Below are 56,401 nucleotides of genomic sequence, written 5' to 3' on the forward strand. Positions count from 1 at the left end.
GGATTTGTGAAGACCATGGGCCGCCGCAGTGCCCTCGCCTGCCTGCTGGCGGTCAGTTCTCTGAGCGCCTGGGCCCAGGACAAGGTCATCGTGATGGCCTCGACCACCAGCACCGAACAATCGGGCCTGTTCGCCCATCTGCTGCCGGCCTTCAAGCGCGCCAGCGGCATCGAGGTGCGCGTGGTCGCGCTGGGCACCGGTCAGGCGCTGGACATGGGCCGGCGCGGCGATGCCGACGTGCTGTTCGTGCACGATGTGGCGGCCGAGGAGAAGTTCGTCGCCGATGGCTTCGGCCTGGCACGCCGGCCGGTGATGTACAACGACTTCGTGCTGGTCGGCCCCAAGGCCAACCCGGCCGGCGTCGCCGGCAAAGACATCGCGGCGGCGCTGGCCATCCTGACGGCCAGCAAGTCCACCTTCGTCTCGCGCGGCGACAAGAGCGGCACCCACGCGGCCGAGCTGCGCTACTGGAAGGCCGCCGGCATCGCCAACCCGGCCGCCAAGACAGCAGCGCTGAGCATGGACTACCGCGAGTGCGGCTGCGGCATGGGCCCGGCGCTGAATATCGCGTCCAGCAGCGACGCCTACTCGCTGAGCGACCGTGGCACCTGGCTGTCGTTCAAGAACCGCGGCAACCTGGCCATCGTGCTGGAAGGCGACAAGCGACTCTTCAACCCCTATGGCGTGATCGTCGTGAACCCCGCCAAGCACCCGCACACCAAGACCGCGCTAGCCCAGGCCTTCTCCAACTGGGTAGTCTCGGACGAGGGCCAGGCCACGATCGCCAGCTACAAGATCGGTGGCGAGCAGCTGTTCTTCCCCGATGCCAAGCGTTGAGGCGCGCAGAACAGGCACACTGGCGCCATGATTGACAGCAAAGACATCACCGGACTGATCCTGGCCGGCGGCCGGGGCAGCCGCATGGGCGGCGTCGACAAGGGCCTGCAGACCCACCAGGGCGTGCCGCTGGCCCTGCATGCGCTGCTGCGCCTGGGGCCCCAGGTCGGCGAGCTGCTGATCAACGCCAATCGCAATCTGGGCGCCTATGAAGCGATGGGCGCGCCGGTCTGGCCCGACTCGCTGCCCGACTATGCCGGCCCGCTGGCCGGGGTGCTGACCGGGCTTGAGCATTGCGAGACGCCCTATATGGTCACCGTGCCCTGCGATTCGCCGCTCTTCCCCGAGGATCTGGTCGCCCGCCTGGCGCAGGCGCTGGACGCCGAGGACGCCGAGATCGCGATGGCCGCAACCCCGGGGCCCGACGGCAGCCGGCAGGTGCAGCCGGTGTTCTGCCTGATGAAGACCGAGCTGATCGAGAGCCTGGTGAGCTTCACGCAGAGCGGCCAGCGCAAGATCGACAAGTGGACGGCCCAGCATCGCTGCGTCGAGGTGCTGTTCGAGGACGAACAGGCCTTTGCCAACGCCAACACGCGCGAAGAATTGCAGCAATTGCAGAAGCCCCTGTCATGAATCCGCCCCTGCCCCGCCTGACGAGCTGCAGCGCCGTGCTGACCCACGAGGTCGAGGTGCTGGACGAGTTCGGCCGCCGCAAGACCATGAGCATCCCGGCCGAGCGGCCGCTGACCGTCTTCGTCGACAAGCGCGAGCTGGTCACCTTGATGACGCTGGGCCTGGCGCCGGAGCTGCTGGTGCTGGGCTATCTGCGCAACCAGCGCCTGGTGGCCGATGTCGGCGAGATCGAATCGATCACGGTGGACTGGGAGGTCGGCGCGGCGGCCGTGCGCACCCATGCCGGCATCGCCGACATCGAAGCCAAGACCGCGCAGCGCACCGTCACCACCGGCTGCGGCCAGGGCACGGTGTTCGGCGCGCTGATGGCCGATGTCGAGTCGGTGCAGCTGCCCGGTGCGCAGAGCGCCCGGCTCAGCCAGGCCGCGCTATACGAGATGCTGGACCAGATGCGCCGCCTGGACAGCGTCTACAAAAAGGCCGGATCGGTGCACGGCTGCGCGCTGTTCCGCGGGGCCGAGCTGCTGGTGCATCGCGAGGACGTGGGCCGCCACAACGCGATCGACAATATCGCCGGCTGGATGTGGATGAACGGCATGCACGGCGCGGACGGCGGCGGCGACAAGTGCTTCTACACCACCGGCCGGTTGACCAGCGAGATGGTGATGAAGTCGGCCCAGATGGGCGTGCCCATCATCGTCTCGCGCAACGGCATCACGCAGATGGGCCATGCGCTGGCCATGCAGCTGGGCCTGACGCTGATCGGCCGCGCCAAGAACCGCCACTTCATCTGCTACAGCGGCTTCGAGCGCTTCGACAGCCAGCCCGAACCGGCCCGCGAGACGGTGGATCTGGGCGCCTGAACCACGCCCGCACTGTTGACTCCGCACAACGCGCCGCGCCGCAGATCGGCTACCCTCAACGTTTTGTGACAAAGCGTAGCCTCCATGCAAGAAGCAGTCAGCAGCGAGGTGCTGGTCGACCAGCTGGCGCAACACCTGGCCAGCGCACGCGCGGCCCAGCAAGCCTCACAGCTCGATGAAGGGCTGGCCCAGGCCCAGCGCGCCTGGGAGCTGGCCTCGTCGCAGGGTTTTCTGGCCGAGCAGATCGAGGCCGGGCGCCTGCGCGCCTTCTTCCTGTACCGACGCGGCGCGCTCGGCGCACTGATACGCGCCGGCGATGCGCTGCTGCCGCTGCTGCGCGCCCAGGGGCCTAGCGAGGCGCTGTGCGAGCTGCTGCGCTGGATGACGCTGGGCGGCTTCGAGACCGGCGATTTCGATATCGCGATGCGCAGCGCCAACGAGGGCTGCGCGGTGGCCCAGGAGCTTGGCGAGGTCAGCCAGATCGCGCTGGCGCTAAACGCACTCGGCGCCACCTTCGAGCGCATGGGTGACCCCTGGCAGGCCGAGCGCCTGATGAGCGAGGCGGCCGCCCTGGTGCGCGAGCACACCAGCCCTTACGAGCGCGTGGTCACGCTGAACAATCTCTGCGGCGTCGCGCTCGGCGCCTTCTATCTGCTGCGCGACAGCGGCAACGACGCCGCCTGCGCCAGCGCTCTGGAGCGGGCGCTGCGCTATGCGCGCGAGGTGCGCCCCCATGCCCAGGCCTTTGGCGACCCCTTCCCGCTGGTGATGACCGAGGGCAATCTGGGCGAGGCCCTGCTGCATTCCGGCCAGGTCGCCGAGGCCGAGGCCTTGCTGACCCAGACCCTGGACGAGGCGCGCCGCCTGGGCTTCCAGGCCCAGGCCTGGCGGCTGCGCTGCTCGCTGGCCGAGCTGGCGCTGCTGCGCGGCGACCCTCAGGCCGCCCGCGACGATCTGCGCCTGCTGCTGCAGGAAACCGGCGACAAGGCGCCCGCCGCCACCGCGCTGCGCGCCCACCATGCGCTCTACCGCGCCGCCAAGACGCTGGGCCTGAACGAGCTCGCGCTGCAGCAGCTGGAGGCCTACCAGGGCATCGAGCGGCGCCGCGCGATCGCCCAGCTGATGGCGCAGTCGCGCTTTTTCGTGACCCGGCTGGAGGCCGAGCAGGCACGCGCCCAGGCCCACAAGCACGAGGCCCGCGCCGCCGAGCTGGAGGAGCATGTGCAGCGCGACCCGCTGACCGGCCTGGGCAACCGGCGCTGCATGGAGTCGCGCATGCCGCCGCTGCTGCGCGAGGCCGAGCGCCTGGGGCAGCCGCTGACCCTGGCGCTGATCGACGCCGACCGTTTCAAGGATGTCAACGACCAGCATGGCCACGCGGTCGGCGACCGGGTGCTGCAGATCCTCTCGCGCATGCTGGAAGACAACACGCGCGGCAGCGATCTGCTCTTGCGCTACGGCGGCGAGGAGTTCCTGGTGGTCTTCCCTGACACCGTACCCGACCGCGCCTTCGAGGTCTGCGAGCGCCTGCGCCACCGCGTCGAGACCTATCCCTGGCAAGACCTGGCCCCGGGACTGGAGGTCACGCTGAGCATAGGCCTGGCCAGCGCCCCGCCCTATGCCACCGACCTGCTGATCGCGCGCGCCGACAGCGCGATGTACCGCGCCAAGCATCTGGGGCGCAACCGGGTGGCGCTGGCTTGACTCCGGCGCGCCGCATCACCCTGATCACCGGCGCCGGGCGCGGCATCGGCGCCGCCACCGCCCGGCTCTGCGCGGCCCAGGGGCATGACCTGGCCCTGGGCTATGCGCGCGACGCCGGTGCGGCCGAGGCCCTGGCCGCCGAGCTGCGCGCGCTGGGCCGGCGGGTCATCAGCGTGCAGGCCGATGTGGCCGACGAGGCCCAGGTGCTGGCGATGTTCGCGCGCATCGATGCCGAGCTGGGCCGGTTGAGCGGCCTGGTCAACAATGCCGGCATCGTCGCCCCGGCCGCGCGCCTGGACGAGATGGATGTGGCGCGCTGGCAGCGCCTGTTCGCCGTCAATGTGATCGGCAGCCTCTTGTGCGCCCGCGAGGCCGTCAAGCGCATGAGCACCCGCCACGACGGAGCGGGCGGCGCCATCGTCAACGTCTCGTCGCGCGCCGCCCAGCTGGGCTCGCCGGGCGTCTATGTCGACTACGCGGCCAGCAAGGGCGCCGTCGACAGCCTGACCATCGGGCTGGCGCGCGAGCTGATCGGCGAGGGCATCCGCGTCAACGGCGTGCGCCCCGGCATCATCGCCACCGAGATCCATGCCGACAGCGGCACCGTCGACGGCCTGGCGGCCGCCGCGGCCGGCATCCCTATCGGCCGGCTGGGCCGCGCCGACGAGATCGCCGAGGCCATCGTCTGGCTCTTGTCCGACGCGGCCAGCTACACGGTCGGTGCCACACTGGATGTCGCAGGAGGGCGTTAAGCTCGGCGCACATTTCCTTCCGCGCCCGCAAGACATGACCCTGAGCCCGGCCACCCTCGCCCGCACCGTCCCGTTCGCCGTCTTCATGGCCTTGCTGGCCCTGCGCGGCCTGCTGCCCGAGAGCGTCAACTTCGATCTGCGCTGGGTCTACGGCCTCAGCGTGCTGCTGGTCGGCGGCCTACTGATCTGGTACTGGCGCGACTACGGCGAGCTGGCCCGCCAGAACCTGCCAGACACCCGCGAGACCCTGCTGAGCCTGGCCGTCGGCCTGATCGTGTTCGCGCTGTGGATACGGCTGGACGCGCCCTGGATGCAGCTGAGCGAGCCGACCGCCACCTTCGTGCCGCTGGATGCCGCCGGCCAGCTGATCTGGCCTCTGGTCGCGATGCGCTGGATAGGCGCGGCCCTGGTCGTGCCGCTGATGGAAGAGCTGTTCTGGCGCAGCTTCTTGATGCGCTGGATCGCCAGCCCGCAGTTCCAGACCGTCGACCCACGCCGCGCCGGGCTCAAGGCCATCGTGCTGTCGACCTTTGTCTTCATGCTAGCCCACACCCTCTGGCTGGCCGCCATCATCGCCGGCCTGGCCTATGCCTGGCTCTATGTACGCACCGGCAAGCTCTGGACCGCCGTGATCGCGCATGCGGTGACCAATGGCGCGCTGGGTGTCTGGGTGGTGATGAGCGGGCGGTGGGAGTTCTGGTAAGAGGTCTGTCGCCTCAAGGCGGCCGCACCGGATTGCGCTGCAGATGCTTGAAATGCTCGAACAGCCAGGAGCGCATGCCCATCACCAGCGTGTACTGGCGCTTCTCGGCATCGGGCAGTTTCTGGTCCAGAAGATGCTGGCGGGCGAAGTCCTGGGCCACGCGCTGCAGCCGCTCGACCAGTTCGCGCGCCATGCCGTGGCCCAGGCGCCCGTGGACCAGCATCAAGAGTTCGGCCTCGCCGTCGAAGCCGCCGGAGAAGAAATCGCTGGCCACCTCGTCGCGGAAGAAGCTCATCACCGGCCCGTGCGGGCGCCAACGGAAGGTCTTGGCCAGGCGCAGCTTGTAGCGGTTCAGCGGCTTCAGCTCGATCACGCCCAGCCGGTCCAGCTCGGCCAGATAGCGGGTGACCTCGGCCTCGCTGAGCCGGTAGCTGGCGAGGATCTGCTCGGCCGTCCACTGGCTCAGGCAGCAGATCGCCATCAGGAGCAGCTTGGGATCGGCCACCACGGCCTTCTCCTGTGCCAGGGTCAGCTCCATGCGCAGCGGCTGGCGCTCGGCCAGCGCCCGCGTGAGCTCGGCGAAATCGGTCTTCAGCACACGGCAGATCTCGTCGACGCGTGACAGCGGCATCTCGCCGCCCGGCGCCAGCATGCGCTTGACGCTGGACTCCGAGAGCCCGAGTTCGCGCGCCACATCGGCGTAGCTGAGGCCCTGGCTCTTGAGCTCGGCCTTGATGACTTCAATGAGGGTCTGGGTGCTGGACATGATGGGCGCAACGGTAGCGCAAAACGCTACCGGCGGCGGCAGGCCGCGCCACGGCCGCAGCAATCCGGCGCCAAACATCACGCGGCCGGCCAGCATCAGGCCATGCAACAAACACGACGCCAACACCTGCTGTGCTGCGGCGCTGCCGCCGTCGCCGGCCTGTTCACCAGCCTGGCCGATCCGGCCCAGGCCGCCTCCCTGCGCAACCCCTGCCGCGGCAGCCTGCCGGCCGCGCTGCGCCGACACCCGCTGCTGCAACAGCTGTGGCAAGACCTGGACCCGGCCCAGCTCTGGGATGTGCACTGCCATCTGCTGGGCAATGGCGATGCCGGCAGCGGCTGCCGCATCCACCCGGCCATGCATCAGTGGTGGCATCCGGTCGAGAGCCTGCGTCGGCGCGTCATCATGGATGGGGCCTGCGTCGCGCCCGATGTGCCCAGCGTGGACCGGGCCTATCTGCAGCGCCTGCAGGCGCTGACGGCCGATTTTCCGGAGGGCGCGCGCTGGCTGCTCTATGCCTTCGACGAGGCCCATACCGAGCAGGGCCGTGCCGAGCCCGACTGGACCACCTTCCATGTGCCCGACCGCTATGCCCGCGAGGTGGCCGAGCGAACGCCGCAGCGCTTCGCCTGGGTCGCGTCCATCCACCCCTACCGCGAGGACGCGCTGGCCCGGCTGGATGCGGCCATCGCCGGCGGCGCCGTCGCCTTGAAGTGGCTGCCCAGCAGCATGAATATCGATCTGCGCGACGCGCGGCTGCATCCCTTCTACGCCCGCCTGGCTGCCGCCCGGCTGCCGCTGATCGTGCATTGCGGCGAGGAGAAAGCCGTGCCCGGCGCCGGCCGCGAGGACCTGGGAAATCCGCTGCTGCTGCGCGCGCCGCTGGCGCAGGGCGTGCGCGTGATCGCCGCCCATTGCGCCTCGCTGGGCGATGCGCTGGACCTGGACATGAGCAGGCCGCGCCTGGTGCCGGCCTTCTCGCTGTTTGCGCGGCTGATGGACGAGCCGGCCTGGGAGGCGCTGCTGCTGGGCGATGTCTCGGCGCTGTTCCAGTTCAACCGCCGGCCCGAGGTCTGGCGCGCGGTGCTGGCGCGCCAGGACTGGCATGGCCGTCTGCTGCATGGCTCGGACTATCCGCTGCCCGGCGTCGGCCCGTTGTACCGGCTGGGCGGCCTGGTGCGCGCCGGCCTGCTGGATGAGGCGCAGCGCCCGCTGCTGGAGCAAGTGCGCGAGCACAACCCGCTGCTGTTCGACCTGCTGCTGAAGAAGACGCTGCGCTGGCAGGGTCGGGGCTTGCGCGCGGAGGTCTTCCACACACGGCGCCATTTCGTGCATCGGCTCATACCGCCGGTAGCGTCAGGCGCTACCGGCAACAAATGAAACCCTTGAAAAACGCCTTCTCGGCCATCATCGCGCCACTTCTCAACAGGAGCCCGCTCCATGCAACACCCGCACACCTTGATACACCGCGACAGCAAGGCCTGGACCTACCAAGTCTGGATCTCCTTCGGCATCGCCGTCAGCCTCTGCGCGATCGGCCTGGCCTGGCTGCCCGGCGATGACCTGGACCGCGCCTTCATGGTGATGGGCTATGTGTTCTGCCTCAGCACCGCCTTCGCACTGGCCAAGTTCGTGCGCGACAACGAAGGCAAGACGGTCGACACGCCGATGTGGAAGCTGGTCGTCTGGGGCGGCTTCGTGCTGGCGATGGCGCTGACCGGCTGGGGCCTGTGGCGCATGGAGATACAGCCGGTCTGGAAGGCCTTTCTGCTGGTCAGCTGGCTGTTCCTGATCTCGAGCGTGTTCACGCTGGCCAAGATGCTGCGCGACGCGCACGAGGCCGATCTGCAGCAGGCCCGCGCCCAGGGCCGCCGCGAAACCCTGGTCACCGAATAAGGACTCATGATGAAAAGCAAGCTCTACGTTCCCTCGCTGCTGCTGAGCCTGATGCTGCTGCAAGCGCCGGCCGCCCAGGCCCAGTCCACCGCCTCCGAGGCCAGCGCGCTGTCGATACTGCCGGTGGCGGTCTCGGTGGCGGCGCCGGTGATGCTGCTGTCGGCCGGCGTCGCGCTGACGGTGGTGGCGGTGGAAGCCAGCGCCCAGGGCTCGGTCTGGGTGCTGGAGCGCGCCTCGGACGGTGCCCGCGCCAGCGTGCGCTTCGCCGGCCAGGCCAGCGCGGTACTGGGCACGGCCGTCGTCATCACCGTGATCGGCAGCGGCTATGTGCTGTCGGCCGCCGGCGAGGCGATCGCCTTCGTGCCCAACGCCATCGGCACGGCGCTGCTGCACAACGAGCAGCTGACACGATGAGGACGACCCACCCCCTACGCGCTGCGCGCGCCCCCTCAAGGGGGCACACCCGCAGGACCGGCAAAGCCGGATCCTCGGGTGTCGCTCGGTCCAATACCGTCCATTGGGCCGGGCTGTGCCTGCTCGCCTTCGTCTGCACCGCCCAGGCCGGCCGTCCCTGCGAGGACAAGCCGCTGAGCGCGCAGCAGATCGAGCGCGGCATGAACCTGGCCGAGGCCACTGCCCGCCAGCTGGAGGCCAGCGGTGCCCAGGTGGTGCTGCTGGCCCGGGCCGGCCAGGACCTCAGCAAGCATGGGCTGCTGTGGTCGCATCTGGGTTTCGCCTATCGCGACGCGACGGGTCCGCAGCCGGTCTGGCGCGTGCTGCACAAGCTCAACCATTGCGGCACGGCCCGCGCCGATCTGTTCCGCCAGGGCCTGGGCGAGTTCTTCCTGGACCGGCCGCATCGCTACGACGCCGCCTATGCCCGGCTGAGCCCGGCGCTGCAGTCGGCGCTGTTGCCGCTGCTGCGTGACAACACCCGCCTGCGCCGCTTGCACGAGCCGCGCTACAGCATGGTCTCCTATGCCTGGGGCGACAAATACCAGCAGAGCAATCAATGGGTGCTGGAGACGCTGGCGCTGGCGGCCGACGGTGCCGGCAGCCGGGCTCAGGCCCAGGCCTGGCTGCGCGGCCAGGCCTACCAGCCCGGGCTGCTGCGCCTGTCCACCGCGACCCGGCTGGGCGCGCGGGTGGGCATGGCCAATGTAGAGTTCGACGATCATCCGAGCGCCCAGCGTTTTGCCGGCCGCATCGAAACCATCACGGCCGATTCGATGTTTGCCTGGCTGCCTCGCGCGGGCCTGGGCGAGCCGGCCGAGCTGGTCAGGCAGTGACGAGAAAAGAATCGGAGGAGCGCAACATGTCGGAACCCCATGGCGGCCAGTTCGCACTACTGGCGCAGCGCCGCTTCGCGCCGTTTTTCTGGACCCAGTTCCTCGGCGCGGCCAATGACAATCTGTTCAAGTTCGCCTTCACCGTGCTGGTCACCTACCAGCTGCAGCTCGGCTGGCTGCCGCCGGCCCAGGCCGGCCTGGTCATCGGCGCCCTCTTCATCCTGCCCTTTGTGCTGTTCTCGGCCACCAGCGGCCAGCTGGCCGACAAGCATGACAAGACGCGGCTGATCCGCTTCATCAAGACGCTCGAGATCGCCATCATGGTGCTGGCCGCCTGGGGTTTCTACGCCACCAAGGTGCCGGCCCTGCTGGCCTGCGTCTTCCTGCTGGGCCTGCACTCCACGCTGTTCGGCCCGGTCAAGTACGCCTATCTGCCGCAGCAGCTGAACGAACGCGAACTGACCGGCGGCAACGGCATGGTGGAGATGGGCACGTTCGTGGCCATCCTGCTCGGCAATGTGGCCGGCGGCCTGTTGATCGCGACACCCCAGGTCGGCGCCCAGCATGTCGCGCTGGCCTGCTTCGCGCTGGCCCTGCTGGGCCGGCTGACGGCGCAGGCGATACCGCCCTGCCCGGCCACCGACCCGGGCCTCATCATCAACTGGAACCCGGTCAGCGAGACCTGGCGCAATCTGCGCCTGGCGCACGGGCAGCTGGCGGTGTTCCGCTCGCTGCTGGGCATCTCGTGGATGTGGTTCTTCGGCGCGGTCTTCCTGGCCAACTTCCCGGCCTTCGCCAAGGAGGTGCTGCATGGCAACGAGCAGGTCGCGTCGCTGCTGCTGGTGGTGTTCTCGGTAGGCATAGGCAGCGGCTCGCTGCTGTGCGAGCTGCTGTCGCGCCGCCATGTCGAGATCGGCCTGGTGCCGCTGGGCGCAATCGGCATGAGCGTGTTCGCGATCGATCTGTACTTCGCCTCGCGCGGCCTGCCGCCGGTGGCTGCGGCGCTGAGCCTCGGCGAGTTCATGGCCCAGGCCGCACACTGGCGCGTGCTGGCCGACCTGTGCCTGCTGGCGCTGTTCGCCGGGCTCTACAGCGTGCCGATGTATGCGCTGATCCAGCTGCGCGCGCAGCCCACGCACCGCGCCCGCATCATCGCGGCCAACAACATCCTCAACGCGCTGTTCATGATCGCCAGCTCGCTGCTGGCCGGCGCGCTGCTGGGTGCCGGGCTGAGCATCCCCGAGCTGTTCCTGGCCGTCGGCCTGGCCAATGCGGTGGTGGCCTTCTACATCTTCATGCTGGTGCCCGAATACCTCTTGCGCTTCGTCGCCTTCATCGCCTCACGCCTGATCTACCGCTTCAAGATCAGCGGCGACGAGCACATCCCGACCCAGGGCCCGGCGCTGCTGGTCTGCAACCATGTGAGCTTTGTCGATGCGGTGCTGCTGATGGCCGCCAGCCCGCGCCCGATCCGCTTCCTGATGGACCACCGCATCTTCCGCATTCCGGTGCTGGGCTGGTTGTTCCGCCTGGCCAAGGCCATTCCGGTGGCGCCGCAGAAGGACGACCCGGCCACCTACGAGCAGGCCTTCGAGCAGGCCCGTGCGGTGCTGGATGACGGCGAGCTGCTGTGCATCTTCCCGGAGGGCGGCATCACCCGCGACGGCCGCCTGCAGCCCTTCAAGGGCGGCGTGATGAAGATCCTGGAAGGCCGCGACATCCCGGTGGTGCCGCTGGCGCTGCAGAACCTGTGGGGCTCCTTCTTCTCGCGGGTCGAGCAGGGCGAGGCGATGGTGCGCCCCTTCCGGCGCGGCTTCTACAGCCGCGTCGGCCTGGTGGCCGGCGCACCGCTGGCGGCGCGTGAGGTCAGCCCCGAGGGGCTGCGCGAACGGGTCGGGGCGCTGCTGGCGGCTTGAAAACCCGTCCCCGGCCCGGCCTCAGCGCAGCACGCGATGCTGGGCCAGCTGGGCCCGCAACTCCTCGGCCACGTTCTCGAAGCGTATCGCCGCGAGGCCCAGCAGCGGCTCGCTGAGCGAGGTCACATCGGTGGGCGAGCGGCTCAGATAGCGCTGCACCAGGTCCTCGCCGATCGCATGCAGCTGGCGGTTCTTGGCCTCTGAATCGACCAGGGCCGAGGTGCTTCGCTCCAGCAGCTGGCTCAGCGCCTGCACGGTCTGGCCGCGCTCGGCCACCAGGTGGCGCTGCGCCAGCAGCTCCTGCTGCAGGCCCTGCTCGCGCGCCTGGGCCGACTGCTCGGCCTGCTGCAGGCGCTGGCGCAGCGCGGCCAGCTCGCTGCGCAAGGTGTCCAGCTCCTGCTCGCGGGCCTCCAGCCGCCCGGCGCTGCCGCGCTGCCTGCTGGCGGCGGTCTCGGCGGCCGCCGCCAGCTGCGCGCGCTCGCGCTCCAGCGTCGCTTTCTCGGCCTGCAGCGTGGCCTGCTGGCGCTGCGCGTCGCGCAAGGCGCTCTGCGCGCGGCGCAAGGCCTCGCGCTCGCGCGTACCGGCCTCCTGGGCCCAGGACGGCGCGGCCAGCAGGCCCAGCAACAGCGATCCAATGATGAGGTGCTTCATGGTGGGACTCCTCAGAAACGTCCGCTCAGGTCGAGCTGGAACACATCGATGCGCAGCGGCGCACTGCTGAGCGTGCCGCTGAGCGAGCTCGGATCACCGGGCACCGCGAGGAAGCGCACGCCATCATCGAGATTGCGGGTGCTGGTCCAGCGCAGGCCCAGTGCGAAGCGCTTGTCCAGCGCATAGCTGCCGCCCAGCGACCAGCCCTTGTAGTTGGTGCCACCCAGATGCCAGGTCGTGTCGGTGAAGCCGTCGATCCAGGCGTCACGCTCGACCTTGCGGTAGGCCATATGGGCCTGCCAATCGCCGCGCCGGGCCAGCGAGCGGTGGCCCAGGCCGATGCGGCCCTGCCAGGCCGTGGTCATCTCGCGCAGGCCGTCCATGGCCGTGCCCGCCTTGGCACGGGCCCGGATGTCGGCCAGATCGAAGCCGGTGTTCTTGATCCAGTCCAGGCTCAGATCCACCATCACCGGCGCCAGCTGGCTGAAGCTCAGCGAGCCGGTCAGGTTGACCGGCCGGAAGCGCGAGGCCAGACCCCAGGTCGGCGCCGCCGTGCTGCTGGGGTCGTTCAGATTGATCAAGGTATTGCCCTTGAGCCGCAGCGAGCTCGGGTACTGGCCGCTGAAATAAGGCCGGGTACCGGCAAACTGGCCGGCCGGCGGCGGCTCCGTCTCGCGCTCGCCGGCCACATGGCTGAACTCATAGGCCGCCAGACCCAGCTTGGCGCGGATGCCCTCGGCCAGCGGCAGCTCGGCCCCCAGCTGCGCACCCAGCAGCCATTTGTCGCGCCCGCTCAGGCTCAGCTCCTCGAGCGGGAACACGCCCGCCGTCGCGAAGAACTGGCGGCGGCTGTCGGTCTCGTGGCTGAGCTTGAGCACCGCGCCGTCGAAGGACAGGTCATCGGCCCAGCTCAGATCGCTGCTGTAGAAGGGGTTGGCCATGCGGCCGAACTCGGCGCTCAGGCCCTGCATGCCCACCGGCGGCCGCCAGCGCAGCCAGGCCCGGTCCAGCACCAGGCTGGCCTTGTTGAACTGCGTGCCCAGGGTCTGCGAGCTGGAGGTCGGCCCGCTGGTCGTGCCGGTCGACAGGCGCAGGCCCGTCGTGACCTGGTCGGACAGCTGGGCGTTGACGCCCAGCCGGGCGCGCAGGGTCAGGCGCTCGCGGTTGCGGTTGGTGGTCGCCAGGTCCGGCGCCCAGGCCGGCGACTCGGTCTGGCTGCGGAACACGCTGGCCGGCACATTGCCGTCGTCCATCATCTCGGTCTGGCTGCGCACCCGCACGTCGCCCTCGATGCTGACCCGGCCCAGCCACTCCGGCAGCGCGCCGGGCTCGCCCCAGCGCTCGCTGCGCGCCTGGGCCAGCACCTCGGTCTTGATCTCCTCGCGGATCTGCTGGCGCACCGTCTCCGGCACATAGGGCACGCGCACGACCTTGGGCGCCGGCGTGCCGGCGGCAGGCGCGGCGGCGGCCTGGCTGCCGGCCTGCTGGGCCTGGCGCACGATGGCGTCGGCGCGCTCGCGCGACAGCAGGCCCTGGCCGACCAGGGCATCGATCAGGGCCAGCGTGGTGGCGCGCAGCTGGGCCAGCTCCTGCTTTTCATCGGCATGGGCCTGAGCAGGCAGCGCGATCAGGGCGGCGGCGGCCAGGGTGGAAGTGAGGAGGTTGAGCTTCATGGCTGAAAGAAAAGTGAATCTGAGCCAGGCCGTCAGGCCTGGGGTTTGACGCTGAGCCTGAAGCGCATCGGCTGGCGCAGCGCCGGTGGCGGCGGCAGCTTGAACGCCCTCGAGGTCTCGGACAGCGCGGCCTGCAGCGCCGCATCCGCGCCGGCGTCACCGCTGGGCTGCAGCTCGAAACGTTCGATCGCGCCGTCGGGCCTGAGCCAGATCGCGAAGCTGGCATTCATCTGCTCGCCCTCGCCGCGCAGATGGCGCTCGATCTCGTCGCGCAGCAGCTGGCGGGCCGAGTTGGCATAGAAACGTTCCTGGGCGCGATCCACCACCGTGCCGCCGCCAGCCGGGCCACCGCCGGTGGGGCCACCCTGGTACTCGCGGCTGACGCTGCCGGCCGCGAAGGCGCTGGGGCCATCGCCGGCCGCACCCTCCATCTTCAGCGGCGCATCGGCCGGCTTGGGCGCGTCCTGCGGCTTGGGCGTGTCCTCGCGCATCAACTGCTTGGGCTCGTCCTTCGGCGGCTCGGGCTTCTTTTCCTCCTTGGGCGGCGGCGGCGGGGGCGGCGGCGTGTCGGGCAGGATGCTGATCTTGGCGACCTGGCGGCGCGGCTTCTCCGGCCCTCCCTTCAGGTTGTCGGCCAGCCAGTAGACGCCGGCCGCCAGCAGCAGCAGGCCCAGGGCCGCAGCGGCGCGCAGCGCCCAGGTCCGGCCCGGCTTGTCGTTCAGATGGTCTTCGGCCAATCCACTCATGATGGCCGTCCTCAGCTGCCGATGCGGGCCGTGATCAGCCCCATATTGACCTGCAGCTTGTTGCACAGGTCGACGATGGCCACCACATTGGCGTACTGGGTGCGCGCATCGCCTTTGATCGCGACCGACATCTGCGGGTCGCGCGCCTTGGCCTCGCCGAGCCGGCCTTCCAGCTCGTCCAGGCTCAGGCCGGCGCCGTTGAGCAGCACCGCGCCGTCGGGCATCACCTGCACGATCAGCAGCTCATGCTTTTCGGTGCTGGGCTTGTTGGACGGTTTGGGCATCGTGATCGACAGGCCCTGCACCGAGGCGGTGGTCATCAGGATGAACACGACCAGCAGCACATAGGCCAGGTCCAGCATGGGCGTGACATTGATGGTGTCGTAGGGTTTGGCATCGGTATTGACTTGCATCGCAGCTCCTCAGGGCGCGGCGCGCTTGGTGACCAGGCCGATCTCGGTGATGTCGAGCTGCTTGGCCACTTCCAGCACCTGCATCACCTTCTCGTACTGGGCGGCCGCATCGGCCTTCAGCACCACCGGCAGCGCCGGGTTGGCCTGTTTGTACTGGGCCAATGTGTCACGCAGCTGATCCATGCTGACCGGATAGGCATCGAGATAGACCGCGCCGTCGGCGGTGATCGTGACGGCCCGGGTTTGCGGCTTGGCCAGGCTGCTGGCCGCCTGCGTCTGCGGGCTGTTGACCTTGACGCCCTGCACCGAAGCGGTGGTCATGATGATGAAGGTCACCAGCAGCACATAGGCCAGGTCCAGCATCGGCGTGATGTTGATGTCGTCGTAGGGCTGGTTGTCGTCCTTGATGTCGGCAGACATGGTCAGCGCGCGCCGTAAAGTTCCGCGACGCGGGTGATGAACTCGTCCACAAAGATCTGCATGTCCGAGGACAGGTTCTTGATGCGGGCGGCCAGGTAGTTGTAGCCGAACAGCGCCGGGATCGCGACGCCCAGACCGGCCACCGTGGCCAGCAGGGCCGCGGCGATGCCGGGCGCGATCGCGTTGACGTTGACATCACCGGCCGCCGCGATCGCCGCAAAGGTGATCATCACGCCGACCACCGTGCCCAGCAGACCCAGGAAGGGACCGCCCGAGATCGCGATCGTCAGCAGCACCATCTTGGCGTTGAGCTTGTGGTTCTCGCGCACGAAATCGGCGTCCACTGCGGCCTTGACCGCGTCCAGCGAGGCGCCGCTCAGCGGCGGGGCATCGGCCTGGCCGACGCGGCGCTTGGCCAGCTCGCGCACGCCGGCCTGGTAGAGCCGGTACAGCGGCGAGTTCGGATGGATGGCGCCGGTATCGAGCTTCAGCAGGTCTTCGTTGGCGGCGCGGAAGCGCTGCAGGAACTGGCGGTTGTCCTTGTCGGCGCGGCCCACCAGCAGGCTCTTGTCCACCATCACCCAGGCCGCGACCACGAACATCACGCCCAGGATGATGATGACCACCCAGGCGTCGACGGTCAGGTTCTTCACCAGCACACCGATATAGCCATGCTCCTCGCCCTCGGCCGCCGCCTCGCCGGCGCTCTCGCGCAGGCTGCTCAGCAGCTTGCCCTCGCCACCCTGGATCGCGGCCGCCAGCGCCAGCCACACATCGCTGCGCGCGACGGTGGCGATCTGCAGCTCATCGGCCAGGCCGCGGGCGCCCTCGCCCAGCTGCAAGGCGCCGCCCAGGGTCGGCAGCGCGGCCGGGGCCTTGGCCACCTCGGCGCCGCCGACAAACAGCGCCGCCTGGCCCTGGTCGAGGCGCAGCGCCAGATGGGTCCAGCGGCCGACCGCGACGGCGCCGCCGCCCAGCTCGGCCGCACCCAGCCGGGCCTGCAGCTTGCCGTCCTGCACTCCCAGACTCAGGCCACCCCATTGCAGCAGGCGGGCGCCGGCGACATCGTCGAGCTTGACCCACAGCGACAGGGTCAGCGCGCCGCCGGCCACGCTCTTGACCAGGCCATCGTCGAGCGCCCAGCGTTGCGGCCGGCCGTCCAGCCGCAGGCTGGCGCCCAGCAGGCCGTTGGGCTCCAGCGCCAGCGGCGCCTCGGCCTTGATGCGACCGAGGTGGTCGGTGCCCTCGGCGTTGTCGAAGTGCAGGGCCGCCAGGGTCGCGGCGTCGAAACCGGCCGCGCGGCTGGCTTCCACCGTGGCCTTGGCATTGCCGGCGTAGACATGGAAGACATTCTTGTCGCTGCCCGGCAGCACGCTGGGCAGCTGCACCCACAGCAGGGCCAGCTCGTTGACGCTGTCGAAGCGCTCGACGCTGAACTTCAGCGGCGTCTTGTCATCGGCGCCCAGCACACGCAGGTCCGAGCCGTCCTCCTTGGCCGCGACAAAGTCGAAATTGCCCGAATGCAGGCGCAGCGCGACGCTGACGGCAGCGGCGGCCTGCTGGGTCTCCTGGCCCTTGGCCGTGGTGTCCAGCGTGACACGGGTGCGTTGGCTCCAGTCCTCGCTCCACCAGGCGTGGGCGGCGCCGGGCAGCGTGGCAGCGGCGAAGGCAAGGGCGATGAGTGCGTTGCGCATGATGATCTTGATCCGGGAACGATGGTTTCGTGGGTGTTTGTTGTTGTTCAGCTGTTGCCGAAGCCGAGGAACTCGAGCAGCAGATTGCGACGGGTGCGGCGGCGCTTGCGTTCGTCGTCATCGCGGGCCGACTCGGTGCCGCTGGCCGTGGCCGGCGTCAGCGCGTCGTTGACCGGCACCGTGATCGGCACGCTCAAGGGCGCCTCGGCCACCGTGCCGCTGCGGTTGCCGGCGACATTGATGTCGTTGGCATTGACCAGGCGTTCGGCGCCGAGGAAGGCATTGCCCTTGGAGCGGATGCCGGCCTCCCCGGCATTGATCTCGCCGGTCGGCGCATACAGGTCCAGATCGCTGCCGGCACCCAGCACCGCGATGCCGCTGCCGCTGAAGGAGCCCGAGGCGTCCAGCACCAGGCTGCCGTTCTCCAGCAGGCGCAGCACCGGCGGCGGGGCGCCGGTGACGGTCTTGGCGCCGCGGCCGGCATCGATATTGCCGGCCGAGGACCACATCAGCAGATCGCCCTGGCCCAGCGTGAAGACACGCGAGGCATTGACCTCGAAGTCGTCGCGCACCACGGTGCTGATGTCGCCGCCGCTGACCGTCACGATGCCCAGATCGCTGGCCTTCTTGAAGCCGGTCTGGCCGGCAATATCGCCGGCATTGGCGCCACCGCCGGGCACCAGCACCGTGATGTCGGCCGCCTGCAGGGTCTTGATCTGGCTGGTCGGCATGCGCAGCCGGCCGGCGGGCCGCTCACCGGGGAACAGCAGGTCGATGGCCAGATAGGCCGGGCCATAACCGGCCCAGCGCGCATCGCCGTCCAGCTGCGAGGCGGCGCGGCCGCTGCGGCGCAGCTCGTCGACCAGCTGGCGGTTCAGCCAGGGGATCTGGCGCTCGACGCTCAGCGCCTCGAAGGCTGCGGCGGCCTGCTCGGGCGGCACCGCCGCGCCGCCGGCGCTCTTCACATAGGCGGCCAGCGCCTGCAGCTGCTTGGCGTCCGACAGCGCGGCCAGGCTGGCGGCGCGCGTCGGCGCCGGCTGGGCCGCCAGGCCCGCCAGCATCAGCCGCAGCACCGCCAGGCTTTGCTGCTCGGCACCCAGCTGCGCCAGCAGCGGCAGCGCCTGCGTCGGCGTCAGCGCCGACCAGCCCGGCTGACGCTTGTCGGCATAGCTTTTCAGCGCCTCGTCCACCGCCGCATCGCCCGCCGGCTTGCCCAGCAGGGCCGCGACGCGCAGCCGCTGCTCGCCCGCCTCGGGCCGCGCCGGCAGCGCGCGCAGATGAGCGGCCAGCCAGCCGTCGACCTTCGCGCTGCCGAACAGCTCGCGCAGCGCCTCGACCTGGGACAGCGGCGCCAGCCGCTCGAAGCCGGGCTTGGCGCCGCCCAGCAGGCCATAGGTCTGGCCCAGCCTGCCCTGCAGGCCCGACACGCCCAGCACATGGAAGCCCTGACGCACCGCCTGCGCATAGTCCTCGCCGCTGTCGGCCAGGCCGGCCACCACGGTGATGCCGGCGCCCTGCTCGGGCAGCAGCACGCTATTGGACAGATTGCCGCGCGCCACCAGGCCCGTGCCGGGGCCTAGGTCCACATCGCGGCCCGCCAGCAGCAGCAGCTGGCCGGGGCCGGCCAGATCGACGCCGGAGATCGCGCTCTCGAAGCGGATGTCGCGGCCGGCGCGCAGCAGGGTCTGCTCCAGCGGCCGACCCTCGACGGGGCTCTGGTGCTGGACCGTCAGGCTGCCGTCCACACGCAGATCGCGGCCGGCGCTGAGCTCCAGCGGCCGCGCCGAGTAGAGGGCATTGCTGATCAGCAGATCGCCGCGCTGGGCCACGAACTGGGCCGATTCGCGCGAGCTCTGGTCGGGCCGCAGCTGACCGTCGGCGTCGATCACGGCCAGGCGCTGGGCATCCATGAAGGGCTTGCTGGGTCGCAGGCCGAAGGGCAGCGGCGCATTGCCCAGCGCCAGCAGATCGATATTGGACAAGGTCAGCGATTCGCCGGCGCCCAGCCAGGTGCGGACCACGGCCGGATCGGCGCTGTCGCTCCATTGCCGGATATTGTTGGCCTGAATCGAACCCTGCGGCGCCAGCAGGCGCAGATCGATGGGCAGCACCGCGCTCATCGAGTCTCCGCCCTGAGTCTCTTCGCCTGCGCGCAAGGACTGCTCGGCGCCCGCATAGGCGATGCTGCCGGCCGCGCTCTGCAGCAGCAGGCTGGCGCGCGCATCCAGGCCCGGCAGCGAGAGGCCTTTGCCCAGGCTGTTGGCCGCAGCCGCATAGGCGTGAGCCAGATTGCGCACGCTGGCGAGCTGCAGATCCTGGCCGGCCTGGACCCGCACGGCCGCATCCTGGAACAACAGTTGCAAGCCCGGCTCCAGATTGGTGTCGACGCCGACATCGTTGCGGATCGCGCCGCCGGCGCGCACATCGAGCCGGCCTTTTGTCGCCATCAGCTGGCCGCTGACCAGATCGCGCCCGGCGCTGGCGCGCAGCGCGCCGCCGCCGAACACGGCAAGCCCGCGGCTGCCATCAGCGCCACTCGCGGCAGCGGTGTCAGCCGTGACGGGCGCCATCGCCAGGCCACTGCTGGCCGCTGCCGCATGCAGCTGATGCAGATCCCGGCCGGCCTGCACCGAGATATCACCGCCGCCGAAGCTGGCAATGCCCTGGGCAAAGCGGTCGACCCGGCTGAACCAGGCGATAGCCACCTCGCCCGACGAGGCGCGCCACAGCCAGTCGCTGACCGAACGCTGGTCCGCGTTGTTGGCCACGCCCACCACATCGCGGCCGGCCTTCAGCGTGATGCGGCCGCCGCCGCTGGTGAAGGGACTCATGCCGCTGCCATCCAGATCGTTGGCCAGCGCATCCAGCGCCGGCGTGTGGATGGTGGTCGGCACCGGGTCGGGGCCGCCGGGCTCTTCGGGCTCGGGGTCCGGCGTGGGTGGCGGCGTCGGCGTGGGTGGCGGTGTGGGTGTCGGCGGCGTCGGCGGTTTTTCGCCGGGTTTCGTTGGCGCGCCGGGCGGTGGCGTCGTGCCGGTGCTGTTGTCGCCATTGCCGGGCGAGGGTTGATCGGCGCTGGCGGTCCGCACCAAGAGGGCCGGTCGCCGCAGACTTGCCTGGCTCGAGGTCTCGGCAGAACCGTCGCCTTCATCGATGGGCGGCTCGGCGTCGGCCACCACACCCACCGGCGTGCCGGTCGTGTAGAGCTTGGCGCTGCCATTGAGCAGACGAATGTCGCGACCGGCCATCAGCTCCAGGCTGCCGACGGTGCTGCGCAACGCAACCTCGGGGGCGACCGACTGGCCGGGCCGGCGGTCGGCCCCGATCAGCACCGAGCCCTTGTCCTCGGCCAGGCGCTCCAGGCCCAGCACCGCGCGCAGATCGGCGCTGGCCAGATCGGCCCCGGCCACCAGCCGGATATCGCCGGCCAGTGTAGAAGTGCCGATCAGCTGGCTCTCGTCATTCGGCGAGGGCCTGAAGCCGGTGCTGAGCCCGCTCTTGAGCAGCAGATTGCCGGCGGCGCGCAGGGTCAGCGCCGCCTCGGCCGCATGCGGCGCGCGCTCGGCCTGCGCCTTCGTCAACACCGGCATCTGCCAGCTCTTGCTGACCGTCAGATCGCCGTCGGCACGCACCTCGACACCGGCGCGCACGCGCAGCAGGTCCTGCAGACCGGCCTGGCCACGCGACAGCCGGGCCGTGATGGCCTCGGCCGTCTGCTGGCGCTCGCCCATGAACTCGGCGTTGTCGACCAGCACGCGCGCCAGGCCCAGCGGCTTGCCGGCAGGCGTGGGCGTGGGCGTGGGCGTGGGCGTGGGCGTGGGCGTGGGTGTGGGCGTCGGTGTCGTGCCCGTGGACGGCGCGGGCGGCGGTGTAGTGCCGGTCGTGTCGCCATTGCCGGTCGACGGCTGGCCGGCAAGGGCCTGAGTCAGCGCAGCGGCCTTGGCCATCGTCGCGGCCAGCAAGGTCGGTGGCGCGGGCGGTGGCGTGCCAGGCGTGGTTTCGCCATTGCCCGGCGACGGATTTGTCGGCGCGGGCGTAGGCGTCGGCGTAGGCTTGGGCCCCGTTGGTGGCGCAGGCGGCGGCGTGCCCGGCGTGGTCTCACCATTGCCCGGCGACGGGTTCGTCGGTGTCGGTGTCGGTGTCGGTGTCGGTGTCGGTGTCGGTGTCGGTGTCGGTGTCGGTGTCGGTGTCGGTGTCGGTGTCGGTGTCGGCGTGGGCGTGGGCGTGGGCGTGGGCGTGGGTGTGGGCGTAGGCGTAGGTGTAGGTGTAGGTGTAGGTGTAGGTGTGGGTGTGGGTGTGGGTGTGGGTGTGGGTGTGGGTGTGGGTGTGGGTGTGGGTGTGGGTGTGGGTGTGGGTGTGGGTGTGGGTGTGGGTGTGGGTGTGGGTGTGGGTGTGGGTGTGGGTGTGGGTGTGGGTGTGGGTGTGGGTGTGGGTGTGGGTGTGGGTGTGGGTGTGGGTGTGGGTGTGGGTGTGGGTGTGGGTGTGGGTGTGGGTGTGGGTGTGGGTGTGGGTGTGGGTGTGGGTGTGGGTGTGGGTGTGGGTGTGGGTGTGGGTGTGGGTGTGGGTGTGGGTGTGGGTGTGGGTGTGGGTGTGGGTGTGGGTGTGGGTGTGGGTGTGGGTGTGGGTGTGGGTGTGGGTGTGGGTGTGGGTGTGGGTGTGGGTGTGGGTGTGGGTGTGGGTGTGGGTGTGGGTGTGGGTGTGGGTGTGGGTGTGGGTGTGGGTGTGGGTGTGGGTGTGGGTGTGGGTGTGGGTGTGGGTGTGGGTGTGGGTGTGGGTGTGGGTGTGGGTGTGGGTGTGGGTGTGGGTGTGGGTGTGGGTGTGGGTGTGGGTGTGGGTGTGGGTGTGGGTGTGGGTGTGGGTGTGGGTGTGGGTGTGGGTGTGGGTGTGGGTGTGGGTGTGGGTGTGGGTGTGGGTGTGGGTGTGGGTGTGGGTGTGGGTGTGGGTGTGGGTGTGGGTGTGGGTGTGGGTGTGGGTGTGGGTGTGGGTGTGGGTGTGGGTGTGGGTGTGGGTGTGGGTGTGGGTGTGGGTGTGGGTGTGGGTGTGGGTGTGGGTGTGGGTGTGGGTGTGGGTGTGGGTGTGGGTGTGGGTGTGGGTGTGGGTGTGGGTGTGGGTGTGGGTGTGGGTGTGGGTGTCGGTGTCGGTGTCGGTGTCGGTGTGGGCGTAGGCACCGGCGTCAGGCCATCGACCAGCTCGTTCACCCCCGTGTAGACCTTGACCGCCTCGGCATCGAGGCGGGCCACGCCGCGCAGGCTGGCGTCGATGGCGGCGATGCGCACGTCCTGGCCTTCGCGCGCGGCGCGCAGCTGCACCAGGCCGGCGGCTGGGGCGGCGTCGGGGCCGGACAGATCGATCAGGCTGCCGGCTTGCAGCTTCAGCGTTCCTTGTTCGCTGTTGAGCCAGACCTTGCCCGCGCCGTCCGCCTGCTGGCTGCGGGCCAGCAACTGGGCGCCATCGGCCAGCACCAGATCGCCGCGCGCGTTCAGGCGGATCTCGCCGCCCTGGGCGGCCGAGGCATCGAGCCGGCCGGCCACGCTGAGGCTGCCGGCATCGCTGCTCAGGGTCAGCGCGGCGGCGCGCAAGCTCGTGCCCGCCGCCAGCTGCTGGTCGCCCTGGCGGTTGCGGACCTCGATGCTTTGCATGAAGGCCTGCGGGCCCGCTTGTGCGATCAGACCGGCCACGCCGGCCAGGTCCAGCGCATCGCGGCTGTCCAGCTGCAGGCTGGCGCCGCGCTCGGCGCCGGCCGCTGCGGCCAGCAGGCGACCCTGCAGCCGCAGCGCGCCCTCGGCCGCAACCAAGCTGAGGCTGCCGGCATCGCCGTCGCCGGCGGCCGAGACATCGAGCTGGCCGCCGGCCAGCAGGCGCAGGTCGCCACGCTCGCTGACGGCGCTGAGACGGCCGGCCGCGATATCGGCGCGCAGCGTGTTGCCGATCTTGTCGCTGCGGCCGGCCACGCTGACGCGAGCCCGGCTGCCGAACACCAGGTCGGCAGCGGCGCCGCTGGCCCGCAGCGCCAGCTGGGCGGCAGGCAGATCCAGCGTGGTGTCGATGGCCAGGCGCTGCGCGCTCAGCGAGACGCGCGCCGCCGCCAGCGCATCGGCCGCGCCGGTCGCCGCCGGCTGCGCCGCCGGGCTTTGCAGGCTCAGCGCGCCGCCGATGCGCCAATCCAGCTCGGCGCTCCGGACCGGGCCATCGCCCTCGGGCCGCGCAGCCTTCAGCACCGGCGTGAAGACCTGCAGATCGGCGCCGTCCAGGCTCAGTTGGCTGCGGCCGCTGAACAGCAGCGCCCGCTCTGCGCGCAGCTCGGCGCCGCCGAGCTGCCAGCGCTGGCTGCCGTCCAGCATATGGATCTCGCCCTGGCCCTCGCCCGAGCCGCTGGCGGCCAGCCGCAGGCGACCGGCGGCCGGCGCGTCGCCGGCACTCAGTCCGGTGCTGTTGCCGATGTCGATGCGCGCGGCGCTGACGCTGGCCAGGCCCTCGCCCAGCACCCGCAGGCCCGGACCATCCAGGCTCAGCCGCTCCAGCCCGGGCGCGCCCAGGGTGGCGCCGGCCAGGAAGTCGAAGCCCGCATAGCTGCGCAACAGCAGGCGCTCGGCCCCGCCCAGCTGGGCCAGCAGCTCGGTGCTCAGCAGGGTGCTATCGCCCTGCAGCGCTGCGTTGCCGCCGATCTGCAGACGCGAGGCGCCCAGTGCGATGCTGTCCGCCTGCAGCTTCGCATCGGCGGCCAGCGTACTGCGGCCGGTTGCGTCCAGCAGCAGGCTGCCGCCGGCCGCGCTCAGCACGCTGCCGGCGCCTATGCTCAGGTCGCCGCGCTGGCGCTGGGCACCGCTGCGGACCAGGCCGGCCTCGGCATCGCCGGAGACCAGCAGCGCCGCGCCGTCGCCCTGCAACTGCCATTGGCGGCTCGGCGCCTGCGGGTCTACCGCCACTGCTTCCAGTCGTGCACCCTCGCCCAGCGTGAGGCGCTCGGTGGCCGCCAGCAGCAGGCTCTGCGCCTTCAGCGGCGCGGCCCCGGGAGCCAGCTCCAGCGTGCTGCTGCGCAGCTCCAGCTGTTCAGGTGTCGCCAGGCTCTTCGGTATCGCGCCGATCACCAGATGCTGGGCGCCCAGCGCCGACAGCTGGGCCGGGTCCAGATGCAGGGCGCCGGCCTGGGCCGTGCCGCCGACCTGGATGCGCTCGGCACCGAAATAGGCGCTACCGGCCAGCCCCTGTTCGCCCTTGTCGCCCCGGCCCGCGTCGAAGCGGGTCAGGCCGCGGATCTGGGCCTGCTGGGTCGCGACCACCAGGCTGCCGGCATCGCGCAGCAGCGCCGGCCGGGCACGGTCCTGGCCGGCCGCCAGGGCCGGGAAAAACTGGTCGGCATCGGCCAGCCGGATCTCGCTGTACTTGCGCGCCTGGGCCGCGCTGAGCAGCTGCCAGGTGCTGGTTCTGGCCTCCTGCTCGGCGCTGCCGGCCAGGCCCAGCCGAGCGCCCAGCAGCAGGCTGCCATCGTCCCGTGCCACGCTGACGCCCAGGCCCAGCGGCATCGCGCCGGCACCGGCCGGGCGCAGCAGCCAGGCACCGTCCAGCACCGCATAGCGGGCCGGCAGCAGGGTGTAGCTGCCGGCCGGCACCGGTGCGCCCTCGCCTATCGTGATCTGGCGCCCCAAGGCCGGTGCGCCCTCGCCGGCCAGCGCCTGCGTGCCCGAGCTCAGCACGCCCGGCACGATGGCATAGGCGCCGTCCAGGCCGGTGAACACATCGCGCGAACCACCCGGGCCGGCCACGAACTGCCAGGCGCTGAGCTTGCCGCCGCCACTGAGGTCCAGCAGCGCACCCGGCGCCACATCGACCGCCGCCGCATTCAGCACGATGGCCTTGGCCGGCGCCGCGCCCAGCACGGCGCCGGTGCTGCTGCCCGGGGCCACCCAGCGCTCGCCCGTCCAGGTCCCGAACAGGAACTCGCGGCCGGCCGCGCTGACCGAGGTCTCGCTGCCGGCGCTCAGGCTCAGCTGCCCCGTGGCCTGGAATTCGATCAGGCCGGCCGGCGCGCGCAGCCGACCGCCCTGCACGATGTCGGCGGCCTTCAGCTTCAGGCTGCCACCAGCGCTCCAGGGCAGGGCCGGTGCCGCGCCGGGGCTGCTGGCGAACGCCAGCAGATGGTGGCCGGCATCGATGCCGAACAGCGTGCCGCTGGCCGGGAAGAGCTGGCGCGCCGTCAGCCGGGTATCGGCCGCCGTCACCAGGCTGCCCTGGTAGCCGCTGGGGCTGGCCGTGCCTTGCAGGCGCAGATCGCCGCCGCTGCTCAGGTTCAGGCGGTCCAGGCCCTGGGTCACCAGCTTGCCGCCCAGCACCATCAGCTCACCGGCCGCCAGGCTCAGCCCGGCCTGGCCACCCTGGGCCGTCGGCAGCGGGCGCACATCAGTGCCGCCGGCCGGGCTGACGGCCGCCCAGTTGTTCTGCCATTGCAGCAGCGGCGCGGCCAGCCGCGCCTGGGCCCGGTCCTGCATCAGCAGCACCGGGGTGTCGAGCTTGAGGCCGCGGGCCAGATCGAGGTTCACACCGTCGGCGATCACGATGCCTTCCTGTGCGCTCAGGTTCAGCTCGGCCAGACCGCTGCCCTGCAGCAGCGCGGTCGACAGCGAGGCCCGGCCGCTCAGGCCGGTCGGGGCCGGCAGCCCCTCGGCGCGCAGCGCGTCGCTGCGGCGCTCTTCGACGCCGACCAGCTCCAGCCGGCGCAGCGCCGGCAGCCCCTGGATATCCTTCGTCACGAAGCCGGGCACCAGACTCAGCGACAGCGTGCCGCCGCCTTGGCCCGCGCCGCCGGCCTGGGCCCGCAGCGTGCCCTCCAGCACGATGTCCTGGTTGCCGCTGATGCTCAGCGTGCCGGCACTGCTGGCCAGTTGGCGGATCCGCTGCTCGCTGCCGCCCTGGCTTTGCTCCTTGCTCAGCAGCGCGCCGCTGGCGCCGCTGATGTCGATCAGCGCGCCGCGCTGCCAGACCAGGCTGGTGCCATGGGCGTTGTCGCCGCTGGCGCTCAGACTGACCGTGCCGCCGCCCAGCAACCGACCCTGGGACAGGCCGTCGGCACCGGCCTGCAGCTGGCGCTGGCCGGCCACATCGATGCGGCTCTTGGCGCCCAGCCACAGGTAATGCGGGATCTGGGCGGCGTCGGCGGCCTTGACGGCCAGGCTGAGCTGGCCGCCCGGGGCCAGCAACTCGCCATCCATGGCCAGGGCCGTGGCGGCCGACAGGCTCAGCTTGGCGCCGGGCTCCAGCGCGATGCGGGCGCCCTCGGCCACGCTGAGTCGGCCCTCGGGCCGGCTGCCGCCCAGGCCGCTGGAGGCCAGACTCAGCTCGATAGCCTTGGGCAGGCCCTGGCGTGGTGCCGCCAGCGTCATCAGCCCGTCCATCGCACTGCCGCTGGGTGCCTTGCGTGCGCTCGCCTCGGCATGCCAGAGCTGCTGGGTCGGTGCCAGCCGGGTGCCGGCGGTCAGTTCCAAGGCCTGGCGGCCGTCCAGGCTGAAGCGGCCGAAGCCGCCCTGGCCGAAGAACTCGCTGCCCAGCGCCAGCGTGCCCGGCGCGGCGGCGGTGGCCGCGCTGCCGATGCGCAGGCCCGGCGCCGTCAGGCTCAGATGGCCGCCCTGGCTCATCGAGTAGCCGCGCAGCTCGCCGCCCAGCAGGAGTCGGCGCGCGGCGACATCGTCGGTAAAGGTGCTGCTGCCGGTACTCAGCGTGATCGATCCGGCGGCCCCGCCGCAGATCTGGCCGGCCGCGCAGCCGGCCAGGCTATTGACCCCGGCCAGCAGCGCGCCACCCGAGACATCGAGCCGGCTGGCCGCGCCCAGGCTCACGCCGGCGCCGCCGGAGACCAGCAGCGTGCCGCCCTTGAGCGTCAGCGCGGCAGCCTCGGGGTCTATCGCGGCATTGCTCCACTGGCCGGCCACATCGAGCTTGACGCCGGCCGCGACCGCGACCTCGTTCTTGAAGCTGCGCAGGCTCAGGCTGCCGGAGGCGCTGCGGATGTCGGCATCGACGCTGACGCGGCCCTCGCGCGACAGCATCTGCAGGCTGCCCAGCGCCGGCAGATCGAGCGCAGCCGTGCTGCTGATTGCCCCCTCGGCAGCGATCGCGATGTGCTGGAAGCCCGAGCCCAGCAGCCGGCTCGCGGCCAGGCCCGAGCTGCGGCCCAGCGCGGCCTCGCTGTCGCCTCGCAGCCGCAGCCACTGCGCCTCGTCCAGCGGCGCCACATCGTTGCCGATGCGGAAATCCTTCAGCACCGCGCCGGCATAGGCGTTGGCGCCGAAGTCCTCCTTGTGGCGGGCGGCGCCAATGCCCAGGCTGGCGCCGGCCGGCAGCGCATCGAGGCCGATGCGCTGGCGCCGGCCCAGCGTGGTCTGGCCCGACAGCGCGCCGTCCAGCAGCACAGCGGGCGCCACCACCGCCAGGCTGCCGCCGCGGCCGCCTTCGGTATAGCCGGCCTCCTGGCGCGCCGGCATCACCGTGCCATAGCTGACCATGGGCCCCCAGCGGTCGTAGCGGGCCTTGTTGGTGCCGGCGTTGGTGATAGCGCTGTAGAGCAGCTCGCTGGGCGCGTTGTTGAGGCTGTAGCTCTTGCCGCTGGCGCTGAAGAGCTGGGTCGGGCGCACCTCGGCCTCCAGATAGCGCAGCAGGCCGCCGTCGACCGCCAGCCGCGACTCGGCATGGGCCAGCACCGCGCCGCCGGCCAGCAGCTTCAGGCTGCCGCCGTGGGCCATGCGCTCGCTGGCGCTGCGCTGCAGGCTGCGGCGATAGCTGTCCAGGCTGCCCAGTATCAGCGAGTCCTGGCGCGTGTCCAGCGTGACCTTGTTGCGGTAGAGCAGACCGTTCTTCTGCAGCGGCGCGTCCTTCAGATCATTGCTGCCCAGCAGCTCGGTCGTGACGAAATGGCGCGCCACGCTGAGCTCGGTGTTGCGGGTGCCAGAGAGGTCGATGCTGGCGCCCGCATCGATCTGGATGCGACCGCCCTCGGGCTTGAACTCCTCCTTGACCAGCAGCTCGGCGCGGTAATCGGGGGTGGCCAGCGCACGCAGGCTGGCCTGGGCGGCCGGCGCGACGATGCTGGCGCCGCGCGCCAGCGTGATGGTCTTGCCAGCCAGGTCCAGGCGCGAGTTGACGAAGCCGGCGTTGTCGTCGGCGCTCAGGGCCTTGCCGTCGGCGCCCTGGTCGGCCGCCGTGATCTCGATGCGGCTGCCGGCGTCCAGCACCAGCTCGCCGCTGATCTGGGCGCGCTTGTAGCGCTCGTCGGAGGGCGAGATGCCCAGCGTCGCCGCGCCGCCCTGGGCCAGCAGCAGCACCGAGCCGTTCTGCGCGACGCTGGTGCTGGCGCTGATGCGGCCCGACTGGTTGACCGCCATGCCCACCAGCGTGGTGTTGCCGCGCGGGGTGTTGATCACACCGGTGACATCGTTCCTGACCTTGCCATCGCCCGCGCTGCCCAGCGTGTGGCGACCCACCTCGACCAGCAGGCCGCGCAGCGCCGGCACGTCCTTGTTGTTCTCGGCGGCATAGAGCGGCTCGGCGGTCGGCAGCTTGTAGAACACCTCGGCGCCGGCGCCCAGCACCACCTGGCCGCCCGGCGCGCTGAGCGTGCCGGCGTTCCTGACATCGCGTGCGAACAGGAAGATGCGGCCGCCCTCGGCGGTCTTGATCTCGACGCCCGCGTCGACGCGCACAAAGCTCTTGCTGAAATCACCCCCGTCCGCCGCATCGAAGCGGAAGGCGGACTCGGCACCGGTGATGTTGGCGACAAAGCCGTTCTTGTAGTCCTCGTCCCTGGGCTTCAGCGTGGTCGCGACCAGGTTGCCGACATCGACGCTGGCGCCCCGGCCGAACAGGATGCCGTTGCGGTTGTAGATCAGCACCTCGCCGCCATTGGTGGCGCTGAGCTTGCCGAAGATCTGGCTGGGCGCCGTGCCATCGACCCGGTTCAGCGCGCTGGCGCCGACCTTGGCCATGTCAAAGGTCACCGAGCTCTCGGCGCCGATATCGAAGCTGGCCCAGTTGTAGATCGCGCGGGCGCTGTCTTGCTGGATGCGCATGTCCTGGCCGCCACGGCCATTCGCGGTGATTTGCGGCGCGCTGTGCGGCCCCTGGCCATAGACCCGCCAGCCCGCCGCCGGCTTGGGCACCGCCGAGGTCGGCGGCGGCGTCTGCGCCGGCGACTGCAGCGGCAAGGCCAGGGCCAGGGCCGCCACCAGCGGATGCAGCAGCCAGCGGCTCCGGCGGCTGAGGCGATGCGGGCGGACGGTGGGGCGGGGGATCGGGGCCATGGCTTAAGACTTCGGTCAGGCGACGGGGGCGCGGCTCAGAAGCGCAGCGCGGCGCGCAGATGCAGGTGGTCCTGCGGGGCGCGGCGGGTGGGCAGATCGCGGTGACGGCGGCCCCAGTCGAGGTTGAGGGACAGGCCGGTGCTCAGCGCCAGGCGCAGGCCCAGGCCGCTGGACAGCAGCGGCACACGGCGCTGCTGCCCCGGCTCGGGGTCGATCAGGCTGACGGCGGCGGCGTCGGCAAACAAATGCAGGCCCAGCTCGCTGAAGGGCGGCAGGTTCGCACCCTCGAAGCTGCGCAGCAGGGCTGGCGCGTAATTGCGGCTGCGCAGCTCCAACGAGCCCAGCCAGCCGAAATCGCCGGCGGCCACGCCGTCGTAGTAGCCGCGCACCGTGTCGGCACCGCCCAGCGAGAACTGCTCCGAGCTGGGCAGCTGCTGGGTGGCCAACTGGGCGCCGAAGCGCGCCGCCAGCTCCACCGGGCCGAGGCGCTGCTGGCCGCGCCAGTCCAGCTTCAAGGTCGAGAAGCCGCCATCGGCGCCGCGGCGTTTGCAGGCGAACTGGTCATCGCGAGAGATCGTGCCGTCGGCCAGCTGGCAGTCGATCTCGCGGTAGAGCAGGCGGCGCAGGCCCAGGGTCGCGGTCAGGCTGAGGTTGTGCTGCGAGCTGGGGCCGAACCATGTGCCGTTGTAGGCTGCCTGCAGCGGCATATAGCGCAGCGGGTTGGCGCTCAGCGCGGCGGCACCCGCACCGCGGCCCAGGCTGACGTTCTCCTTCAGGTCCTTGAAGTCCAGGCCCAGGCTGAGGCTGTGCACCGACTCGGCCAGCGCGCGCGAGCCGCTGTAGCGCAGGCCCAAAGTCGTGCCCTTGCCCAGCACATTGACGCCGCCCAGGCTGTCGACATCGCTGCTGGAGTTCACCGCGGTGAAGGTCAGCGCATCGCCGTCGGCCAGCGGCACGGTGTAGTTCAGCACGGCGACGCGCGACTCACGGCTGGCCATCGGCGCGCCCATCAGGGTCAGCGCGATCGAATGGTCGCGCTGCAGCAGGTTGTCGTAGCGCAGATGGACGGCGGCGCGCAGTGGATCAGTGTCGGCCGAGGCCGCATTGCTGAGCTCGAAGCTGCCCGACAGCGGCAGCTTGTCCTCCACCTTCAGCTCGGCCTCCACCGTGCCCGGCTGGCGGCCTGGCCGCAGCACCGGCTGCACGCGCCGCTCCTCGCCACGGCTGACCGAAGCCAGCTGCTGCTGCACGATATTGAAGTTGGGCACCTGGCCGGCCGCCAGCTCGCTGACCGCCGTGCGGATGCGGCCCTGGGCGTAGTAGCGCGAGCCGGTCACCGCCAGCCGCTCGACCCGGCCTTCCAGCACCGCCAGCCGCACCACACCGCCTTCGACGCGCTGCTCCGGCACATCGACAAACACGGTCAGATAGCCGGCCCCCTGATAGACCTTCTCCAGCGCGGCGCGTGCGCCGTCGACATCCACCATGCTGCGGCCCTCGCCCAGAAAGGGCAGCACCGCCGCCTCGATCTGCACATCGGCGAGCCGGGTGTTGCCTTCGATCTGGAACTCGAGGATGTCAAAGCGCGGGGCAGCTGCCGCATCGCTCGCAGCGGCGGCATCGGCGATCGGCGGCGCGCTCGGCTGGGCCTGCGCAGGCATGGCCGACAGCGCCGCCGCCAGCAACAGCAAAGACAGGGGGAGCCGCGCCTGACCGCAGGCGCGGAACGTGAAATTTTCCATGAACTCAGTGTCCCGATGACCGGTGAAACGGTGGTGACCCGGCATGGGCCGAACGGCTCATGCCGGACGGGGCGGATGACAAATCTCTGGAATAAAAGTGCGCACGCCGCCCCAGTGGGGCGGCGTGTCTTTGGCAAGGACCTGCGGGGCGGCGACTCAGCGGCTATGGCGCCGCGCGCGCCAGCCCAAGGCCGCCAGGCCCAGGACCAGCATCAGCCAGCTCGAAGGCTCGGGCACGGCCGATACCGCGTTGCTCGGCACGAAGCCACCCGGCATCCAGCCGGCGAACTCGCCCAGCGGCGCGGTGATGAAACGGGTGCCGCCGACGCCAGCGGCAAAGTCGGTGCGCGCGCGGCGCTGCATGCCCAGCACGGTGCTGACCTGGGTCACCGCCGCTTCCATCGTGAAGCTGAGGATGTATTCGCCATTGCCATTGATGGCCAGGCCCCAGTAGCCGTCGTGGCCGGCGTTGTCGAATTCGTCAATGATGAGTGGCGAACTGGGAAAGGCATCTGAAGTCGAAACATAATAAAACCACGATGAACTTCCTACCCGGTTCGTGATGGCGGGAAAGGGCGTAACACCGAACTTCCCACCGGCGAGCGGATGGTTAGGATTGGTAGCACTGAGGTCTGCCCAATAGCCCTCAAACTCCACGCTTGAGCCATTCGCTGCGAAATCCATCTGGGCCGGGTCGGAGGGCATACCCGATGTCACATGCGTATTGCGATCATTGATGCTTGCTGGATCAATCATCCCTTTGCCAGTGTTCAGCTTTTCATAGACGTTGCTTGCAAGCAGTTCAGCCGTGGTCTCAAACTTCTGGTTGCCATAGCTTTTCAGATCACGCCAATTCACATTTTCAACACCCGTAGCCGTTTCATGCTTCAAGGTTGTGAACATGAAGTTCTCATGCGGCTCAAAACCGAAACCAATCTTGCTTGCTCCGACCACCGCCCATTGCTGGTTGTTGCGATCAGTCGATAACGTCTGAAAGTACTGAAAGTTGGGGTCGCTGTTCAATGGATCAAAGAACTTCTGATAGCCCGCATCCTGCTGGGCCAGCGTGAAGAAGTTGAAACTCTGATCTTCCCCTTCTCGGTAGGCCTTGGCGCGAAGGCCCAGATCCTTGGTGTAGGTCACCTTCTGGACCGGATCCCAAACCATGAGCACCAGTTCAGGTGCGCCGTAGAAGGGGCTATCAGGGCCGCTGCCAGAGATGCCGTCCGCCGGGTCAACTGCGGCCAGAACCGGCCCCCCGGCCAACGCCGATGTGAGTGCAAGTGCCAGCGCATGTTGGATACGAGAAGATGTATTGACGAGGAGCTTCATGAGCTGGCAATCCCTGATTGAGAGGAGTAAGGACAACCTGCTGGCGGCGCTGGCCGGGCAATGCAGGCAGATCCGATATCAGCAAAAAGCCGCTCCCTGCGGAGGGAGCGGCATCGGAGGTTCAAAGGGCCAAGCGCTTTGCCATCTTGCTTACCGGCTTCGCGTTCGGCCCCTAACTACAAGGCGAGCTCTCTCGCTTACTTGAACATGCGCACCGGAGTGCAGGTCTTTGCAGCGGTACGGGCGGTGTGAGCAGTGAAGCTGCGCACCGACTCCGGCAGGTCCGACCAGGCGGTGCCGGCCGGCACGGTGTCAGGCGTGGCGACCAGACCGGCTTGCAGATCCGGGTCCAGCTGGGCCAGCACGGCAGCCTTGCCGATATTGGCGCGCAGAGTCTTCAGGAACTCCAGCTTGTCGCCGGCCGGAGCGTTGGCACCGGTCTTGGCCCATTGCATCGTGGACTCGGTGACGAACTCGTAGCTGCCGTCGATCACATGGGCACGCTCGGGGGCGACGCCGCTGAGCTTGACGAAGCGATAGCCCTTGTCGCCACCATTGGCGCGCGGGTTGTTCTCGCGGCCGATCACGCCCAGTGCGAAGGCACCGCCGGCGGCGTTCTCGGCCGTCGTGCCCAGGCAGGTCTCGACGTTGCCGGTGCTGGCACCGGCAACCACCGTCAGCGAGCCGGTCGCCGAGATCGCACCGCCACCTGCGTTCGACGGCGTGTAAGCCGCAGAGCCACCGCAGGGGTTGTTGGCGAAATAGGCGTTGGACGCGGCCTGGGTGCCCGAGCCGGCGGTGCGGCGGCAGACGTTGATCTTCTTGTTGTTGATGTTCGCTTCGACCGAGGCCGGGATCAGCAGGTTCCAGCCCTTCTTGGCTGCGTTGCTGCCCAGCAGCTGGCCGGTCAGGGCGCCGCGCACAAAGGTGGCGGGGATGCTGGGCTGCTTGGCGGCATCTTCGTCGATGGCACCGGCGCCCAGATCGACCAGGCCCTGGGCCTTTTGCAGGGCCAGGTAGAGCTTCTTGTTGACGGCCACGCCGAACACGTTCTGAACAAAGCCGGCGGAGTCGAGGTTGTCGACAGCGCGGCCGGCGCCGGCGTTGATGCCGGCTTCCAGCAGGGCCGGCTCGACGTCGGACAGGCCGGCGTCAGCCAGCGCGGGAGCGGTGCCTGCGCAGGTGAAGGTGGGCGTCTGGATGTCGGTGGCCGGCGAGGCCTTGGCGGTGGCGGCGCAGGACGCGTCGACCAGCATATGGGCTTGCGTGGCATCAGCGGTGATGATGGGGCCCACGCCCTGGCCGGAGCCGCCAGCGTCGCGCTTGGTCACCAGCACGGCGGTGCCGGCGGGCCAGTTGCCGACCTGGACGGCCAGGCGGAAGGAGTAAGCGCGGTGGTTGGCGCCGGTGGCGTCGTTGAAGAACACGTCCAGGGTGGCTGGGTTGGCGACTTCCTGCAGATAGCCACCCAAGGCCAGGCGCAGGGCCGAGGCGCCGGCGATGCGGACTTCCTTCAAGGTGCCGGCATTGCGTTCGGCAACGATCTCGGCGGGGGTCAGGGCTTGGGCCGAGCCCAGGGCGGCCAGCGAGGCCAGGGCGATGACGGTGTTGCGGATCTTCATGATGGTGTTACTTCCAAAAATGAGGAATTCGGACAGAGCTCCGCCCACGGCGCCCATCTCTTTGGACGGGCGCCGGGAACGAGGACTTGCTTGCTTACTTGGAGGTCAGACCGGCTCAGGACTGGCGGCGACGGACCATGAAGCCGACGGCGCACAGGCCGGCCAGCAGCAGGGCATAGGTGCTCGGCTCGGGCACGGCGGTAACGGCGGCAATGTTCGTGCCGTTGAAACTCACCAGGGTGTCGGCCTTGGCGTAAGGCGAGGCCAGAACCAGGGCGCTGGATTCGGCGCTGGACGAGGTCAGGTAGGCCATTTTCAGGCTGTCGTTGACCGAGCCGAGCTGGTTGTAGAAACCGGCCAGATTGACATAGCTGGCCAGGTAGCCATCGCTGCCGGCGGCTTGGGCCAGTTCGATGTTGTCGGCGCCATGGCCAGCGTTGGTGGCGATGTCATCGCTGGTGACAAAAATGCTGGCCAGAGTGTTCACGCCATCATTGAACAGCTGGTTGTTGATGCCGTTGGCAGCTTGACCGGCACCGACCGTCGTGAACAGATTGATCTCACCCGGCTCGAAGCCGAAGCCGATCGGGTTGGCGGCCAGCACGGTCCACTTGGTGTCGCTGCCACCGAAGGCAACGAACTTGTCCCACTCGGCGCCTTGCACCGAAAAGTTGAAGTTGCCATTGGCCTGGAAGGCCGAGGCGGTGATGCCCAGGTCCTTGATGAAGGAGCCCTTGGCGTTGGTGGCGATGAACACCAGTTCGGCTTCGCCGAAAGTGCCGGTCTGGCCGGTCTGGATCTCGGCGAAGGCGGAGCCGGTGGTGGCCAGCAGGGCGGCCAGGACGAGGGTCTTGAATTTCATGTGTTTTCTCCGATTGGAAAAAGAAAAAGGCAGTTGATGAGTTGTGCTCGTTGGTTCACTGGTGCCTGGATAAGCGGAGCCCGTGGCGAACTCCTCCCTCTATCCGCAGCTGCGCCTGGGTTGCCGCTGCCGGGGCGCAGCGTGGGAGCGCTGCGCCGGGAGGCGGCCTTGGGCGTCGGGTCGCTGGGGCTGACCCTGGCTTAAAGAACGACTTTCTGTCCTTTCGACAGCTGGCACTTTCGCAGCCCAAGGTGACAGGCGTTGCGGGAACCGTGATGCAGTTCACAGCCCTTTCGGACTATGGTTGGCCGGTTCGAGCATGGGAAAACCCTGGGGCGGCCGGTGGTCCAGCAGGTTCAGCGTCATCGCGCAGGCCACGGCCTGGGCGCGGTTGCTGGCATTGAGCTTGCGCAGGATCTTCTGCACATGGTTCTTCACCGTCAGCGCGCTGATGCCCAGACCCTCGCCGATCTGCTGGTTGTTCTTGCCCTCGCGCAGCCAGCTCAGGATCTGGCGCTCGCGCTCGGTGATGCCGGTCGGGTGGCTGCTGCGCGGCGTCATCATCGACGAGGGCAGCGGGCTGAGGTCGTGCTCGACGTTCTGCACCCGCTGCCAGGTGGCGTGGATATGCGGCAGCAGCAGCTCCAGATGGCGGCACTGCGCCGGCGTGGCCGGGGCACCGACGCGGGCGAACACATAGAACCCCTCGATCTCGCTGGGCCGCTGCGGCCGCGACAGGCCGTGCAGCAGCACGTCGCCGACGCCGGCCTCGACCAGGGCCAGCGCATCGGGCGTCGCGCCGCCCTCGGCATCGACGCTGGTGCAGACCGGCCGGCCGCGCGCCTGCAGCCACATCAGCTGCAGGCGCTGCATCAGCGCGCTGCCGCTGCGGGTCAGCTCGGTGAGCAGCGGCTCGGGCAGCGGCACGGTGTTGAAGACATCAAACACCAGCTCGCGTGCCGCGCGCTGGTAGGCGCCGCAGATCGCCAGCTGATGCGGCAGCAGCGGCTGCAGATGGCTCTGCATCCAGACAAAGAACTGATAGCGCCGCCTCACCTCCAGCGCAGAATCAGCCGCACGCATCAAGGCCTCGGCCTTCAGACTCTCCTGCGACATCAGGATGTCGCTCGGGTCATGGTTGTTCATGGGGACAGGGACGCGGTTGACAACAGGGCAGACCACAGGCCCGCTTTCCGGGCCCGCCGCTCTGAATGTTGCGCAATGTAAAGAGCGCTGATGACCATCTGTTGAAGGGAATGCCGGCCGATAGGCCGTTCGGCTCATGGCACCGGCGCCGGCATGGGCCGAACGCCTCACTCCCGCCTCATTCGGCCCGGATCTCGACCTGACCGTCACCCTCCACGCGCGCCGGCAGCGCGTCGCCGGCGGCATTGCGGCCGCGCAGATTGAGCACCTCGATCATCGAGCTGACGCCGGCCGCACCCGAGTGCACGCGCAGCGGCAGCGAGAGCTGCCCCTGCGGCGGCAGCTCGAACGCGACGCTGCCGGTGTTGGCCGCCGCGCCGCCCTCGGCGGGCGCGAACAGGCTCAGGTCGTAGCGCAGCTCGCCGCGCAGCAGATGGGGGGATTTGTTGTGCAGCGACACCGACAGGGTCTCGCCGAGCGCCGCGCTGCCACTGGTCTGCAGCTCGGCGACGGCCTCGTTGCCTGCCTCGCTATCGGCCTCCTTGCCGTCCGCGCTCGCCTCAGCGGCAGTCTGCGGCACCGGCTCGGCGCCACCACCGGACGGCGCGCCCGAGGCCGCCACCACGCCACGCCGCAGCCGCAGGCTCGCGGCGCCCGGATCGGCATCGCGCCCACTGGCCAGGCGCAGCAGCTCGGGGCCGGGCAGCGGCGCCAGCCTCAGCAGCCGCGGCGTGATCAAGAGCACGATGTCGGACTTGCTGCGGCTGTCCTCGCCGACGCCGAACAGACGCCCCAGCACCGGCAGGCCGGAGAGCCCGGGCAGGCCACGCGCCGTCTGGCGCTCGTTGTCGCCGATCAGGCCGGCCAGCAACTGGGTCTCGCCATCGCGCAGCCGCACGACGGTGCTGGTGCTGCGCTGGCCGATGCGGTAGGCGGTGGCCGGCGGGTTGCCACCCGAGCGAACCTCGGCCAGCAGGTAGCTGAGCTCCAGATCGAGCTTGAGCACGACCTCGCCATCGGACTGCACCTGCGGCTGCAGCGCCAGCTTCAGCCCGATGTCCTGGTAGCTGACATTGGTCGTCACGCCGATGTCCGGGCTGGCGCTGCTGCCGAACACCGGCAGCTTGCCGCCCAGCTCGATACGGGACTTGTCGCGGTTGCGCAGGCGCAGCTGCGGTTTCGCGATCAGGGTCGCCAGCTCGCGATCACCGCGCAGCCGGGCCACCAGCGCCGGGTTGGCGATGCTGCTGAGCAGCTCGCGGCCGGCGCCCCAGGGCACCCGGCTGGCATCGCCGGCCAGGCCGCGCTGCACCGAGCTGGGCCAGTCTATGCCCAGCTCGCTGCCCTGGCTGCTGGCGACCTCGAGCAGCTCCAGCTCCACCAGCAGCTCGGCATCGGGCCGGTCCAGGCCGGCGATCATCTGCTCGGCCAAGGTCAGCGCCTCGGGCGTGTCGCGCATCATCACCAGGTTGAGGCGCTCGTCGATGGCCAGATCGCGGGTCTTGAGCAGGCCGCGCAGCAAGGCCTGCACCTGCTTGGGATCGGCGCTGTTCAGATAGAAGCTGCGGGTCTGCAGCTCCTGATGCTCGCGCCGCTTGGCCGGCGTGGCCGGGTAGATCAGCACGGTATTGGGCGTCAGCCACTTCTGCTCCAGCTGCTGCAGCGCGAGGATCAGGCGCAGGGCCTCATCGACGCTGGCATGGCGCAGCGACAGCGACAGCCGGGTGTCGCTGCGCACCTCCTGATCGAACACGAAGTTCAGGCCGCTGTGGCGCGACAGGGTCTCGAAGACGGCGCTCAACCGGGTGTCGCGGAAGTTCAGCGCCAGGCCTTGCTGCGCGGCCGGCCCGGCGCAGGCCAGACCGGCGCACATCAGCAGCAGCGCGAGACAGGCCCGGCGCAGGCATGAGGGCAGCACAAGAGGTCTGGAGCGCACGGGGCTGGGGGCATTCGCCGAAACTGCGCATGCTGGGCGCCGCCGATGACCGTGCGATGACAGGCCCGCGATGCCGTCCTGTCACGCGCTGTTCACGCCAGCGCAATAGGGTGTCGCCCATGCTGACCCGACACTTCCCCCCCTCGCTGCGCGCCATCGCGCCCCGCCTTGTCCCGACGCTGATCGCGGCGGCCGCCGTCGCGATGCTCAGCGGTGCGCTGGCACCGCAGCGCGCCCAGCAAGCGCTGGCCGCGCCGCTGTCGCGCGAGCTGGTCGTCAAGCTGCACGCACCGCAGCCGGCCCCCGCGCTCCTGCGCGCGCACGGCCTGCGCCAGGTCCGGCCGCTGGGCTCGGGCTGGTGGGTGCTGGAGAGCCGCGGCGGGCTCGACGCGGCCCAGCTCGCCCGGCTGACGGTCGCGCTGCGCCGCGAGCCCGAGGTCGAGGCCGTGCTGGGCCAGATGCGCGAGCAGCGCGCGGCGGTGCCCAACGACACGCTGTTCGCCGGCGAGCAGTGGTGGCTGGGCGAGCCTGCGGCGGCCGGCAGCGCGGGCCTGGCCGGCTTTACCAAGGCCTGGGACATCAGCAAGGGCAGCACCGACCCGGTGATCGCGGTGCTGGACTCGGGCCTGACGGCCCATCCGGACCTGCAGGCCAACACCCTGCCCGGCTACAACTTCGTCAGCAAGGCCGAGTACGCCAACAACGGCGTCGGCCGCAGCAACAGCGCCGACGATACGGGCGACGCGCTGACCCAGGCCGAGTTCAATGCCAACCCGGCGCTGTGGGATGGCTGCATCGTCAACCCGAAAAGCAGCTGGCACGGCACCCTGGTGGCCGGCCAGCTCGGCGCGGTGAGCAACAACGCCGCCGGCGTGGCCGGCATCAACTGGAACGCCCGCATCCTGCCGGTGCGGGTGTCGGGCAAATGCGGCGCCGCGGTGCCCGATATGGTGGACGGCATGCGCTGGGCCGCCGGCCTGCCGGTGGCGGGCGTGCCGGCCAACCCGACGCCGGCCAAGATCCTGGTGATCGGCTTCGCCGGCCTGTACTCCTGCAATGTCAATGACGCCAATGCCGATGTGGCCGCCGCCGCCAAGCTCTACAGCGACACCATTGCCGAGCTGCGCAGCCGTGGCGTGATGATCGTCGCGGCGGCCGGCAATCTGCGCAGCGCGGTGGGCCGGCCGGCCAACTGCGCCGGGGTGTTCGGCGTGGCGGCAGTCAACCGCCAGGGCTTCAAGGCCTACTACTCGAACTTCGGCAGCGAGGTCCAGCTGGCCACCACCGGCGGCGACGCCGACAGCGGCAAGACCTGCGACAGCCTGCTGGCCGACAGCGGCATCGCCTCGACCACCAACAAGGGCACGACCGCTGTGCAGGCCGGTGGCTGGGGCTATGGCGCCGTCAGCGGCAGCAGCTTCGCCGCACCGCAGGTGGCCGGCACGGCCGCGCTGATGTGGGCCGCCAATCCGGCGCTGACCCTGGCCCAGGTCGAGGCCGGTCTGAAGATCAGCGCCCGCCCGCATGCCGTGGCCGCCGCGCTGGGCGCCTGCAGCGCTGCCAATCCGAGCCGCTGCACTTGCAGCACCAGCAGCTGCGGCGCCGGCCTGCTCGACGCCGAGCAGGCGCTGCGCTATGCCCAGGCGCCAGCCAGCTACACCGCCCCGACCCGCACGCCGGCCAGCCTCAGCGGCGCCGCGCTGGACAGCTGCGGCGCGCTGCAGGGCAGCAAGCCGATTCCGGAGCCGACACCAACCCCTACGCCGACACCGACGCCAAGCCCTACTCCGACGCCAACGCCCACACCGACTCCGGCGCCGGCACCCGAAGGCGGCGGCGGTGGCGGTGCCAGCTCGCCGCTGTGGCTGCTGGCGCTGTCGCTGAGCCTGCCGGCGCTGGGCCTGGCACGGCGACGGCGCGAGCAGGACGGCACCCCCAAGCGCTGAGTCCGACCCCGCATGCAAGGGGGTGAACGCATGAGCCGAACGGCTCTGCCGCGTCATTAGCGCGTCGTTGGCGCCTCGCATAGTGGGCTGTTGCAGGCCGCGTTGGGCGGCCCGACCACCCCACCTCTATTAGGCAGGAGCTACGCATGAAGGGCATCAACCATCCGCGCAACGACGAGACGCTCAACCCGTCCGGCAATGCATCCATCCACGAGGTCATCGATGCCGTCGACGACAGCCGGCGCCTGTTCGTCAAGGGCTCGGTCAGCGCCACCGCGCTGAGCGCGGCCGGCGGCCTGACGCTGTCGGGCCTGACCGCCACGGTGCAGGCCGCACCGGTGGCGCCTGGCCTGGGCTTCCCGGGCATCGGCTTCGAGAGCGTGCCCGCGATGGTGGCGCCGGTCAGCGACCGCGTCACGGTGCCGGCCGGCTATAGCGCCGAGCTGTTCGTCGCCTGGGGCGATGCCATCGTGGCGGGCGGCCCGGCCTTCGCCGGTGACGCCAGCAACAGCGCCGCCGACCAGGAGCGCCAGTACGGCGAGCACACCGACGGCATGGCCTTCATGCCCTTCGCCGGCGCCGACGGCAAGCCCGTCAGCGACCGCGGCCTGCTGTGCGCCAACAACGAGTACACGCACGAGCAAATCCTGACCCCGCAAGGCGTGGCCGGCGCCAGCATCGAGCATGTGCGCAAGTCGCAGGCCGCGCATGGCGTCTCCATCCTGGAGGCGCGCCGCCGCAACGGCCGCTGGATGGTGGTGAAGAACTCGCCCTACGGCCGCCGCCTGACCGCCAACAGCAAGATGCGCATCGCCGGCCCGGCCGCCGGCCATGCGCTGCTGAAGTCCAACGAGTACCTGATCAAGCCGACCGAGACCGTGCCGAGCGGCCAGCTCAGCGACGGCCGCACCGCCTACGGCACGATCAACAACTGCGCCAACGGCATCACGCCCTGGGGCACCTACCTGACCTGCGAAGAAAACTTCAACGGCAACTTCGGCACCGTCGGCGCCATGCCCAGCGGCGAGCAGGCCGCGATCAACAACCGCTACGGCGTGGTGGCGGCCGGCTTCGGCTATGCCTGGGACAAGCAGGACCCGCGCTTCGATCTGGCGCTGAACCCCAAGGAGCCCAATCTGTTCGGCTGGGTGGTCGAGATCGACCCCTACGATCCGAAGAGCGTGCCGGTCAAGCGCACCGCGCTGGGCCGCTTCAAGCATGAGAGCGCCCAGTACGTGGTCGACAAGAACGGCCATCTGGCCGTCTATATGGGCGACGACGAGCGCAACGAGTACATCTACAAATTCGTCAGCGCCGGCAAGTACGATCCGAAGAACCGCGCGGCCAACCGCGATCTGCTGGACCAGGGCGTGCTCTATGTGGCCCGCTTCAACGCCACGCTGCGCGGCCAGTGGATCGCGCTGCTGCCGGGCACCATCGGTGTCAACGGCCAGGCGCTGCGCGACAACCCGCACTTCCAGGGCGTCGACGATGCCGAGGTGCAAGCCAAGATCCTGATCAAGACCCGCATGGCCGGCGACGCGGTCGGCGCGACGATGATGGACCGCCCCGAGTGGACCGGTGCCCGCCCGCGCATCGGCGGCTTCCAGAAGATCGAGGTCTACTGCACGCTGACCAATAACAACCGCCGCGGCGCCAGCCCGGTGTCGAACAACGCGGCCGACGGCAGCACCGCCGCCGGCGCCGCCCGCCCGGCCCCGGATGCCGCCAACCCGCGCGCCAACAACCTCTACGGCCACATCATCCGCTGGACCGAGGACGGCGACAGCGTGCTGGCCACCGGCTTCGACTGGAACCTGTTCGTGCAGAACGGCGACAGCAAAACAGCCAAGACGGCGCACCCGTCGGGCACCAACGACTACAAGGGCACCATCGTCGACGACCCGCATGGCAGCGCCGACTACGGTGCGCCGGACGGCCTGTGGTTCGACCCCTTCGGCCGCCTCTGGGTGCAGACCGACCAGGCCGGCAATGCCGCCGGCGACTGGGTCAATATCGGCGCCAACTGCATGGTCTGCGTCGACCCCAACAGCGGCGCCACCCGCCGCTTCCTGACCGCACCGCCGAACGCCGAAGTCACCGGCATCGCGATGACCCCGGACGGCAAGACCCTGTTCGTCGGCATCCAGCATCCGGGCGAGGACTCGCCGGCCAGCAACCCCGAGCTCTACTCGCGCTGGCCCGCCAGCCAGTGGGGCCTGGCCTCGGACGGCGTCACCACGCTGCCCTTCGGCCGCCCGCGCTCGGGCGTGGTCGTGATCACCAAGGATGACGGCGGCATCGTCGGCTCCTGATTTCAGCTTCCAAGGAGAACTTTCATGCGTCAACACACTCCCCTGGCCGCCGCCGCGCTGGCCCTGCTGGCCCTGCTGCCCGCCCATGCGGCCCGCATCGACACCAACGCCGGCCTGGTCGACAGCAAGGTCATCACCTTCAACAGCTATGACGGCCTGATCGGCACCGGCCCCGAGGACGTCGGCGCCGAAGTCGGCGCGTCCGTGCTGTTCACCTCGGCGCCCTTCACCGAGCTCGGCGCCAATGCCCGCGACCTTGGCGACAACGGCCTCTGGGGCGCCCGCGGCAACCCGGTCGACGGCCTGGTCGACACGCCCACCGGCAACGGCAACTTCATCGCCAGCGGCTTCATCGGCAACAGCGGCGAGCTGGGCTTTCGCTTCGGCAGCGGTGTGGCCGGCGTCGGCGCCTATCTGAACCAGTTCCAGATCGACGGCGACAGCCACAACTTCACCGTGCTGGCCTATGGCCAGAACGGCAAGGTGCTGGAGTCCTTCAATGTGTCCGTCGACACCGAGTGGGACAGCTACAACGAGGGCCGCTTCCTCGGCTTCCAGCGCGCCGCCGCCGACATCTACGGCTTCGGCGTCGCCGGCAACGGCATCGTGCTGGACAATCTGAGCTTCACGACCGCCGTGCCCGAGCCCGAGAGCTATGCGATGCTGCTGGCCGGTCTGGGCGTCGTGGGCCTGCTGATGCGCCGCCGCCGCGCCGAGTAAAGGCGACGCAGCACCAACACGCGCTGACCGCGCAGGCCCCGGGGTTCGCCCCGGGGCTTTTTTGTTGGTCTCAGCGACCGAGCCGCCAGACCCGGCGCAGGCGCCGCTTGAAGGCCCGTGCCCCGCGCCAGACCGGGCTGGCCCGCACCCAGGCCAGCAGCCCCTCTTTCCAGGCCGCCCAGCGCGCATACAGCCGCGCGAACCAGGGCAGGCTTTGCAGCGCCGGCTCGGTCAGATGGAACAGCCGGGCCAGCACCGCCGTGCCCAGCAGCTTGGCCACGACGATCACCGCCAGCCCCAGCAGCGCCTCGCCGCGCCCGATCAGCCACAGCGCCAGCAGCTTGACCGGAATCAGCAACAGGCTGGGCAGCAGGAAAACCAGCAAGGCGGGATAGGGCCGCAGCCGCGTTATGCCCGCCTCGACCTGCCGCAGCAGCGGCAGCCGTCCCAGCGCCGCCATCGCGCGCAGCAGCGGTGCCCAGCCCCATTCCTCGAACAGGATGGCCAGGGCCAGCAGCAGCCGAACCAGCCAGCGCAGCGGCGCGATCAAGGCCTTGATGAACATGGCCTCGGCGCCGGTCTCACACCCCGCGCGCCCTGTCCTCGGCGAACTTCTTCTGGAAGCCGGCGAAGTCGCCCGCGTCCAGCGACTCGCGCACTTCCTTCATCAGGTTCAGGTAGTAGTGCAGGTTGTGCACGCTGGTCAGCATCGGGCCCAGCATCTCGCCGCAGCGGTCCAGGTGATGCAGATAGGCGCGGCTGAAATTGGCGCAGCAGTAGCAGGAGCAGCTCGCGTCGACCGGCGCGGCGTCGGTCTTGTAGCGGGCGTTGCGCAGGCGCAGGTCACCGAAGCGGGTGAACAGATGGCCGTTGCGGGCGTTGCGGGTGGGCATCACGCAATCGAACATATCGATGCCCTGGCTGACGCCCTCGACCAGATCCTCGGGCGTGCCGACGCCCATCAGATAGCGCGGCTTCTCGGCCGGCAACTGGTGGCCGATGTGGGCCAGCACGCGCTGCATATCGGCCTTGGGCTCGCCGACCGACAGGCCCCCGATCGCGTAGCCGGGCAGGTCCAGGTCGGCCAGCCCCGCCAATGACTCGTCGCGCAGGCCCTCGAACATGCCGCCCTGCACGATGCCGAACAGCGCGTTCGGGTTCTCCAGCTTGGCGAACTCGTCCTGGCAGCGCTTGGCCCAGCGCAGGCTCATCTCCATGCTCTTGCGGGCTTCCAGCTCGGTGGTGATGTGACCCTTGCTCTCGTAGGGCGTGCACTCGTCGAACTGCATCACGATGTCGCTGTTCAGGATGGTCTGGATCTGCATCGAGATCTCGGGCGTCAGGAACAGCTTGTCGCCGTTCACCGGCGAGGCGAACTTGACACCCTCCTCGCTGATCTTGCGCATCTCGCCCAGGCTCCAGACCTGGAAGCCGCCGCTGTCGGTCAGGATGGGCTTGTTCCACGACTCGAATTTATGCAGGCCACCGAATTGCTTCATGATGTCCAGGCCCGGCCGCATCCACAGATGGAAGGTGTTGCCGAGGATGATCTGCGCGCCCATCTCTTCGAGCGAGCGCGGCATCACGCCCTTCACCGTGCCATAGGTGCCCACCGGCATGAAGATGGGGGTTTGCACCACACCATGGTTGAGGGTGAGCGTGCCGCGGCGGGCGCGGCCTTCGGTCTTGAGCAGGTCGAACTTCAGCATGATGGGGCGATTGTCGCAGCACGGGCGCGGCCCTAGACTCGCTGGACAGGGAGCCGACCAACGAGGTCCTGTCTATGCACGCCCTGTTCCTGGCCTTGTCACTGCTGCTGAGCCTGCCGCCGGCCTGGGCCTGCGGCCCTTACCGAGTCGGCTTCTACAGCTTCGGCCCCTTCTACCACCTCGATGCCCGGGGCCGGCCGGCCGGCGTCGACCATGACCTGATCAGCGCGCTGGCCCAACGCAGCGGCTGCGATCTGCGGGGCCGGCTGGAGTCGCGGGTGCGCACCTGGGCCCTGCTGGAGCGGGGCGAGCTGGATCTGACGGTTTCCGGCATCAGCACCCCCGAGCGCGAACGTCTGGCCGAGTTCTGGCCCTATCTGCGCACCCGCAACCATGTGCTGCTGCCCAAGATGCTGGCCCGGCGGATCGACTCGGCCGAGGCCTTCATGGCCGACCCCGCGCTGACTGTCGGCGTGGTGCGCGGCTTCCGCCACGGCGCCCGGCTCGATGCCTGGCTGGACCGGTTGCGCGGCCAGGGCCGGGTTCACGAGGTGACGGATTTCGACGCCCTGCTGCGGGTGCTGCGGGCCGGCCGCGTCGAGCTGGTGCTGATGCACCCGCTGAACCTGCGCCCGGCCGACAAGAACTGGCTGGAGGAGTTCAGCCTGCAGGACTGGGCCCCACAGGACGAGGTCGAGGCGGCCCTGGTGGTCTCGCGCAGCCAGGTCGGCGCGGCCGACCGCGCGCGGCTGCAGCAGGCCCTGAAGGAACTGCTGCAGGAGGGTCTGGTCGACATCATCCTGCGCCGCCACCTCGGCGACGAGCTGGCCCGCCACGCCCGGCTGCCACGCTGAACGAACGACCACGGGCGCGGCGGCAACGACAATGGAACCATGCCCTCCAGCCTCGCCGCGCCCGTCCACAGCGAACTGATCATCAAGAAGAGCCGCTTCATCGGCCGGGTCGAGCCCTGCGCGGACCGGGCGCTGGCGCTGGCGAAGGTCGCAGAACTTCGTGAACGGCACCCGGGTGCCGTTCACGTCTGCTGGGCCCTGCTGGCCGGCGGCCAGAGCGCCGCCCATGACGACGGCGAACCCGGCGGCACCGCCGGGCGGCCGATGCTGGAGGTGCTGCGCCACCAGGACCTGGACGGCGTGCTGGCCACCGTGGTGCGCTACTGGGGCGGGGTCAAGCTGGGCGCCGGCGGCCTGCTGCGGGCCTATACCGACGCGGTGGCCCAGGCCCTGCTGAAGGCCGACAAGGTGCCGCTGCTCAAGCTGAAAACGCTGCGCTGCACCCTGCCCTACGCGATGGAAGGCCTGCTGCGCCGCGAGCTGGAGACTGCCGGGGCACAGCTGCTGGAGATGCGCCATGGCAGCCAGGTGGAGCTGCAGTTCAGCCTGTCCGAGGCAGCGGCGGCGGCGCTGGTCGCGCGGCTGGGCGAGGCGGGCCAGGGCCGCATCGGCTGGCTAGCGCCCGAGGGCGAAGCGTCGGCCGCCTAGAATACCGGCTTCCCTTCTAGCGCGAGAAGTCTGATCGTGTCCGCAACCATCCTGCAAAAGATTCCCGCCGGCGACCGCGTCGGTATCGCCTTCTCCGGAGGCCTGGACACCAGCGCCGCCGTGCACTGGATGCGCGGCAAGGGCGCCGTGCCCTGCGCCTACACGGCCAATCTGGGCCAGCCCGACGAGAGCGACTACGACGAGATCCCGCGCAAGGCCCTGGCCTATGGCGCCGAGATCGCCCGCCTGATCGACTGCCGCGCGCAGCTGGTGGCCGAGGGCATCGCCGCGATCCAGTGCGGCGCCTTCCACATCAAGAGCGGTGGCGCCACCTACTTCAACACCACCCCGCTGGGCCGCGCCGTGACCGGCACCGCGCTGGTGGTGGCGATGCGCGACGACGGCGTCAACATCTGGGGTGACGGCTCGACCTACAAGGGCAATGACATCGAGCGCTTCTACCGCTACGGCCTGCTGGCCAACCCGGCGCTGAAGATCTACAAGCCCTGGCTGGACCAGAGCTTCATCGACGAGCTGGGCGGCCGCAAGGAGATGAGCGAGTACCTGATCGCCCACGGCTTCGACTACAAGATGAGCGTCGAGAAGGCCTACAGCACGGACAGCAATATGCTGGGCGCCACCCATGAGGCGAAAGACCTGGAGTTCCTGAACGCCGGCATGAACATCGTCAAGCCCATCATGGGCGTGGCCTTCTGGCGCGAGGATGTGGTGGTCAAGGCCGAGACCGTGACCGTGCGCTTCGAGGAAGGCGTACCCGTGGCGCTGAACGGCCGCACCTTCGCCAACGCGGTGGAACTGTTCGCCGAGGCGAACGTGATCGGCGGCCGCCACGGCCTGGGCATGTGCGACCAGATCGAGAACCGCATCATCGAGGCCAAGAGCCGCGGCATCTACGAAGCCCCCGGCATGGCCCTCTTGCACATCGCCTACGAGCGCCTGGTGACCGGCATCCACAACGAAGACACCATCGAGCAGTACCGCATGAACGGCATGAAGCTGGGCCGCCTGCTGTACCAGGGCCGCTGGTTCGACCCGCAATGCCTGATGCTGCGCGAAACCGCCCAGCGCTGGGTGGCCCGCGCCATCACCGGCGAGGTGACCTTGGAGCTGCGCCGCGGCAACGACTACAGCATCATGGATACGGTAAGCCCCAATCTGACCTATGCGCCCGAGCGCCTGTCGATGGAAAAGGTCGAAGACGCCGCCTTCACCCCGGCCGACCGCATCGGCCAGCTGACCATGCGCAATCTGGACATCATCGACACCCGCCAGAAGCTGGGCATCTACAGCGCCACCGGACTGCTGGGCAGCCAGAGCGAAGGCAGCGTGAAGCTGCTGACGGGGGGCGGGAAGGACTGATTTCAGTTCGCATCCTGCGATGAACGACGGCCGCCTTTGGCGGCCGTTTGCTTTGTGCCAATGCGCACATCTGGATTCAGTTGGGTCCTTTCAGGCGCCAGCGGTCAATCACCTTGATCAGCCACTTGGAAATTGCCCGGTGATCTTGCAGGGAGGCATGCCAATGACAGCCCTGGACATCGAGGGCCGCCATGTCAATGCCGAAGGCGTCGATTCGTGAATAGCCCGCCCGCTTGTGGTGGGCTATGACTTCGCGCACGCGGTCCCGCAGGCGAGGGTCGCCCGTTTCAGGAACGCCGAGCACGAACAATGCATGGCTTCCATATTGACTTCGGAGTGCACCCAGGAAGTCAACGTAGGCCTCTTCGAATTTCGGCGCCAGCGTCGCCATATTCCATCGCTGGCTTGCATCGATGGCGGCAAAGTCGGGGCCCCCGAGGGTCACCACCACAACGCTCGGATTCCAATGCTCGGGCTTGACCCACACACTCAGGGGATCGTGGACGATGGCTCTGTTGGCATAGGTCCTGTAATCGGTGCCCGGGAACCCGTCTGCATAGTTCCTCACCAAGCCAAGACCGGCGTAGGCATTGAGGTGGAGTTCGGCGCCATAGTGCTCGGCGGTCAAGCCGGCAAAGGACAGGGCACTGTTGGTGGAGGCCGAAACCTCCGCATCGGTGCATTCCCTTTTGATCGCCGAGTTGCCATAGCCCAGCGTCAAAGAGTCTCCAATAAAGACCATCTGGTCCGCGCGAGGTTTGGGGGCAGGCAGCAGCTTGTCGCCAGGTCGAACTTCGAAGCCGAAGAAGCGTCCACTGGCGTGGGTCGACTCATTTCGCTTGAATACCTTGATGCGATGCTCGCCCGCGCCAAGGCCCTGCACCCAGACGGTTCGGTTGCCTGGTTCCGAGATCACTTCCTTGTGCTGGCCGTCGATCTCAATATTGAAATGACTGCTGCTGTCGGCAAACTTGAGGCCGATCGCTGACCCGGAGAAGCGCCCTTCAAAAGAGATGCCCGGCCAGCTGTACTCGACCGCATCGCGATGCGGCTTGACACGACCCACCACATGAATCGCCGCATGGTCGAATGGCTCAGGCCCTGGTCGGTCGGCTTCGGGTTTTCTTGCAAGGCTGCCGTTGCCGCAAGCGCTGAGGAACACGGACAGGAGCGCGCCCGATAACAGCGCATGAAAGGCCCGGCCAGGGCTGGCGAGCTGCCACTGCTTCATCGTTTTCACTCAACAGCCCTCGGTGTTGGCAGGAAACTCATGCGCAAGATTGAAGGAATGGCAGATGGGTTGAATCGCCCCGAATTCCTAGACACTCTTGAGCCCTGGCTGACCTGAACCTGGGCGGCAATCTTCAGGTATTCGGCGCCATCGTACCGGCTTGACCCATCACCCCATCTGATGCGGCAGCGCATCAGTCTTGATGACGACAGCCCGCCATGAGAACCACGGTCACGATAGAGGGCGAGTTGTACGCGAAGGCCCTGGAGCGGGCCTCGGTCATCCTGACACCGGGAGCCGTGCTGTGGTCGCAGGACAAGCGGCTGGTGGCCCTGGCCGAGCGCTATGGCGTGATGCAGCGCCCGGCCGAGCACTGGAGGCGATAGCCCCCTGCAGTTGAAGGCCCGTCCCGTGCGCCATGCGCGCATTTCGGGCCTAGACTGCATCACAGCCGCGATCGTCGTGGCCATGGAGGTCTGGCATGAACAACACCAAGCTCACGACTCGCCGGGCCTGGCTGGGACTGATGCGGGGCCTGATGGCCCTGGCTCTGCTGGCCGGGGCCACAACGCTGGTGCAGGCAGCGGGCGGCGGCAACAAGGGTGGCGCGACGCCGACCACCAGCACCAAGGCCTACGACTACTACCTGACCGGCCAGGCCGCCGACATGCAGCCGGCCGCGCCGGCGACGCCCATGCTGGTGCTGATGGGCGGCGGCCTCGATGTCGACAGCGCCTTCGAGGCCATGATCGCCAAGGCCCGTGGCAATGCCGGCGGCAAGATCGACATCGTCATCATCCGCGCCTCCGGCGCCGACGGCTACAACGACTATCTGTACCAGATGGCCCCCGACGGGGTCGACTCGGTCGAGACCCTGGTCATCAAGAGCCGCGACGGCGCCAACAACGCCGAAGTGAACCGCATCGTCGCCGGCGCCGACCTGCTGTTCATCGGCGGCGGCGACCAGTGGAACTACATCAATCTCTGGAAGGGCACGGCGCTGGACACCACGCTGCAGGGCCTGGCCGCGCGCAAGGTGCCGTTCGGCGGCACCAGCGCCGGCCTGGCCGTGCTGGGCCAGATCGACTTCTCGGCGCAGTACGACACGATCACCTCCAGCCAGGCCATGAACAACCCCTACGACCGCAAAGTGGCCCTCGACCGCGGCTTCGTCACCGGCCTGCGCGGCCTGGCCAACACGATCACCGATGCGCACCTGGTGACGCGCGACCGCATGGGCCGCCTGATGACCTTCCTCGCCCGCATCATCGCCGACGGCTGGGTCGGCGCCGCCGAGCAGGCACGCGGCATCGGTGTCGACGAGGCCACGGCCGTCGTCGTCGACGATGGCATCGCCTCGGTGCAGGGCAGCGGCGCGGCCTACTTCCTGCAACCGGCGATCGCGGCAACGACGATCAAGCCGAAGACGCCGCTGACCTTCCGCAATGTGCGTGTCGACCGGCTGCGCGCGCAGCAAGGCTCATTCAATCTGCTCAACTGGACGCCTGGCAGCGGCGCGACGCCCTACTCGCTATCGGTCGAAGCGGGCGTGCTGACCTCCTCGGGCAGCAATGGCAGCCCTTACTGAGCTTCGTGAGCCGGCATTCGGACCGGCGCAGGAGGCGGACGAAGCACTGCAGACAACCCTGCTGGCCGCCTGACGGGCCTAGGTGCTCGGTGCTGCTACTTGGGCGCCCCTCAAGCTCTCGAATCAGCCCCTGCGGCGGCGCACGGCCAGTCCGAGCAGGCCCAGCCCGCCCAGCATCAGTGCGGAGGTCCCGGGCTCGGGCACGACCGTCACAAAGGTGCGGATCTCGCCGCCCGGAAAATTATTGGTGTGGATGTTGAAGTAGGCCTGTCCCGACGCCAGGTTGGCGATGAGCCGGGCCTCAGCGGACGCCGCGGTGCCGCCGCTGCCGGTCAGGAAGGTGCCGCCGTACTGCGTGGTGTCGGTGAGGTCGATGATCCTGGTGTAGGAACCCGACGCCACGCCCAGCGGGAACAAGGGCAGCATGCCGCCCTGCGCCAGCGCCACCCCGGCGGTGCCGGCGTTCGCGTTGAGGGTGCAGCAGTGGATATGGGCGTTGGTCGTCACACCCGACAGCCCTGCCCATGTGGCCTGGATCAGCAGGGTGTGGCCGTCGCTGTCGTACTCCAGGGCCAGCGTGCCCGATCCGGAGGCGCCCGGCACCTCGGCGCCGAAGCTGCCGGCGAAGTGGGTCGAGTGTGCCGAGGCTGCCGCCGAGCCAAGCAGGAGTGCGGCCGAGAGCAGGACAGTGGAAGCAGATCTCATCGTCGTCTCCGTGGGGTGGCTTGTGGAGCTGCGATTGAGCACCGCGCGCCCAGCGCTGGGAACCCCCTAACAACCAGCCCCGGTCTGCGCCTCGAATGCAACAACCCCAAAGGGTGATTCCCTGCCAGGCGACGGGTGAACATACTGGCCGCCGGACGGTTAAGCCTTGCGGAGGACGAGCATGACGGGTTTGCTGAATCGCTGGTTCGGGCCCCGGCCCGCCGAGGCCCCGCTGGCGCCGCTGCGCGACCCGGCGCTGGGCCCGCTGCGCTGGGACGAGGACGCCGAGGGCTGGGTCGGCGAGATCGCAGGGGCCGAGGCCGGCGCCGCCCGCCTCTATCTCGGCGCCGGCTCGGCCCGCCAATACCCGAGCGAGGCGATGCTTGGCCTGCTCAGGGAGCCGAGCCGGGAATTTTTCAGGCTGGTGCCGCTGGCCCGGGACTATCTGTGCGAGAACATGGACATGGACGCCTGGCTGGCCGACCCGCAGGCCTTCCGGGTCCAGGGGCTGGAGTCCTACAGCCACCACCTGGCCGAGGGCGTCTACACCATCACCTTCACGAACGGCGACAGCGAGGCCGTCTGGAAGGTGCACTTCCAGGACGGGCGGCCGGTGGATTGCGGCATCGACGACTGAGGCCGGCACGCGGCCGGGTTGGAGGCTTGCTGCCATAACGCTGTCTGTAGCCCCATGCACACTGCGGAACCCAATTCAGCAGGCCTCCGACCATGAGCCAGCCCAGCGCCGCCCCCGCCGATTTCGATTTCATCATCGGCCACTGGACCGTTCACCATCGCCGCCTGAGAGAGCGCCTGGCGGGCTGCAGCGAGTGGCAGGAATTCAGCGGCAGCTCGAGCACGCGGAAAATCCTCGGCGGCTTCGGCAATGTCGAGGACAACCTGCTGGCCCTGCCGAAGGGCGAGTACCGGGCTGCGGCCCTGCCGAAGGGCGAGTACCGGGCTGCGGCCTTGCGCTCCTTCGACCCGGCCAGCGGGCAATGGTCGATCTGGTGGCTGGACGCGCGCCGACCGCAGGGGCTGGATGTGCCTGTGGTCGGACGCTTCGCCAAGGGTATCGGCAGCTTCTTCGCCGACGACGCGCTGGACGGGCGGCCGATCCGGGTGCGCTTCCTCTGGTCGGTGCCGGCCTCGGGGCTGCCGCGCTGGGAGCAGGCCTTCTCGGCCGATGCCGGCCAGACCTGGGAAACCAACTGGACCATGGACTTCAGCCCCGCCCCCGCCGACACTGCCTGAAATGAGCACCCCCGCCCCGCAGTTCTTCCGCGATGCGCTGGCCTGGCGCGCCTGGCTGCAAGCCCATGCCGCGAGCGCCACCGAGCTGCTGGTGGGCTTTCGCAAGGTCGGCACGGGCGCGGCCGGCCTGCGCTGGCCCGAGTCGGTCGACGAGGCGCTGTGCTTCGGCTGGATCGACGGGGTGCGCAAGCGCATCGACGACGCGCATTACCAGATCCGCTTCACGCCGCGCCGGCCCGGCTCGATCTGGAGCCAGGTCAATATCGACAAGGTCGCACGACTGCAGGCCGAGGGCCGCATGAGGCCGGCCGGGCTGGCGGCCTTTGCACTGCGCAGCGCCGAGCGCTCGGCCATCTATTCGCACGAGCAGGCCGAAGTCGCCGAACTGCGGCCCGAGGAGCTGCACGAGTTCCGCCGCGCCGCAGCGGCCTGGGCATTCTTCGAGGGCAAGGCGCCGCCGAGCTACCGCAAGCGGTTGCTGCACTGGGTCTGCAGCGCCAAGAAGGACCCAACCCGCGCGGCCCGTCTCGCCAAGCTGATCGCGGCCTGCGAGCGCGGCGAACAGCTGGGATGGTGAGCCGGCGAGGAAAGCCCGCTGCCGGCCCGCTCAGGCCAGCCCGGCCTTGTCCAGCCCGAAGGCCTTGTCCTGCGAGCCGGGCACGGCCGCGAAGCCGATGGCCAACCGGTTCCAGCCGTTGATGCCGATGATGGCGAAGCTCAACTCGGCCAGCTCCGGCTCGCTGAAATGCTCGCGCACCGCCTGGAATACAGCCTCGGGCACGCCCTGCGGCGGCAGCTGGGTGAGCACCTCCACCCAGGCCAGCGCGGCGCGCTCGCGCGGCGAGAACAGTGGCGATTCGTGCCACACGGCCACATGGTGCAGGCGCAGCGCACGCTCGCCGTGCAGGGTGGCTTCCTTGACATGCATGTCCACGCAGAAGGCGCAGCCATTGAGTTGCGAGGCCCGCAGGGTGACCAGATCATGCAGCGCAACGTCCAGCACGCCCTTCTTGAGGGCCATGCTGAACTCGACATATTTCTTGAACAGCTCGGGGGCCTGCTGGGCGTAATTGAGGCGTTGTTGTTGCGACATGATGAAGGACTCCTTGGTTGAGGGATGGCTGCGGCGGCAAGCAGAGCATTTGCCGCGCTCACTCCTCAAGACGAGGCAGCCTTTCCTTTTGTGACAGCCCAGGCTTCGGCCAGGCGGCGCAACTTTTCCGGATTGCGCTGGGTGTGGATACGGATGATGCGCAGCCCATCGGTCTCCAGGCTCTGGGCCGACTCCAGCCGTCCGCCTATGAAGCGCAGCAGGCCCCATTCGCCATTCAAGCGCACCAGTTCCAGCTGCTGCACCGCCTCGCCGCGCTCGCTGCGACGCCAGACCGCGAAGTACAGCCGCGCGACGCGCGACGCGCCGGCCAAGACCTTGCCGAAGCTGGGCACGATGCCGCCGCCATCGCTGATCAGCTCAGCGTCTTCGGCCAGCAGGGCTTGCAGCGCGGCGAAGTCGCCCTTGCGTGCGGCCTCGGCAAAGCCGGCCAGCAGCCGGTAGTGCTGGTCCGCCGAGACCCGCTGTCGCGGCCGCCCGTCCTTCAGCTGCAGCTTGGCGCGCGAGACGATCTGGCGGCAGGCGGCCTCGCTCTTGCCCAGCGTCCGCGCGAGCTCGGCGTAGTCGGCATCGAAGACCTCACGCAGCAGGAAGGCCGCCCGCGCCTCGGGGCCGAGCCGCTCCAGCAAGGCCAGGAAGGCCACCGAAATATCGTCGGCCCGCTCCAGCAAGGCTTCCGGCGTCGCGGGCGGATTGTGCTGAGGGGTCGTCGGCGGCAGGTCGTCCAGATCGAGCCGAGGCTCGGGCAGCCAGAAACCGACGTAGTGGGCCCGCTGGGCCTTGGCGCTGCGCAGCCGGTCGATGGCCAGACGGGTGGTCACCGTGACCAGCCAGGCTTCGGCGTTGGCCAGGCCCGTCGTGTCGGCTTCATGCCAGCGCAGCCACACGTCCTGCACCAATTCCTCGGCGTCGGCCACCGAGCCCAGCATCCGGTAGGCAATGCCCTGCAGCCGGGGCCGCAGGCGGTCAAAGAAGCGGGTCGCGTCGTCCATGACGGTGAAGACGTTGGGCGCGACCTGTTTGTGACATCAGCCCTTTTGCCTGTCCAGCAGCATCGCATCGCCATAACTGAAAAACCGATACCTCTGCGCGATCGCATGCCGGTACAGCGCCATGATGGGCTCATAGCCGGCAAAGGCCGAGACCAGCATCATCAAGGTGCTCTTGGGCAGGTGGAAGTTGGTCACCAGGCGGTCGACGACACGGAACTCGAAGCCCGGCGTGATGAAGATCTCGGTTTCGCGCGCACCGGCCTGCAGCACGCCGCCCTGGGCCGCCGACTCCAGCGCCCGCAGGGTGGTCGTGCCGACCGCGACGACCTGGCCGCCGGCGGCCTTGCAGCGCGCGATGGCCGCCACCGTCTCGGGCAAGACCTGGAACCATTCGCTGTGCATCTTGTGCTCGGCCAGGTTGTCGACCCGCACCGGCTGGAAGGTACCGGCGCCCACATGCAGGGTCACGTGGGCGGTGGCCACGCCGCGCTCGGCCAGCCGCGCCAGCAGGGCTTCGTCGAAATGCAGGGCCGCCGTCGGCGCGGCCACAGCGCCGGGCTCCTTGGCGAAGACGGTCTGGTAGCGGCGCACATCGTCGGCGCTGTCGCCATGCTCGATATAGGGCGGCAGCGGCACATGGCCGTGGGCATCGAGCAGCGTGAAGGGATCGCCAGACAGGCGCAGGTGGAACAGGCCGTTGTCCGGCCCGCAGCGGCCCAGCACCTCGGCCTGGAAGGCACCATCGGCGAAGCTCACGATGGCGCCGGCTTTGGGGCTCTTGCTGGCGCGCATATGGGCCCAGACTTCGTGCGTGCCGGGCAGCACGCGCTCCACCAGGGCCTCCACCGCGCCGCCGCTGGCCTTGGCGCCATACAGCCGCGCCTTGATCACCTTGGTGTTGTTGAACACCAGCAGATCGCCGGGGTTCAGCAGCTCGGGCAGCTCGCGGAACACGCGGTCCACCGGGGTCGCCGCGCGGCCGTCAAGCAGGCGCGAGGCGCTGCGCTCGGCGGCGGGGTGCTGGGCGATCAGCTCGGGCGGCAGCTCGAAATCGAAGTCGGCGACCGTGTAGCGGGCGGGAGTGGACATGAGGGGGTTGAGGGCCGGACAGACCCGTGCCAAACGCTGGGGGCCGGATTGTCACATGGCCGCCCCTCCCCTCGGGCCACCGCCCTACTGGCCCCGGCGACGCCCCAGCAGAAAGCCCACCGCCCCAAGCCCGGCCAGCGCCAGCGCATAGTTCGGCGACTCCTCCACAGCCCGGGCCTCGGCGGCGGACTGCGCGCCGGCCCTGTTGTTGTCAACGCGGCTCTGCGCCGTGAAGGACTGCGGGGATTCGAGCCCCGTGGTGGACATCATGGCCGCATCCCCGGCCGCTGCCCAGGCCCCTCCGGCCGTCGTGAGGGCCGCCATGGCGACCAGTTTCCGAATTGCCAACGCTCGCATAGATACCTCCCGGTAGAACAAACAGATGGTTTCTACCGATAGCGGATTGCATATCTCATGCCAGCCCGGTCACCCCCGGATTCAGGCCCGAAACAGCCATGACGGCAGGCTTTTGCGCACCGGCTTGACGCAAGGCGCTCGCAAGGGCGGCAGGGAGCGGCCATTTTTGTGCGCCGCAACAAAGAGCTATTTGCGCTGGCAGGCCGGCGGATTGGTCATGCCGAAGGACAGCAGGTTGCCGCCGTTGATGGTGCAGCTGTATTCCTTGCCATCGCGACCGCGCAGGATGGCATAGGTGTTGGTGCCCGAGGTGGTGCGCGACTGCAGCTTCAGATCGGCCGATGCCAGGCCCAGGGTGCCGGCCGATTCGGCGATGACGCGTTCGTCGCTGAGCATATTGGTGCTGCCGGCGAGCGTCGAGCAGCCGGTCATCTGCAGCAGCAGCGCGGTGCCGGCGATGAGCGTCAGTGAGCGTGCGAGGCGTGTTGGTTTCATGAGGTCGGAGACTTCCTGTTGGATGACGGTGAGGGTGGATGCTGCAAGGCGAGCGCGAGCAGGCAGACGATCAGCAGCACCGAGTACTCCGAACCGTTGCGACCCAGGCCCACGACGAACCAGCCCG

Annotated in this window: 47 protein-coding genes (3 of these 47 only partly in view); 23 read left to right on the forward strand and 24 right to left on the reverse strand. The window is 69.4% G+C overall.

Going from position 1 to position 56,401, the window contains the following annotated elements; all coding sequences use genetic code 11:
* Window positions 1-10 carry the end of an ABC transporter ATP-binding protein gene (locus ABGI63_RS02650; RefSeq protein WP_349740903.1) on the forward strand. The gene continues 698 nt to the left of window position 1, outside the view, so only the last 10 of its 708 coding nucleotides appear in the window; its start codon lies off the left edge, out of view; its stop codon occupies window positions 8-10.
* Window positions 1-837: the 3' portion of an ABC transporter substrate-binding protein gene (locus tag ABGI63_RS02655; protein ID WP_432767367.1), read on the forward strand. 3 nt of this gene lie to the left of the window's left edge; 837 of the gene's 840 nt are visible here — the last part of the coding sequence; its start codon lies off the left edge, out of view; it ends in the stop codon at window positions 835-837. Before ABGI63_RS02650 ends, ABGI63_RS02655 begins: the two co-directional genes overlap by 13 nt.
* Window positions 838-864: 27 nt before the next feature.
* Window positions 865-1,470: a molybdenum cofactor guanylyltransferase MobA gene (gene mobA / locus ABGI63_RS02660; protein WP_349740904.1), complete on the forward strand. Its 606-nt coding sequence runs from the start codon at window positions 865-867 to the stop codon at window positions 1,468-1,470.
* Window positions 1,467-2,333, forward strand: a complete 867-nt coding sequence (locus tag ABGI63_RS02665; protein WP_349740905.1) for a formate dehydrogenase accessory sulfurtransferase FdhD — start codon at window positions 1,467-1,469, stop codon at window positions 2,331-2,333. The genes mobA and ABGI63_RS02665 overlap by 4 nt, the downstream gene beginning before the upstream one ends.
* An 84-nt stretch (window positions 2,334-2,417) precedes the next feature.
* Window positions 2,418-4,037, forward strand: coding sequence for a GGDEF domain-containing protein (locus ABGI63_RS02670; protein ID WP_349740906.1), 1,620 nt, complete (start codon window positions 2,418-2,420; stop codon window positions 4,035-4,037).
* Window positions 4,034-4,789: an SDR family oxidoreductase gene (locus ABGI63_RS02675; RefSeq protein WP_349740907.1), complete on the forward strand. Its 756-nt coding sequence runs from the start codon at window positions 4,034-4,036 to the stop codon at window positions 4,787-4,789. The genes ABGI63_RS02670 and ABGI63_RS02675 overlap by 4 nt, the downstream gene beginning before the upstream one ends.
* 34 nt (window positions 4,790-4,823) lie before the next feature.
* Window positions 4,824-5,492 (forward strand): CAAX prenyl protease-related protein, encoded by a 669-nt coding sequence (locus ABGI63_RS02680; protein WP_349740908.1) that lies wholly within the window; start codon window positions 4,824-4,826, stop codon window positions 5,490-5,492.
* A 13-nt stretch (window positions 5,493-5,505) separates the two neighbouring features.
* Here the strand turns inward: ABGI63_RS02680 and ABGI63_RS02685 are convergent, their stop codons facing one another.
* Window positions 5,506-6,258, reverse strand: coding sequence for a helix-turn-helix domain-containing protein (locus ABGI63_RS02685; protein ID WP_349740909.1), 753 nt, complete (start codon window positions 6,256-6,258; stop codon window positions 5,506-5,508).
* Between the two features lie 102 nt (window positions 6,259-6,360).
* Here ABGI63_RS02685 and ABGI63_RS02690 point away from each other — a divergent pair, with 102 nt between their 5' ends.
* The 5 genes from ABGI63_RS02690 to ABGI63_RS02710 are packed head-to-tail and all read left to right on the forward strand — an operon-like array spanning window position 6,361 to window position 11,359.
* On the forward strand, window positions 6,361-7,638 hold the full coding sequence (locus tag ABGI63_RS02690) for an amidohydrolase family protein (RefSeq protein ID WP_349740910.1): 1,278 nt from the start codon (window positions 6,361-6,363) through the stop codon (window positions 7,636-7,638).
* A 60-nt stretch (window positions 7,639-7,698) separates the two neighbouring features.
* Window positions 7,699-8,154, forward strand: a complete 456-nt coding sequence (locus ABGI63_RS02695; protein WP_349740911.1) for a YiaA/YiaB family inner membrane protein — start codon at window positions 7,699-7,701, stop codon at window positions 8,152-8,154.
* A 9-nt stretch (window positions 8,155-8,163) separates the two neighbouring features.
* Window positions 8,164-8,568 (forward strand): hypothetical protein, encoded by a 405-nt coding sequence (locus tag ABGI63_RS02700; RefSeq protein WP_349740912.1) that lies wholly within the window; start codon window positions 8,164-8,166, stop codon window positions 8,566-8,568.
* A complete protein-coding gene (locus tag ABGI63_RS02705) occupies window positions 8,565-9,443 on the forward strand; it encodes a DUF2145 domain-containing protein (protein ID WP_349740913.1) in 879 nt (292 codons plus the stop codon). The genes ABGI63_RS02700 and ABGI63_RS02705 overlap by 4 nt, the downstream gene beginning before the upstream one ends.
* Before the next feature lie 26 nt (window positions 9,444-9,469).
* Window positions 9,470-11,359, forward strand: coding sequence for an MFS transporter (locus ABGI63_RS02710; RefSeq protein WP_349740914.1), 1,890 nt, complete (start codon window positions 9,470-9,472; stop codon window positions 11,357-11,359).
* Between the two features lie 21 nt (window positions 11,360-11,380).
* Here ABGI63_RS02710 and ABGI63_RS02715 read toward each other — a convergent pair whose 3' ends face one another.
* The 13 genes from ABGI63_RS02715 to ABGI63_RS02775 form a co-directional block, all read right to left on the reverse strand.
* The gene (locus ABGI63_RS02715) at window positions 11,381-12,010 is read right to left on the reverse strand and encodes a hypothetical protein (RefSeq protein WP_349740915.1); all 630 of its coding nucleotides are present in this window, start codon (window positions 12,008-12,010) and stop codon (window positions 11,381-11,383) included.
* Window positions 12,011-12,021: 11 nt separating this feature from the next.
* On the reverse strand, window positions 12,022-13,683 hold the full coding sequence (locus ABGI63_RS02720) for a putative porin (protein WP_349740916.1): 1,662 nt from the start codon (window positions 13,681-13,683) through the stop codon (window positions 12,022-12,024).
* A gap of 32 nt (window positions 13,684-13,715) precedes the next feature.
* Window positions 13,716-14,429 (reverse strand): TonB C-terminal domain-containing protein, encoded by a 714-nt coding sequence (locus tag ABGI63_RS02725; protein ID WP_349740917.1) that lies wholly within the window; start codon window positions 14,427-14,429, stop codon window positions 13,716-13,718.
* A gap of 11 nt (window positions 14,430-14,440) precedes the next feature.
* Window positions 14,441-14,842 carry an ExbD/TolR family protein gene (locus tag ABGI63_RS02730; protein ID WP_349740918.1) on the reverse strand — a complete coding sequence of 134 codons (402 nt, stop codon included), beginning with the start codon at window positions 14,840-14,842 and terminating at the stop codon, window positions 14,441-14,443.
* 9 nt (window positions 14,843-14,851) lie between these two features.
* A complete protein-coding gene (locus ABGI63_RS02735; protein ID WP_272647794.1) occupies window positions 14,852-15,262 on the reverse strand; it encodes an ExbD/TolR family protein in 411 nt (136 codons plus the stop codon).
* A 2-nt stretch (window positions 15,263-15,264) separates the two neighbouring features.
* On the reverse strand, window positions 15,265-16,956 hold the full coding sequence (locus ABGI63_RS02740; RefSeq protein ID WP_349740919.1) for a DUF2341 domain-containing protein: 1,692 nt from the start codon (window positions 16,954-16,956) through the stop codon (window positions 15,265-15,267).
* Between the two features lie 47 nt (window positions 16,957-17,003).
* Window positions 17,004-29,240 (reverse strand): filamentous hemagglutinin family protein, encoded by a 12,237-nt coding sequence (locus ABGI63_RS02745; protein WP_349740921.1) that lies wholly within the window; start codon window positions 29,238-29,240, stop codon window positions 17,004-17,006.
* Window positions 29,241-29,275: 35 nt separating this feature from the next.
* A complete protein-coding gene (locus tag ABGI63_RS02750) occupies window positions 29,276-30,982 on the reverse strand; it encodes a ShlB/FhaC/HecB family hemolysin secretion/activation protein (protein ID WP_349740922.1) in 1,707 nt (568 codons plus the stop codon).
* Between the two features lie 156 nt (window positions 30,983-31,138).
* The gene (locus ABGI63_RS02755; RefSeq protein WP_349740923.1) at window positions 31,139-32,314 is read right to left on the reverse strand and encodes a PEP-CTERM sorting domain-containing protein; all 1,176 of its coding nucleotides are present in this window, start codon (window positions 32,312-32,314) and stop codon (window positions 31,139-31,141) included.
* Between the two features lie 197 nt (window positions 32,315-32,511).
* Window positions 32,512-33,936, reverse strand: coding sequence for a hypothetical protein (locus tag ABGI63_RS02760; protein WP_349740924.1), 1,425 nt, complete (start codon window positions 33,934-33,936; stop codon window positions 32,512-32,514).
* Window positions 33,937-34,051: 115 nt separating this feature from the next.
* A complete protein-coding gene (locus tag ABGI63_RS02765; protein WP_349740925.1) occupies window positions 34,052-34,798 on the reverse strand; it encodes a PEP-CTERM sorting domain-containing protein in 747 nt (248 codons plus the stop codon).
* A gap of 282 nt (window positions 34,799-35,080) precedes the next feature.
* Window positions 35,081-35,944 (reverse strand): LuxR C-terminal-related transcriptional regulator, encoded by an 864-nt coding sequence (locus ABGI63_RS02770; RefSeq protein WP_349740926.1) that lies wholly within the window; start codon window positions 35,942-35,944, stop codon window positions 35,081-35,083.
* 178 nt (window positions 35,945-36,122) lie between these two features.
* Window positions 36,123-37,862 carry a secretin GspD/PilQ domain-containing protein gene (locus tag ABGI63_RS02775; protein ID WP_349740927.1) on the reverse strand — a complete coding sequence of 580 codons (1,740 nt, stop codon included), beginning with the start codon at window positions 37,860-37,862 and terminating at the stop codon, window positions 36,123-36,125.
* 137 nt (window positions 37,863-37,999) lie between these two features.
* On the opposite strand from ABGI63_RS02775, the gene ABGI63_RS02780 reads away from it, so the two are divergent.
* The 3 genes from ABGI63_RS02780 (at window position 38,000) to ABGI63_RS02790 (ending at window position 42,861) form a co-directional block, all read left to right on the forward strand.
* Window positions 38,000-39,826, forward strand: a complete 1,827-nt coding sequence (locus ABGI63_RS02780; RefSeq protein WP_349740928.1) for a S8 family serine peptidase — start codon at window positions 38,000-38,002, stop codon at window positions 39,824-39,826.
* A gap of 146 nt (window positions 39,827-39,972) precedes the next feature.
* Entirely contained in the window at window positions 39,973-42,141 is a 2,169-nt protein-coding gene (locus ABGI63_RS02785; RefSeq protein WP_349740929.1) for a PhoX family protein, read from the forward strand.
* A 24-nt stretch (window positions 42,142-42,165) separates the two neighbouring features.
* A complete protein-coding gene (locus tag ABGI63_RS02790) occupies window positions 42,166-42,861 on the forward strand; it encodes a PEP-CTERM sorting domain-containing protein (protein ID WP_349740930.1) in 696 nt (231 codons plus the stop codon).
* Between the two features lie 70 nt (window positions 42,862-42,931).
* On the opposite strand, the gene ABGI63_RS02795 is transcribed toward ABGI63_RS02790, so the two are convergent.
* On the reverse strand, window positions 42,932-43,426 hold the full coding sequence (locus tag ABGI63_RS02795) for a hypothetical protein (protein ID WP_349740931.1): 495 nt from the start codon (window positions 43,424-43,426) through the stop codon (window positions 42,932-42,934).
* 16 nt (window positions 43,427-43,442) lie between these two features.
* Window positions 43,443-44,570, reverse strand: a complete 1,128-nt coding sequence (tgt, locus tag ABGI63_RS02800; RefSeq protein WP_349740932.1) for a tRNA guanosine(34) transglycosylase Tgt — start codon at window positions 44,568-44,570, stop codon at window positions 43,443-43,445.
* A 74-nt stretch (window positions 44,571-44,644) separates the two neighbouring features.
* Here tgt and ABGI63_RS02805 point away from each other — a divergent pair, with 74 nt between their 5' ends.
* Genes ABGI63_RS02805 through argG form a run of 3 tightly spaced genes read left to right on the forward strand, consistent with a single transcriptional unit; the run spans window position 44,645 to window position 47,452 of the window.
* Entirely contained in the window at window positions 44,645-45,424 is a 780-nt protein-coding gene (locus ABGI63_RS02805; protein ID WP_349740933.1) for a substrate-binding periplasmic protein, read from the forward strand.
* A 39-nt stretch (window positions 45,425-45,463) separates the two neighbouring features.
* Window positions 45,464-46,072 (forward strand): IMPACT family protein, encoded by a 609-nt coding sequence (locus ABGI63_RS02810; RefSeq protein ID WP_349740934.1) that lies wholly within the window; start codon window positions 45,464-45,466, stop codon window positions 46,070-46,072.
* A 36-nt stretch (window positions 46,073-46,108) separates the two neighbouring features.
* Window positions 46,109-47,452 (forward strand): argininosuccinate synthase, encoded by a 1,344-nt coding sequence (argG, locus tag ABGI63_RS02815; RefSeq protein ID WP_137944263.1) that lies wholly within the window; start codon window positions 46,109-46,111, stop codon window positions 47,450-47,452.
* 76 nt (window positions 47,453-47,528) lie between these two features.
* Here argG and ABGI63_RS02820 read toward each other — a convergent pair whose 3' ends face one another.
* On the reverse strand, window positions 47,529-48,683 hold the full coding sequence (locus tag ABGI63_RS02820) for an SGNH/GDSL hydrolase family protein (protein ID WP_349741699.1): 1,155 nt from the start codon (window positions 48,681-48,683) through the stop codon (window positions 47,529-47,531).
* 218 nt (window positions 48,684-48,901) lie between these two features.
* Here ABGI63_RS02820 and ABGI63_RS02825 point away from each other — a divergent pair, with 218 nt between their 5' ends.
* Together ABGI63_RS02825 and ABGI63_RS02830 are read left to right on the forward strand one after the other, a co-directional pair.
* Window positions 48,902-49,069, forward strand: coding sequence for a hypothetical protein (locus ABGI63_RS02825; RefSeq protein WP_349740935.1), 168 nt, complete (start codon window positions 48,902-48,904; stop codon window positions 49,067-49,069).
* Window positions 49,070-49,164: 95 nt separating this feature from the next.
* Window positions 49,165-50,271, forward strand: a complete 1,107-nt coding sequence (locus tag ABGI63_RS02830) for a cyanophycinase (protein WP_349740936.1) — start codon at window positions 49,165-49,167, stop codon at window positions 50,269-50,271.
* A gap of 123 nt (window positions 50,272-50,394) precedes the next feature.
* Here the strand turns inward: ABGI63_RS02830 and ABGI63_RS02835 are convergent, their stop codons facing one another.
* A complete protein-coding gene (locus ABGI63_RS02835) occupies window positions 50,395-50,976 on the reverse strand; it encodes a CHRD domain-containing protein (RefSeq protein WP_349740937.1) in 582 nt (193 codons plus the stop codon).
* Window positions 50,977-51,157: 181 nt separating this feature from the next.
* Here ABGI63_RS02835 and ABGI63_RS02840 point away from each other — a divergent pair, with 181 nt between their 5' ends.
* The 3 genes from ABGI63_RS02840 to ABGI63_RS02850 all read left to right on the forward strand — a co-directional run bounded on the left by ABGI63_RS02840 (window position 51,158) and on the right by ABGI63_RS02850 (window position 52,807).
* Entirely contained in the window at window positions 51,158-51,613 is a 456-nt protein-coding gene (locus ABGI63_RS02840) for a hypothetical protein (RefSeq protein WP_349740938.1), read from the forward strand.
* 92 nt (window positions 51,614-51,705) lie between these two features.
* Window positions 51,706-52,230 (forward strand): DUF1579 domain-containing protein, encoded by a 525-nt coding sequence (locus tag ABGI63_RS02845; RefSeq protein ID WP_349740939.1) that lies wholly within the window; start codon window positions 51,706-51,708, stop codon window positions 52,228-52,230.
* A gap of 1 nt (window position 52,231) precedes the next feature.
* Window positions 52,232-52,807, forward strand: coding sequence for a YdeI/OmpD-associated family protein (locus tag ABGI63_RS02850; protein WP_349740940.1), 576 nt, complete (start codon window positions 52,232-52,234; stop codon window positions 52,805-52,807).
* Window positions 52,808-52,837: 30 nt separating this feature from the next.
* Here the strand turns inward: ABGI63_RS02850 and ABGI63_RS02855 are convergent, their stop codons facing one another.
* The 6 genes from ABGI63_RS02855 to ABGI63_RS02880 all read right to left on the reverse strand — a co-directional run.
* Window positions 52,838-53,323: a carboxymuconolactone decarboxylase family protein gene (locus ABGI63_RS02855; RefSeq protein ID WP_349740941.1), complete on the reverse strand. Its 486-nt coding sequence runs from the start codon at window positions 53,321-53,323 to the stop codon at window positions 52,838-52,840.
* Window positions 53,324-53,388: 65 nt separating this feature from the next.
* The gene (sigJ, locus tag ABGI63_RS02860; protein WP_349740942.1) at window positions 53,389-54,333 is read right to left on the reverse strand and encodes an RNA polymerase sigma factor SigJ; all 945 of its coding nucleotides are present in this window, start codon (window positions 54,331-54,333) and stop codon (window positions 53,389-53,391) included.
* Window positions 54,334-54,369: 36 nt separating this feature from the next.
* On the reverse strand, window positions 54,370-55,422 hold the full coding sequence (gene queA / locus ABGI63_RS02865; RefSeq protein WP_349740943.1) for a tRNA preQ1(34) S-adenosylmethionine ribosyltransferase-isomerase QueA: 1,053 nt from the start codon (window positions 55,420-55,422) through the stop codon (window positions 54,370-54,372).
* Between the two features lie 84 nt (window positions 55,423-55,506).
* On the reverse strand, window positions 55,507-55,692 hold the full coding sequence (locus ABGI63_RS02870; RefSeq protein WP_349740944.1) for a hypothetical protein: 186 nt from the start codon (window positions 55,690-55,692) through the stop codon (window positions 55,507-55,509).
* 273 nt (window positions 55,693-55,965) lie between these two features.
* A complete protein-coding gene (locus tag ABGI63_RS02875; RefSeq protein ID WP_349740945.1) occupies window positions 55,966-56,274 on the reverse strand; it encodes a hypothetical protein in 309 nt (102 codons plus the stop codon).
* Window positions 56,271-56,401, reverse strand: the 3' end of a protein-coding gene (locus ABGI63_RS02880; RefSeq protein ID WP_349740947.1) for a DoxX family protein. The gene runs 301 nt beyond the window's last position; the window shows 131 of its 432 coding nt (coding positions 302-432); its start codon lies off the right edge, out of view; its stop codon occupies window positions 56,271-56,273. Before ABGI63_RS02880 ends, ABGI63_RS02875 begins: the two co-directional genes overlap by 4 nt.

The organism is Roseateles cavernae, from assembly GCF_040187885.1.
Taxonomy (GTDB): Bacteria; Pseudomonadota; Gammaproteobacteria; order Burkholderiales; family Burkholderiaceae_C; genus Roseateles_E; species Roseateles_E cavernae.

What these genes read in the sequence shown, in the direction of transcription:
- mobA (WP_349740904.1), top strand. Translation starts at nt 865, where the DNA reads ATGATTGACAGCAAAGACATCACCGGACTGATCCTGGCCGGCGGCCGG.
- ABGI63_RS02665 (WP_349740905.1), top strand. Translation starts at nt 1,467, where the DNA reads ATGAATCCGCCCCTGCCCCGCCTGACGAGCTGCAGCGCCGTGCTGACC.
- ABGI63_RS02670 (WP_349740906.1), top strand. Translation starts at nt 2,418, where the DNA reads ATGCAAGAAGCAGTCAGCAGCGAGGTGCTGGTCGACCAGCTGGCGCAA.
- ABGI63_RS02680 (WP_349740908.1), top strand. Translation starts at nt 4,824, where the DNA reads ATGACCCTGAGCCCGGCCACCCTCGCCCGCACCGTCCCGTTCGCCGTC.
- ABGI63_RS02685 (WP_349740909.1), bottom strand. Translation starts at nt 6,258, where the DNA reads ATGTCCAGCACCCAGACCCTCATTGAAGTCATCAAGGCCGAGCTCAAG.
- ABGI63_RS02690 (WP_349740910.1), top strand. Translation starts at nt 6,361, where the DNA reads ATGCAACAAACACGACGCCAACACCTGCTGTGCTGCGGCGCTGCCGCC.
- ABGI63_RS02695 (WP_349740911.1), top strand. Translation starts at nt 7,699, where the DNA reads ATGCAACACCCGCACACCTTGATACACCGCGACAGCAAGGCCTGGACC.
- ABGI63_RS02700 (WP_349740912.1), top strand. Translation starts at nt 8,164, where the DNA reads ATGAAAAGCAAGCTCTACGTTCCCTCGCTGCTGCTGAGCCTGATGCTG.
- ABGI63_RS02705 (WP_349740913.1), top strand. Translation starts at nt 8,565, where the DNA reads ATGAGGACGACCCACCCCCTACGCGCTGCGCGCGCCCCCTCAAGGGGG.
- ABGI63_RS02710 (WP_349740914.1), top strand. Translation starts at nt 9,470, where the DNA reads ATGTCGGAACCCCATGGCGGCCAGTTCGCACTACTGGCGCAGCGCCGC.
- ABGI63_RS02715 (WP_349740915.1), bottom strand. Translation starts at nt 12,010, where the DNA reads ATGAAGCACCTCATCATTGGATCGCTGTTGCTGGGCCTGCTGGCCGCG.
- ABGI63_RS02720 (WP_349740916.1), bottom strand. Translation starts at nt 13,683, where the DNA reads ATGAAGCTCAACCTCCTCACTTCCACCCTGGCCGCCGCCGCCCTGATC.
- ABGI63_RS02725 (WP_349740917.1), bottom strand. Translation starts at nt 14,429, where the DNA reads ATGAGTGGATTGGCCGAAGACCATCTGAACGACAAGCCGGGCCGGACC.
- ABGI63_RS02730 (WP_349740918.1), bottom strand. Translation starts at nt 14,842, where the DNA reads ATGCAAGTCAATACCGATGCCAAACCCTACGACACCATCAATGTCACG.
- ABGI63_RS02735 (WP_272647794.1), bottom strand. Translation starts at nt 15,262, where the DNA reads ATGTCTGCCGACATCAAGGACGACAACCAGCCCTACGACGACATCAAC.
- ABGI63_RS02740 (WP_349740919.1), bottom strand. Translation starts at nt 16,956, where the DNA reads ATGCGCAACGCACTCATCGCCCTTGCCTTCGCCGCTGCCACGCTGCCC.
- ABGI63_RS02745 (WP_349740921.1), bottom strand. Translation starts at nt 29,240, where the DNA reads ATGGCCCCGATCCCCCGCCCCACCGTCCGCCCGCATCGCCTCAGCCGC.
- ABGI63_RS02750 (WP_349740922.1), bottom strand. Translation starts at nt 30,982, where the DNA reads ATGGAAAATTTCACGTTCCGCGCCTGCGGTCAGGCGCGGCTCCCCCTG.
- ABGI63_RS02755 (WP_349740923.1), bottom strand. Translation starts at nt 32,314, where the DNA reads ATGAAGCTCCTCGTCAATACATCTTCTCGTATCCAACATGCGCTGGCA.
- ABGI63_RS02760 (WP_349740924.1), bottom strand. Translation starts at nt 33,936, where the DNA reads ATGAAGATCCGCAACACCGTCATCGCCCTGGCCTCGCTGGCCGCCCTG.
- ABGI63_RS02765 (WP_349740925.1), bottom strand. Translation starts at nt 34,798, where the DNA reads ATGAAATTCAAGACCCTCGTCCTGGCCGCCCTGCTGGCCACCACCGGC.
- ABGI63_RS02770 (WP_349740926.1), bottom strand. Translation starts at nt 35,944, where the DNA reads ATGAACAACCATGACCCGAGCGACATCCTGATGTCGCAGGAGAGTCTG.
- ABGI63_RS02780 (WP_349740928.1), top strand. Translation starts at nt 38,000, where the DNA reads ATGCTGACCCGACACTTCCCCCCCTCGCTGCGCGCCATCGCGCCCCGC.
- ABGI63_RS02785 (WP_349740929.1), top strand. Translation starts at nt 39,973, where the DNA reads ATGAAGGGCATCAACCATCCGCGCAACGACGAGACGCTCAACCCGTCC.
- ABGI63_RS02790 (WP_349740930.1), top strand. Translation starts at nt 42,166, where the DNA reads ATGCGTCAACACACTCCCCTGGCCGCCGCCGCGCTGGCCCTGCTGGCC.
- ABGI63_RS02795 (WP_349740931.1), bottom strand. Translation starts at nt 43,426, where the DNA reads ATGTTCATCAAGGCCTTGATCGCGCCGCTGCGCTGGCTGGTTCGGCTG.
- tgt (WP_349740932.1), bottom strand. Translation starts at nt 44,570, where the DNA reads ATGCTGAAGTTCGACCTGCTCAAGACCGAAGGCCGCGCCCGCCGCGGC.
- ABGI63_RS02805 (WP_349740933.1), top strand. Translation starts at nt 44,645, where the DNA reads ATGCACGCCCTGTTCCTGGCCTTGTCACTGCTGCTGAGCCTGCCGCCG.
- ABGI63_RS02810 (WP_349740934.1), top strand. Translation starts at nt 45,464, where the DNA reads ATGCCCTCCAGCCTCGCCGCGCCCGTCCACAGCGAACTGATCATCAAG.
- ABGI63_RS02820 (WP_349741699.1), bottom strand. Translation starts at nt 48,683, where the DNA reads ATGAAGCAGTGGCAGCTCGCCAGCCCTGGCCGGGCCTTTCATGCGCTG.
- ABGI63_RS02825 (WP_349740935.1), top strand. Translation starts at nt 48,902, where the DNA reads ATGAGAACCACGGTCACGATAGAGGGCGAGTTGTACGCGAAGGCCCTG.
- ABGI63_RS02830 (WP_349740936.1), top strand. Translation starts at nt 49,165, where the DNA reads ATGAACAACACCAAGCTCACGACTCGCCGGGCCTGGCTGGGACTGATG.
- ABGI63_RS02835 (WP_349740937.1), bottom strand. Translation starts at nt 50,976, where the DNA reads ATGAGATCTGCTTCCACTGTCCTGCTCTCGGCCGCACTCCTGCTTGGC.
- ABGI63_RS02840 (WP_349740938.1), top strand. Translation starts at nt 51,158, where the DNA reads ATGACGGGTTTGCTGAATCGCTGGTTCGGGCCCCGGCCCGCCGAGGCC.
- ABGI63_RS02845 (WP_349740939.1), top strand. Translation starts at nt 51,706, where the DNA reads ATGAGCCAGCCCAGCGCCGCCCCCGCCGATTTCGATTTCATCATCGGC.
- ABGI63_RS02850 (WP_349740940.1), top strand. Translation starts at nt 52,232, where the DNA reads ATGAGCACCCCCGCCCCGCAGTTCTTCCGCGATGCGCTGGCCTGGCGC.
- ABGI63_RS02855 (WP_349740941.1), bottom strand. Translation starts at nt 53,323, where the DNA reads ATGTCGCAACAACAACGCCTCAATTACGCCCAGCAGGCCCCCGAGCTG.
- sigJ (WP_349740942.1), bottom strand. Translation starts at nt 54,333, where the DNA reads ATGGACGACGCGACCCGCTTCTTTGACCGCCTGCGGCCCCGGCTGCAG.
- queA (WP_349740943.1), bottom strand. Translation starts at nt 55,422, where the DNA reads ATGTCCACTCCCGCCCGCTACACGGTCGCCGACTTCGATTTCGAGCTG.
- ABGI63_RS02870 (WP_349740944.1), bottom strand. Translation starts at nt 55,692, where the DNA reads ATGATGTCCACCACGGGGCTCGAATCCCCGCAGTCCTTCACGGCGCAG.
- ABGI63_RS02875 (WP_349740945.1), bottom strand. Translation starts at nt 56,274, where the DNA reads ATGAAACCAACACGCCTCGCACGCTCACTGACGCTCATCGCCGGCACC.